Source organism: Streptomyces sp. MP131-18 (assembly GCF_001984575.1).
Lineage (GTDB): Bacteria > Actinomycetota > Actinomycetes > Streptomycetales > Streptomycetaceae > Streptomyces > Streptomyces johnsoniae.
The window spans coordinates 4,429,761-4,485,021 of sequence record NZ_LZNS01000001.1; the positions used below are offsets into that span (position 1 = coordinate 4,429,761).

Sequence of the window (55,261 nt, forward strand, 5' to 3'; positions counted from 1 at the left end):
TTCAGTTCGGCGAAGCGGGCCACGCCGCCGTGGCAGTTGCGCTGGCCCTTCGGGCCCTCCACGCTCTGCGGCTCCCACTGGATGTCGCCGCAGGGGACGACGCGGGCGGCACACTGGGCCTGCCGGCTCGCCGGTGAGTTGATGTAACCGTGGGCGCTCGCCGTGGAGGCGGGGAGGCTCACTGCGATGAGTGGGGCGATGGCGGCGCCGAGCACGGCGGCCAGTCGCGTTTTCCTGTGCATGACAACTCCTGGTGCCGCCTGTGTGGATGGCGCCGAGCTGGAGGTCCGGCGCTATCCGCGGCGGCGAGAAGGGGGGAACGGGGGGGTTGCGGAGGTGATGAGCCGCGCAGTCCGTCAACGCGGGGGGCTGGCAACGGCCTTCACTCTCCGCTAGGTCTAGACCATGCCAGCCGGGGCCCTTATACGGCAATAAGTCGGCTCAAGATTTTTGCGGCGCCGGGGGCCGCCCTGGCTATCGGTTCAGTGCCTCCGTGGCCGCGGAGGCGGCTCGGGCGATCAGGGCGTCGTCGCGTTCGGCGTTCTCTTCGTCGCGGCTGGACATGACCGCCAGAACGATGGGGTTGCCGCCGTCGTCCGGCCATGCCACGGCGATGTTGTTGCGTCCGCCGTAGCCGGCGGTGCCGCTCTTGTCGGCCACGGTCCAGTCGTCCGGGAGGCCGGCGCTGATCAGGGTCTCGCCGGTCGTGTTCGTTTCCATCCACTGCCTGAGCAGTTGACGTTCGTCGTTGTCCAGCGCGTCGCCGAGCAGGAACGTTCTCAGGCTGCCGGCCATCGCCTGCGGAGTGCTCGTGTCACGGATGTCGCCCGGCCGCCCTTCGCTCAGGTCCGGCTCGTACCGGTCCATCTCGGTGACGTCGTCGCCGTGTTCCTCCAGGATCGCCTCCAGCCCCTCGGGTCCACCGAGTGCGTCGAACAGGAGGTTGGCCGCCGTGTTGTCGCTGTACCAGAGGGTGGCGGCGGACAGTTCGCGCAGGCTCATCCCGGTGTCGACGAAGTTTTCCGTCACGGGCGAGTTGGCGATCAGGTCGTCGTCCGAGTAGGTGACGACCTCGTTCATGCCGTCGAGCCCGTACTCCTGGAGCACGGCGCCCACCGCCAGGGCCTTGAACGTGGAGGCGTACGCGAACCGTTCGTCCGCCTGGAAGGCGACCTCCCGACCCGTGCCCGTGTCGAGGGCGTAAACGCCGAGCCGCGCGTCGAACTCGCGCTCGAGCTCGCGGAACTCCTCTTCGGCGGACTCCGCCGAAGACGACGCCACGGCCGGTGCCGTGGCCGACGCCGTCGGCGCCGACCGCGTGGTCTCGTGGCCGCAGGCCGGGAGCGCCGCGAGCGCGAGGGCGCCGGCCGCCCAGGCGGCGCCGCGGCGCATGCCGAGCAGGTATGTCATGGGGAGAACCTCCAAGCCTTCGCGGAACATCTGCCGCTACCTTGCGGCCCGCGGCCCCTTGCCGTCCAAGACACGGGCGTACGTTCCCATGCTGATTTGGCATAGTGGAACGGTGGATCTTGTAGGGGCCTGCCGCGCGTTCGTGCACGTGAGCGAGCGCGGCAGTTTCACGGTCGGCGCGGCGGCGGCCAGGATGGCCCAGTCCGTCGCGAGCCGCCGCGTGGCCGCGCTGGAGCGGCACCTCGGCCAGCGGCTGCTCGAACGGTCCTCGCGCGCCGCGACCTTGACGCCGTTCGGCCGGGACATGCTGCCCCTGGCGGCGGACCTCGTGCGGCTGGCCGACCGCCTTGAGCACGAGGCGGAGGCCGCCCGGCACCGGCCGCTGCGGCTGGCCGTTCCCGCGACCTGCCCCACCGGCGCGCTCGCCCGCCTCATCGCGGACGCGCGCGGCAACGGCCTGCTCCTCGACCCGCGCCCGGCCGCACCCGAGGAACGTGCCGGTCTCGTGAAGTCCCGGCAGGTGCGCGCGGCGCTGCTGGCGCTGCCGCCGGCCGAGGCGTCCTGGACCGTTCCGCTCGGCCTGGCCGTCGCGCACGGCCCGCGCCGGGGGCCTGCCGGGACCGAGTCCGGGGAAGGGCCCATGTACCTGGACACCCTGCGTCCCGGCCGCGCCGACCGGGATCGGCGGCCCCGGCGGGTCTGGCTCCAGGCGGAGGACGACGTTCCGCATGTGCGGGACTGCCTGGTGCGGCTGCGTGACGCCGTCGGTCTGCGCCCGACGCAGCTCGCCCTCGCGTCCGGCCTCGCGGCCGCGGCGGCCGATGTGCTGAGCCACGGCGACGCGCTGCTGTGCTCGCCCGCGCAGGCCGGGCAGCTGGGGCTGCACTGGCGCCCGCTGGGCGAGCTGGCCGCCGGCCTCGCCCGGGGTTACGCGCTGGCCGCTGCCGACGAGGCCGACGCCGTTCGCATCCGCGAGAGTTGCGCGGCGGGCATCGCGCGATGTCTCGGGGCGGATGCGGACGCGGCGGCGGCGGATGCGGATGCGGCGGCGGACGCCGGAGTCGCCCGGTGAACGCCGCCGCGCTGCTGGCGGAGCTGCGCCGGATGCTGGACGACGGCGGGCTGCACGGCTCGTTCCTCGTCCGCGATCTGGCGACGGGTGAGGAGCTGGGCATCGATCCGGACACCGAGTTCCCGCTCGCCTCCCTGGTGAAGGTGCCGCTCGCCCTGGCGACGCTGGAACGCATCCGGCGCGGCGAGCTGAACGGCGCGGACGTGGTGGAGGTGCCGCCCGGGCGGATCACGACGCCGGGGCCGACGGGCCTGAGCCGGTTCCGCCACGCGGCCCGCATCGCCGTGGACGACCTGCTGTACCTCAGCACGTCGATCAGCGACGGCGTGGCCGCGGACGAACTGTTCCGGCTCACCCCGCCGTCCGAGGTCGCGGCGATCCTGCGCCGGCTCGGGCTGCGTGGGATCGCGGTGCGCCACACGATGCGGGAGCTGACCGACACCCCGGTGGAACGTTTCGACGCGGCGGACGTGCACCTCGCGCACGCCCTCGCGATCGACGCGGGCACGGCGGGGCGCGGCCACCGGGTGCCGCAGCTCGACGTCTCGCGCGCGAACGCCGGTACGGCTCGCGCGTTCGTCGATCTGCTCCAGGCGCTGTGGTCGCGGCCGTCGGCGGTGGACCCGGGCGTCGCCGCGCGCCTGCGGACGCTCATGGCCGACAACGTCCTGCGCCACCGCCTCGCCCCGGACTTCGTCTCCGACGCCGCCACCTGGTCGTCCAAGACGGGGACGTTGCTCAACCTCCGCCACGAGGCGGGCGTCGTCGAGCACGCGGACGGCCAGGCGTACGCCGTGGCCGTGCTGACCGAGTCGCGGGTGGCCGCGAGCAGCCAACCCGCCGCCGATGCCCTCATGGGGCAGGTGGCGCGGCGCCTCCGCGACCGTATCCGTTCGGACTGAGGCGGGCATGCCGCCCGAACGCGCGGGGCGCGTCCGGGCGGCACCGGGCCGGGCGGCTCACAAGGCTCAGAAGGTCACGTCGCTGCAGAAGAAGTAGATCTGGTCGGCGTGCGAGGCTTTCCAGATCGTGTACACGATGTGGTGCCCGGAACGGCCGGGTGCCTGGACGTCAACGGTGTAGTGGTTCGCGGGTGCGTACCTGCCGGTCGAGGCCACCTGCTCCAGGTCGCCCCAGTCGAGGGCGTCCGTCTGGGCGTTGTAGCCCTGCCTGGTCACGTAGACGTGGAGGTAGTCGGCGCCGTGGTACGCCTGGTCGAGCACGTCGACCGTGAAGTTGCTGCTGATCTGCGAGGTCTTCCATGCGCCGGGCGTGTCCATGGAGTCGTAGCGGCCGTCTCCGGTCCGGCCGGCGCTGCACAGCTGGTTGTCGGGGATATGGGCCTGGAAGTTGCCGCCGGTGCCTTCGCGGTACAGGCCGTTCCAGTTCCACATGGCGTTCGTGTCGTGCTGCCACGCCTGCCAGCACATGGGGTCTTCCTGCGCCATGTCCGGGTTCTGGAAGTCGCTGCCCCAGCGCTGCCAGCAGCCGTAGTTGCGGGAGAGCGGGTCGGCGGTCGAACCGTGGGCGGACGCGGCCGGGGTGGACCAGGGCGTTACCAGGAGGGTGGCGGCGGCCAGAACCGCCAGGAGGGCGCGGAGCGTCCAGCCGCGCGCGTCGGTGCGGTTATGTCTCAGCGTTAACACTGCGACTCCTCGTCCGGAGGGGGTGGATGTCCGGGGTTGGGAGCGCTCCCAGATGGAGGGACTTTTCCCCGCCGTCATCTGATTGAAACGTTCAATGCGGGACGCGTTCGGCTTCGGCGGAGGCCGCTCAGCCGGGCAGTGTCGCCGCCAGGCTGCGGGCCGGCGGCCAGGCGCCGTACGTGGTGTTCGGGACCACGGTGAACGTGGTGCCGCTGTCGCGGCCGTGCGCGCTGCGGAAGGACACACCCGCGTCGAGCCCCCTGGAGGACCGCGTCGCGCCGGCCAGGGCGAAGCGGGTCTCCATCCGGTTGGGGACGCCGAGGCCGCGCTCCGCCAGGCCGGACGCCTCCGCCGGTTCGGTCCCGTCCGCGCGGTCCACTCGGACCACCTCGGAGAACCGCGTCTTCCGAGCGAGGCTCCTGATGTGGGTCCCGCACCCGTGCGCATCGTTTTTCCGCGGGCAGGGGCGGTCCCGGCCTTGTCGGGGCCGGGGCTCAGGCCTGCGTCGGGGAGCGGATCGAGGACCGCGAGCGGGGGTGCTGGTGGTGGCCGCCACCGGGGCGCGGGCCGGGGAGCGGGCCGGCGACCGGGCGTGGGCCGGGGTGGGCCGGGAGGGGACGTTCGGTCGCGGGGGAGGCCGTGGCCGCGGTCCGCCGGAACTCGCTCGGGTTGGTGCCCCTGACCCGTTTGAACGCCGCGCTGAACCCGAACGGGTCGGAGTAACCCACCGTGCGGGCGATGTGGGCGACGGTGGCGGCCTCCTGCTCGACCAGCAGGTCGGCCGCGAGCGTCATGCGCCAGCGGGTGAGGTAGGTCAGCGGCGGCTCGCCCACCAGGTCCGCGAACCGTTTGGCCAGCGTCGAACGCGACACCCCGGTGTGCTCGGCCAGCGCGGTGACCGTCCAGGGCGCCGCCGGCTCGGCGTGCAGCAGGCGCAGCGCGTCGCCGACCACCGGGTCCCGCTGGGCGGCCCACCAGGCCGGGGGCTCGCCGCCGGGCCGGTCGAACCACTCGCGCAGCGTGCAGACAAGCATCCAGTCCAGCAGCCGGTCGAGCACCACCTGCTGGCCCGGCGTGTCGACGGCGACCTCGGCGGCGACATGGTCCAGCACGGCGTCGGCCGTGTCCCCGGCGGCCGCGCGCAGCACGACGGGCAGCGCGTCCAGCAGGCGGCGGCTGATCTCGCCGCGCACCGGATAGGCGCCGACGATCAGGGTCGTCGCGCCGCGGCCGTCACCGGCGTCCCCACCGCGGTCGTGCCAGCCGCGCCGGTGCCGGGTCCCGCCCTGCTCGGGCGTCGCGCAGTGCTCGCCGCACGCGATCGGTTCGGCGCGGGTGCCGATCTCGTCGACGAAGGTGAACGTCGCGGGGCCGCGCACGACGATCGTCTCGCGGGCGCGGAGCAGCTCGGGCGGACCGTGCTCCGGCACGATCCAGCCCGCCCCGTTGAGGACGGTGCACAGGGTCAGCGGCGCGCCGTCCACGAAGTGCAGTGCCCAGGGCGGGGACAGGGCCGAGCTGCCGAACGACGAGCCGTGGGCTCGCACTCCGCGGATCAGGTCACTGAACACGTCCATCTCAGCGAGGTTAGACGATTCAGACGATTACGCAGGCGATCAGGCTTCTTGCCTATGGGATCGTCCGAGTCGGCCATGTTCAATCGGGGTCATGAGCACCGACACCAGTTCGCTGACCACTCAGGACATCGAGTTCCTGCGACGCCCCCTGCACGGGTTCCTGTCCGTGGCCGGGGGGCCGCTCCCGCCACAGCCCCGGCCGGTGTGGTTCGAGGCCACCGCCGAGGGCACGATCCAACTGTTCACGAGCCCGGACTCGCTCAAAGTGCGCCGCCTGCGCCGCGACCCCCGCGCCTCGATCGTCGTCGCCGCCCCGGTGGGTGAACGCGAGCGCTGGCTGTCGGTCGCCGGCCGCACCACGGTGGAACCCGAAGGGGCACACGACCTGTGCACCCGCCTGGCCGCGCGCTACTGGGACCTCGACGACCCGGTCCACGCCGACGACCTCGCCGGAATCCTGGCAGCGGACCAGGTTCGTATCGTCATCCACCCGGAGACCGTGAGTCGCTACACGCACTGACCTTCGCGGCACCCTGTCCGGGTGGGGCCCGGGGCGGCGGCTCGCAGCAGCCCGGAGTCGGTGTGGAAGCGCAGGGCACTCGGGGTCAGCCCGGTGCGTCGGACGAAGACCCCGATCGGCATCAGCTCGGCGTGTGGCACCCCGCCATCGTCGGGCTTCGACCAACTCGAAGGTCAACACCGGCCAGGCGGGCGGAACCGCTCCGGCCGACCAGCCGAGCCGGCCGACCGGAGCGTCCCTCGTTCCGGGTACCCCCAACGGGATTCCGGCAGCATGCACGACATCGGCACCCCCTCGTGAGCTGGTCGTTTCCGCGACGATGACCCTGCCGCGCCGCCCGCGAGTTCCTCATCGAGGCCGGCAGCCCGTCGGCCATCCGCCGTTGCGACTGGTCGTCTCGCCCTGGAAGCCGTTCCCCCAGCCCTCCACCGGCCCGGTACCCGACGGAGCAGGTGCCCGGCGTCTCACCACCGGTGGTCGTGACCGCCACGGCGCCCGAGCGTTCGGATCGGTTGCCAGCCGCGTCCCTGGCATAGACCGCGAACGCGGAGGGTGTGTTCGCGGTCAGGCCGGAGACGGTGACGCGGCGGGAGACCGAGCCGGTGACCTGCGTCTCGGTGCCGCCGTCGACACCGACAACGTCGTAGCCGGAGGCCCTCACATTGTCCGTGGAAAGTCTCCGGCTGGGGGCGCCGAGGCGCGGTCACCGCCGAGGCGGTGGGGGGCCGGGTGCCTCGGTGCCTCGGTGCCTCGGTGTCATCCCCGGGGGCCGCCCGGGTGCTGGCTGAGGAGGTGCTCCCTGAACCCTTCGCCGTAGGTGCTGGTCGGTGTGCCGTTCCAGTCCTCGATGAGCACGCTGCCGTGGCCGCAGCCCCACGGGTTCCAGGTCCAGGCGGTGTAGCCGATGCCGTTGGTGTCCGCCCAGGCCATCACCTGGTCGATGTAGTCGTGGGCGCAGGTGTCCTGACCGGTCTCGCCGATGTGGACCGGCACTTCGGCGGCGACCGTGCCGATGTTGCTGTCCCAGCACGAGGTGGTCACGCAGGCGTTGAAGTTGTAGGAGTGCCATGAGGCCATCAGGTTGCCGGTGGGGTCGGACGGCTTGAACTCCGGCCACCTGCTGAGGTTGTTGGTCCACTCCAGCCCGCCGGTCATGATCACATTGGTGGCGCCGGTGTCGCGCACCGCGTCGGCGAGGTCCTGCATGCCCGCGACCTCGTAGCCGATGCCCGCGCAGGTGCCGCCGTCGCGCAGGCAGGTCCACGCGGCGGTGGCGTCGGACCAGTTGTTGGCCGCGTCGGGGTAGGGCTCGTTGAACAGGTCGAAGATGACCGCGTCGTTGCCCTTGAACGTCGTGGCGACCTCGGACCAGAACGTCGGGGTGTAGCGCATGTTCGGCATCGGCTTCTGGCAGGTGGCCGCGACGTCCGGACAACCCGTGCCGGGACCCGTGTACTCGCCCCAGGTCCAGTGCAGATCGAGGATCACGTTGATGCCGTTGGCCACCAGGAGGTCCACGTACTCCTCGACCGCCTGCTGGTACTCCGCCGCGCTGGGTGCCGTCGCGGGCAGGTTCTCCGTCCCCAGCCAGCACTCCTCGTTCAACGGAACGCGAACAGTGTTGACGTTCCAGGTCAGCATCGCATCGACGGCGGCCTGGTCCACCGGGCCGTCGAATATCTCCTTGCCCTGGACGCAGCCGAACTCACCGCCCGACCGGTTGACACCCAGGGGGCGGAACGTGGCACCGGACCCGGTGACCAGGCGGTTGCCCGACACCTGCAGCTCCGGTGCCGCGGCTGCCGCCGATGTCTGGTCGTCCGCGGCGGCTTGTGCGACCGTCGGTAAGGCGACCGCCGGGGACGGGACGCCGAGTCCGGTCACCGAACCCGTTACCAGCGCTCCGACGACGCCGAAAGCCCGCAAGGCTCGTCGCCTGCCCATTGCACTCTCCCTCGATACATGTAGGTGATTGATCACGCCCACGCGAGCGCCGGCCGGCGGGATACAGGCCTCCAAGCGGTCACATCGATGACTGCGTCAGCACGCAGGACCTCGTGGCACCCGTCGGCTGCCGTGCCGCGCCGTGCCGTGCCGTACCGTGCCGAACCGGGCGGAGGGCGAAGGGTTCTGTGTCAGCTGGTGAAGTTGACGTCGCTGCAGAAGTAGTAGGACTGGTCGAGGTGGCTGGCCTGCCAGATGGTGTAGACGATGTGGTGACCGGTGCGTCCGGGCGCGTCGACCTGGACGGGCGTGGTGCCTCCGGTGGGCATGGGGCCCGTCTCGGCGACCAGTTCCAGATCGTCCCAGCCCAGGGAGTCGTTGGTGGGGTCGAAGCCCTGCTCGGTGACGTACACGCGGATGTAGTCGGCGCCGTGGGAGGAGGTGTCGTTCAGGTTCAGTGTGAAGGAGTTGGGGCGGTCCACGGCCTGCCAGGGGCCCGGCTCGTCGAAGGCGGCGAAACGCCCGTCGTGGGTCAGCCCGGCGCTGCAGAGCTGCCCGTCAGGGATGGCGCCCTGGTGGTCGCCGCCGACACCGTCGCGGTGCAGGCCGTTCCAGCCCCACATGGCGCCCGCGTCGGCGCGCCATGCCTGGTAGCACATGGGGTCCTCGTCGGCCCAGGTGTCCTGCCAGAAGACGGGCGCCCACCGTTCGTAGCAGCTGAAGTGGCGTGCGGGCGGGTCGTTGACTGCTCCGTGGGCGGAGGCGCTTCCGGTTCCCGTGGTGGCCAGAAGGGCCAGGGAGGCCGCCGACACGCTCAAGGCCCGGCGGAGGGCGGGGGTGGTCGAGGAGGGCATCCTCATCTCCTGTCCCTGGATGGATGACAGCGTGGATGACAGCGATGGTCCGGCCGACGGTCCCGGGAAGCGGTGACGGTCCGGGAATGGCACCGAGCCGGTCGCGGGTTGGTCGCGCCGGGGCCGTGGCGCGGTGGTGGCCACCACCGTTTGGGAGCGCTCCCAAGCTGGGAGCGTAGTGGAAGGGCGTCAATGAACGGAACCGCTTTGCACCCGATTTCTTTCTGGAATGGAACCATCCAGCGTGCGAGCGGGGTGATTTGACGGCTGAACACGCCCATCAAGCGCGAGATGCTTCTGTTTGAAGGATCTTTCGGGAGGTGTGTATGCCCGGTGGCAATTCAGCCGCCCCGGGCTTCGATGGGCGGCGCCCGCTCCACGGAACGCGTCATCGTCTGCCGCCGCCGTATGCTGCTCACGTGGGAGTGGTGCGGGGGCGAGACAGTCAGGAACCGGCGTTCGACGCATGGCGGTCGGTTCCCCGGGCGGCGCAGCCGGTGCTGCGGGAGCTGGTGATCCGAGGACCGCAGTCGCGCACGGCGCTCGCCCGCAGGCTGGGGCTGTCGCCCGGGAGCATGACCCGGCTGGCAAAGCCGCTCGTGGAAACCGGGCTGGTGGTAGAGCGCGCCGTTGCCCACGACCCGGTCCACGGTCGGCCCACCCGCCCCCTGGAAGTGGTGGCCGAGGGACTGCACTTCCTCGGTTTCAAGATCACGTCCGCCGGTGTGTACGGAGTCATCACCGACCTGCGAGCCCGTGTGGTGGCCCGGGAGAGTGCGCCCCTGAGGGACTTCTCCCCGGCCACCGTGATCGCGCAGATCGGCGAGCTGGCGGACACCCTCGCCGCCCCCCGCGGCAGGCCGCCAGTGGCCGCCGGCCTCGCCCTGGGCGGTGACGGCTACGCACCGACGCCGGTCGGCGAGAGCGAACTGCTCGACTCGGGACTCCTGGGCTGGGAGCAGGTGCCGCTGCGGCGTCTGGCGAGCGAGCGCCTCGGCATCTCCTGCGTGCTGGAGAACGATGTCACCGCCCTCGCCCACCTGCAGTGGTTCGGGAACGCCGACGACACCCCCGACTTCGCACTGCTCAGCATCGGCGACGGCGTCGGGTACGCCCTCACCATCCACGGCCGACCCGTGCGGATCACCGAGGCGGACATCGGCCTGTTCGGCCACCAGCGCCTCGCGCAGGACGGACCGCTGTGCCCCGCCGGGCACCGCGGCTGCGCGGTCTCCTACATCACCACACGCGCGGTGGTGATGGCGGCGGCACAGGGGCTGGGACGCTTCCCCGCCTACGAGGAGGTTCTCGACCTCGCGGCTGCCGGAGACCCCGTCTGCTCCCAGGCCGTACGGCAAGCGGCATGGGCGCTGGGCGTACTGATCGCCAACATCTCCGCCAGCACCATGGTCAAGAGCGTGACCCTCGCCGGGGAGTCCGCAGGCATCGCCGACGCGGCCCGGGCGGACCTGGAAAGCGGCATCACTGCCCGACGCGGGAGCCCCGAGGGCATCACCATCACCGTCATGCAGCACGACTTCCACGAATGGGCCCGCGGCGCAGCCGTGGTCGCCATCAGTGATCACGTCTCAGCCCTCTAGACGCCGTCCGAGCGGCCCCGACCCTGCCCTTCCACAACGGCGGCACCGAGGGCATGTACGCAAAGACCAAGCGGATCATGCGGCAGATGCATGTACGAGCCGGGTTCACCCTGCTCCGTCACCGATGTTGAAGCGCGTCGGCTGAAGAGGGCGGTGATCCGGGTGAGCGCGCTGGGCTTGTCCTCTACGAGGACCGACAACGTGTGTGTGCTCCTGAGCCGTCGCTCTCCCACCTCGGAGCCATGTCCCGGGCGATCTTGATGTCGTCGTTGCTGGTCCCGGCGACGACCATGGGCCGGACCATGGCGTCCTCGTGGACCACGAAGTCGACGACCACCGGTACATCGTTGATCTCCATTGCCTTGGCGATCGTGCCGTCCACGCCCTCGGGCCGTGCGCACCGCAGACCGACGCAGCCGTGGGCTTCCGCCAGCTTCAGGCCACTGGCGGACCAGGCCGACCCGATGAAAGGAGACAAGGAGCACGCCGGGACGTCGACGCTCGCGCTGCACCTGCACTTGCTCCCGTCCGCGTTCGTGCACGGCTTCTCTGAACTACGAGCTGGTGACACGATCATGGCTGGGTTCGTTCGAGGTGTCGCCGGCAGACGAGGCCGCGGGCGAAGGAGATGAAGGCGTCGTGGAGTTCGGTGCGGCGGCGCCGGGTACTTTTCCTGGCTCGGCGATCCCGCGTGGTTCACGCGGGCATTGGCCTTTTTCGGTTGACCGGGTCGAGCAGCAGCTTCGCGGCCACCGTCGCCCCGTTGGTGCGGATCGTGTCGGCCACGGCGGCCGCTCGTGCACGGGTCTCGGGTGTCAGGGCCGCCCTCAGCGCGGCCGACAGGGACTCGAAGGCCGGAGTTGGACTGTCGTGTGCCGCGCCGATGCCCAACTCGGCCACCCGGCCGGCCCAGTACGGCTGATCCGCCAGTTGGGGGACCACTACCTGGGGGGCGCCGGCTCGGGCGGCCGTGGTCGTCGTACCCGCGCCGCCATGGTGCACGACAGCGGCCACCCGGCCGAACAGCGCCTGATGGTTGACCTCGCCGACGGCGAAGCAGTCCTCCTGTCCGTCGATCAGCGCCAGGTCCGCCCAGCCGCGCCCGATGACGACGCGGTGGCCCTGCGCACGGACCGCCTCGATGGCCACCTGGGCGACGTCCGCCGAGGCGTGCATCGGCATGCTGCCGAAGCCCACGTACACCGGTGGCGCGTCGGCGTCCAGGAACGCCACCAACTCGGCAGGGAGCGGGCGTTCGTCCGGCAGGGTCCACGCGCCGGTCTGCACGACGTCGAGGTCGGGTGTCTTCTGCCACGGGTCCAGGATCGGGTCCGTCGCCAGCCATGGCTGGTCGCCGATGACGTAGTCGCGGACGTGCTTCACCGGAGGCAGGCCGGCCGCCGCACGGTTCGTGTTGAGCGCCTCGCCGAACAGCGCGTCGATACTCTGGGCGTCCAGCTCCCACAGCACTCGGTTGTCGGTCACCTCCGGCGGGAACGGCCGCCCCGCATACGCCAGTGGCCGACGGTGCGGCGCCGGCAGGGTGAGCTGCTGGAAGGTCACGGACACGGACCGGATGCCCAGCATCTCGGCCACCGACAGCGCACCGGCCGCGGCCGGCATCATCCCCGTCGCCACCAGCACGTCGCATCCCTCGGCCGCCGCGGTGACCGTGTCGAACTGGGCGGCGATCACCTCGGCCGCGCGCTGCGGCAGGCCGGACGCCGGCGGGGCCTCCTTCGTCCACGCCCGCGCCGACCGGCTGACGGGCACCAGCGGCACGCCCACACCGCCCAACCGCCGCGCGAAGTCCTCGTCCGGCGGCGCGCACACCCGTACCTCCGCGCCGAGTTCCTGCAACCGCACCGCGAGTCCCACCAGCGGTTCGATGTCCCCGCGCGACCCATACGTCGACAACAACACACGCACTTGCGACCCGTTTCCGTAGGCAGATTCTGGTTTTGACCGGCGATTCTGCGTCACGCCGGGGGTCTTGCCGCAAGCCCCCCGGTGCGCTATAAGTTGAGCATGGCGAGGAGTGCGTAATCTCCTTGCCTTTGCCTTTGGCCGTCCGCCGTGGACGGACGACCTCCTGCGAAGCGGCGGCCCGCCGCGTACGGCGGTGCCGTCGGCCCAGAGGGATCTCCGACGAGTTGTGCACTCCGCGGGCGTGAGCCCGAAGACGTCGGTGCGGCTGGTCGTCGGAGGCCGTCATATCTTTCGTGGCGGTCTGCCGACGGAGTCGGCGGGTCGTTTCGTGTTCTGGGCCTGATGGCGGGCGTGTCGGTGGTCCGGCTGTTGTGTGGGGTGGGCGCCGGGTTCCACTGCTCCGGTGGGCGTGGTGCTGCTCGTAGGGGCGGGGAGATGTGCTGGTCAGCCGGGGCTGGGTAGTAGGGCGAGCCGGTCGAGGGCGGTGGTGATCACATCGGTCCAGGGCCAGTGGCCGGCGAGGCGGAGGATGCGGCGGCGGCCGGTGGTGATGAGCTGGGCGGCGGCGGTGGACAGGCGGAGCCGCAGATGGCGGGGCTCCCAGCGCCCGGCGGTACCGGTCAGGGCGAGCATGGGCATCCAGGCCAGCGGGTCGAGGGCGATCTGGGCGATCGGGATGATCTCCCGCCACACCGTGTTCTGGGCGGTGTCGTGCACAGGCCGGTGGCCCGGGTCCGGTCCTCGGCCCTCGGGCGCAGACGGTGGCGAAGCTCCAGCCCGGCCATCCGCAGAGTCGGCTACCTGCTCGACGCGCTGCCCTGCTTGACCGTCAACCTGGGCAAAGCACCGGAAGAGCTGCTGGAGAGGTTGTTCGAGCTCACCCAGCTCACCATCCAGCTCCACGAGGACAGCGACGATGTCAGCCGGTCCATCACCCTGCCGACGGACTGCCTGTCCGGGACCGCCGACATGGCAGAGCGGATCGACGACACCACCATGCCCAAGCCCGCACGCATCGCTCCCGGGGTTCAGACCGGGAGCGGATGTCGTGCAGGCTGTCGGTACCCCCAACGGGATTCGAACCCGCGCTACCGCCTTGAAAGGGCGGCGTCCTGGGCCACTAGACGATGGGGGCAGGTGAGAACGGCAGTAGCATATGGGATCGCACGGGGGATCACCAAAACCGTTTCGCCAGCGGACAATGGCTGTGTGCTGGAGATGACGCGTGAGGATTTCGAGGGACTGGTCAGTGAGGCGCTGGACCGCATCCCGCCCGAGCTGACCCGGCTGATGGACAACGTCGCCGTGTTCGTCGAGGACGAGCCGCCCCCCGAGGACCCGGAGCTGCTCGGCCTCTACGAGGGAACGCCGCTGACCGAGCGCGGCGAGTGGTACGCCGGGGTGCTGCCGGACCGGATCTCCGTCTACATGGGGCCCACGCTGCGCCTGTGCAGGCGCGAGGGCGGGGACCGCGAGCTGGTGGTGGAGGAGGTGGAGATCACAGTCGTGCACGAGATCGCCCACCATTTCGGCATCGACGACGAACGGCTGCACGCGCTCGGCTACGGGTGAGCCGTTTCCGTTCGTTCCTGTCCGGTCTGTTTCGGTCCGGTGCGGTCCGTGTCCTCCGTCCGGGTGCGGGAGTTGAGTCACGCGGAAGTGCCCGCCCCGCCCCCGTTCCGGAGGACTCCGCCCGTGCGCCGCGTTCGCAGCCGCCCCCGCCGCCTCGCCAGGACCGCCGCCCTCGCCACCGCCCTCGCCGCGGCCCTCGCCGCGGTCGGTGGCTGCCTGACCGTGGAGCCGGAGGACCGCCCGGGGAGGCCGGCGCCTTCGGCGGCGGCCTCCCCGGGCGAGGAGCGCCCCGGTGGGGCGGGCGGCGGGGAGGCGGCGGAGCGCGCCGTCCCGGGCGAGGAGCCCGCCGGGGCGCCGGGCGCCCCACCGGCCGAGGCCCCGGACGCCGAGGCGTCGCCCGAGCCCCCGCGGCCGGAGCCGTCGGCGTCCGCCCCCGGCGACGCGGGGCCGCCCGAGCCGCAGCCCGCGCCGGAGCCCGGCCCCGAGCCCGCGCCCGAGCCGGCTCCGGCGCCGCCGCCCTCGGAGTCCACGCCCAGCGAGCCGCCACCGCCCTCGCCGAGCCCGGAGCCGGAGCCCTCGGCGCCCGCGCCGGAAGGCGGGGGATGAGCCGTTTGCATGGGAGCCCACACGGTGCGTATGCTTGTAGATCGTTTGATCCCACTTGCCCGGCGCCCAGAAGCAGCGCGCCGTGTGGCGCGTTCCTCGTCTAGCCGTGGCTGATCGCATCCAGGCGGTCAACAGCACCTACGGAGCTAAGGCGCGTGCCGACCACCTGACTCCGGAAGGTTCTTACTACGCATGTCCGTCTCGACGCCCGAGGCAATTCTTCCCCTGGACGAGCCCACGACCACCTTCGCCGACCTCGGCCTGCCGCAGAACGTGGTGAGCAAGCTCGCCGAGAACGGGGTGACCACCCCGTTCCCCATCCAGACAGCCACCATCCCGGACGCGCTCGCCGGCCGCGACATCCTCGGCCGGGGCCGCACCGGCTCCGGCAAGACGCTGAGCTTCGGCCTGCCCGTGCTGGCCCGCCTGACCGGCGCCCGCACCGCGCCCAAGCGCCCGCGCGCCGTGATCCTCACCCCGACCCGCGAGCTGGCCATGCAGGTTTCCGACGCGCTGGAGCCCTACGGCCACGTGCTCGGTCTGCGGCTGAAGGTCGTCTGCGGCGGCACGTCCATGGGCAACCAGATCTACGCCCTCGAACGTGGCGTCGACATCCTGGTGGCCACCCCCGGCCGCCTGCGCGACGTCATCGGCCGCGGCGCCTGCTCCCTCGAGGATGTCGAGGTCGCGGTGCTCGACGAGGCCGACCAGATGGCCGACCTGGGCTTCCTGCCCGAGGTCACCGAGCTGCTCGACCAGGTGCCGCCCGGTGGGCAGCGGATGCTGTTCTCCGCGACGCTCGAGCACGAGATCGACACGCTCGTGAAGCGCTACCTGGTGGAGCCCGTCAGCCACGAGGTCGACGCGGCGCAGGGCGCGGTCACCACCATGTCCCACCACGTGCTGGTCGTGAAGCCGCGGGACAAGGCGCCGCTGACCGCCGCCATCGCCGGGCGCGACGGCCGCACCATCGTCTTCGTGCGCACCCAGCTCGGTGCCGACCGCGTCGCCGGGCAGCTGCGCGACGCGGGCGTGCGCGCGGACGCGCTGCACGGCGGCATGACGCAGGGGGCCCGCACCCGCACGCTCGCGGACTTCAAGGACGGCCGCGTCGCCGTCCTGGTCGCCACCGATGTCGCGGCCCGCGGCATCCACGTGGACGACATCGACATCGTGCTGAACGTGGACCCGGCCGCCGACCACAAGGACTACCTGCACCGTTCCGGCCGCACGGCGCGGGCGGGCCGTTCCGGCACGGTCGTCTCGCTGGCGCTGCCGCACCAGCGGCGCACGATCTTCCGGCTGATGGAGGACGCGGGCGTGAACGCCTCGCGGCACATCATCGGCCGCGGCGACCTCTTCGACGAGGACGTGGCCGGCATCATCGGCGCCCGGTCCCTGACCGAGGTCCAGGCCGAGTCGGCGATGGGCGCCGTCACGCACGCCGAGCGCGAGGTGGCCCGCCTCACCCGCGAGCTGGACAAGGCGCGCGAGCGGGCCACGGAGCTGCGCGACGAGGCGGAACGGCTCACCGGCCGCGCCGCCAGGGAGCGCGGGGAGGACCCGGCCGAGGCCATCGCACAGGCCGCCGAGGCGCGCCGGCAGGCGCTGGCCGAGGCGGAGCGCGAGGCCGAGCGCGAAGCGGCCCGCGAGGCGCGCCGCGCCGAGAAGGCGGTGCGTGCGGAGACGGGCCGCCAGAACGACGAGCACGGCAACCGCAGGCCCGGTGGCGGGTTCCGGCGTGACGAGCGTCGGCCGTTCCCGCGGCGTGACGACCGCGGTGGTGAGGGCTTCCGGCGCAACGGTGAGGACAACCGCCGCGGTGGCGGGTTCCGGCGTGACGAGCGTCGGCCGTTCCCGCGGCGTGACGACCGCGGTGGTGAGGGCTTCCGGCGCAACGGTGAGGACAACCGCCGTGGCGGCGAGTTCCGCCGGGACGACCGTCCCACCTCGTACGAGCGGCGGGACGACCGTCCTTCGTCGTACGACCGCCGGGCCGACAAGCCCCGCTGGAAGCGCGACAGCTGATCCGACGCCGTGGCACGGCCGGGCCCCGGAGGCGCACAATGCCTTCGAGGCCCGGCCGTGCGCCGGGCTATGCTGCTCGGTGCGGGCCGTTAGCTCAATTGGCAGAGCAGAGGACTTTTAATCCTTTGGTTGTGGGTTCGAGTCCCACACGGCCTACCGTCAAGACCCCCGGTCGTACGCATCACGGCCGGGGGTGACTGCTGTCTGCGCGCGAGGGTGTCCTCGCGCGTGCCGGTCTCCCGATCGTCAGACCGCCGTGCACCGTTCACCGTCCACCGTTCCTGTCCCGTGGCGCGGACAGTGCTGCCTTCGTGGCGGTGGCATGATCCGGAAGGTCTCCGATAATTTTCGGAGATGCTGGCCCGGAATGCGATCTTCAGGGTGGCGCTTCCCTTGGGGTGGCCGGGTTCAATCGGCCGGTCATGGGCAGTGAACAGGTCTGATGCCTTCCGGGGGAAATCCCGGCGGGGGCAGAGCTTCCGGAATCATTGCGGGAACTGTTGACAACTCCGGGAGCCGGACCAACACTTCTGCCATCGACAGACCTGCACCGCTGTCGATCCGGGTCACTCGCCAGAAGACCTGGTCCTCCGGTCGTCGTTTCCGCGACGACCGTTCAACCGCCGCAGCGCTGGACGACGCTGACGTGCGGTCGGCTTCACCCCCCACCGACAGGCCCACCGGGTCTCGTCGCGCTGCCTGGCCTCCCGCCAGCCTTCACGAGGAGGAAGCATGGACATGGACAACGCCCCCGCCCGGGCGGTCAGCCGCAGGACATTCATCGGTGCCGGCGCCCTGGCGCTGGGCGCAACCGCGGTGGTACTGCCCGGCACCGCTCACGCCCAGACCATCAACCAGAACCAGACGGGCACCCACAACGGGTACTACTACTCGTTCTGGACCGACGCCCAGGGCACGGTCTCCATGACCCTGGGGTCCGGCGGCAACTACAGCACTTCGTGGCGCAACACCGGAAACTTCGTCTGCGGCAAGGGCTGGAGCAACGGTGGACGCAGAAACGTGAACTACTCCGGCAGCTTCAACCCGTCCGGCAACGGCTACCTGTGCCTCTACGGGTGGACGTCCAACCCCCTGGTGGAGTACTACGTCGTCGACAGCTGGGGCAACTACCGGCCCACGGGAACGCACCGGGGCACCGTCAACAGCGACGGCGGCACGTACGACATCTACCACACGATGCGGTACAACGCCCCGTCCGTCGAAGGCACCAAGACGTTCCCCCAGTTCTGGAGCGTCCGGCAGTCGAAGCGGACCGGCGGCACCATCACCACCGGCAACCACTTCGACGCGTGGGGCCGTGCGGGGATGAATCTGGGGAACTTCAGCTACTACATGATCCTCGCGACGGAGGGGTATCAGAGCAGCGGAAACTCCAACCTCTCGGTGAGCGGGTAACTTTCCGTTCCCTGTCGGTGGCGGGCCGCGGCCCGCCACCGACAGGGAACACCGCACCTGTGGCGCGGCGGCCCGTGGCCGCCGCGCCACACTGCTGCCCGGACACCACGCCTAGAGCGCGAGCCGGCCGATGAGCAGGGCCACGGCCGTGACCGTGCCGCCGCAGGCGGCGCCGCCGCGGAGGAGGGCGGCCCAGGGCGAGGTGCCGTCGAGGAGGGACAGGCCGGTGGCGATGACGGCGGCCAGCAGGCCGAGCGACAGGCAGACGGCGGTCGCGAGCAGCCGCGCGCCGGGCGCGTGCGGCGTCTGCGCGGTGGTGAGCGTCACACAGAGGATGCCGAGAACAGTCAGCGGAACGAGCAGGATCACGACGGCGAGGAGCAGCAGCGGTCCGGCGTGCGCCGGGGGGCCGGGGCGGCGGGGCGGGGCGGGAATGTGGCGGTCCATGCCCGGATTCGACCGTGCGCGGTTGGTGCGGGACCAGCGGCGGGTGCCGAAGGGGAGACGAACGCGCAGGTGGGCGGCTCGAATTCGGTTGCGCGACTCGGCGCGACTCGGCGGAACGTGGGTGCCGGTGCGGCCGTTCGGGGCAGGATGGTGCGGGTGACGGGGCGCGTCAGGAGCAGACGGCAGGAGTTCCACCTCGCCTGGGAGCAGGTTCTGGAACGGTCCGGGGTGCGCACCCCGGGGGACTGGACCCGGCTGGGCGGGGAGCGGGCCGCGGCGCGCCGCCCGGCGCCCGTTCCGGCGTCGACGGTGCTGAGCTGGCGCAGTGATCCGGGCCGGGTGCCGCGGAGTTGGCCGACGCTGGAGCGGGCCCTGCGCACCGCGGCCCTCGCCTGGCCGACGGTGCTGACCCGGGCCGAGCTGGACACCTGGCACGAACGGTGGCGCGCCGCCGACGCGGAGCGGCGCGCGGAGGCCGCCGTTCCGGCGGCGCGGCCCGCGGCCGGGGGCCCCGGCGGCGCCGCCGGGCCGGCCGGGCCCGCCGGCGCCGCGGCGTACCGGCAACTGTGCCGCTGGGCACGGCGGTTCCGCGACGACCTGGACGTCGTCGACTCCGAGAGGACCCGACCGGGTGCCGCCGTTCCGCCCGCGCAGCTCAGCGGCGGGCTGTACGTGCGGCGGGCCCTCCAGGACCGGGTCCTCCAGGCGCTCGACGCCGCACCGTCCGCCGCGGTGCTGGTCACCGGCGAGGCCGGGCATGGCAAGAGCAGCCTGCTGTGGGGCCTGGCCGGGGACCTGGACGCGCAGCCGCGGGCTGAGCCGTTCCTGGTGAACGGCGCGTGGCTGCTGCACCCGGGCGGGGGACAGGCCGGGGGTCCGGGCGGCGGGCCGGGCGGGCCGCTGCTGGACCAGGAGACGATCGTCGCCGGGGCCGCGCATGCCCTGTCGCTGGCCCGCGCCCCGGTCGTGCTGCTCGACACCGCGGACCTGCTGCTGCACGACGACCGGCACGAGATGGCGTTGCTCGACCTGTGCGAGGACCTGGACGCGGCCGGGGTGCGCCTGGTCGTGACCTGCCGGCCCGAGGAGGCGCAGCGGCTGCGGCGCGGCTTCGCGCGGATGGCGCTCGGCCCGTACGACGATGCGGAGATTCCGGCGGCGATCCGCGGCCACGCGGACCACTACTGCCCCGACGCGGCGCCGCGCGACGACGCGGTGCGGGTGCGGCGGCTGATGGAGCCGGTGGCCCGCGGGCTGCCGGTGCGCGAGGTGTGCCGCAGCCCGCTCCACCTGCGGCTGCTGTTCGAACTGGCCAGGGACGACGGGGCGTTCCCCAGCGCCGAGATCGACGTGACCGGCCTGTACCGCCGCTACTGGGACCACCGGGTCGTCACCGACCGCCGCCTGCACGGCCGTCAGGACGCCGGCGGCGCGCGGGACGCGGACGCGGCCGGTGACCTCTCCGAGGTCACCGGCGCGGCGGCCGTGGCGCTGATGTCCGCGGGCCGCACCGAGCTGGGGCGCGAGGAACTGCTCGACCGGATCGCCGCGCTCGGCGGCGCGGGCGCGGGCGCCGGCGTGGGGCCCGCCGCGGGCGCCGCCGCGGCGGGCCTCGACCGGCTCGTCGCCCGCGGTGTGCTGGCCGGTGGCGCTTCGGGCGGCCTGCGGTTCTTCCACCAGACGATGTTCGAGTACGCCGCGGCCCGCGGACTGCTGCGCGGGGCCGGGCGCGGCGCGGTGGACCTGCTGCACCGCTGGGTCGAGGAACATCCGCGGGACTTCTTCGTCGGCGCGATCCTGGAACAGTTGCTGATGCTGTGCGCCGCCCTCGGCCGCCACCGGGCGGCCGTGCGGACCGCGCTGGAACGGATGGCCGCGCTGCCGGACGCCGTCGTCCTGCACGGCATCGCCGTCGCCGTCGCCGCCCAGCACCCGGCGGTGGGCGTGCCCGTCGGCGGGCTGCTGCGCACCGCCCCGCACGCCATCGCCCGCCGGTACGCCGTGCTGGCGCCCACGGTCGGGAACGCGGACGTCGGCGCCCTGCTGCCGCGGCTGCGCGGACTGTGGGAGCGGCGGGAGGCCAGTATCCAGAGCGCGGTGCTCGAAGCGCTCGAACGGCTGGCCGCACAGAACCCGTTCGCGGTGCACGCCGCTCTGGCGGAGTGGCAGTGCGTGCGGGAGATCACCGAACGCCGCGCGCCGGGCGCCGGGGTGGAGGTGCTGCCCCGCCTGCTGGTCCTGACCGCACCGGCGGACCCGGCGGCGGCGCGTTCCGGACTGCTGACCGTGCTCGCGTTCGCCCTCGCGGACAACCTGTCCGAACTGGCCTGCGCCGTCCTGACCCGCTGGGCGCGGCAGTGGGAGCTGCTGGGCTCGGCCGCGACCGCCGCCGACGTCGCCGCGCGGGTGGCGCGGGCGCAGCGGGCGTCCGGGCTGCGGGACGCCGAGCCGGTCCGGACCGCGCTCGGGCGGGTGCTGGCCGCGTCGTGGCGTGCGGACCTCGGGCTGCCGGGGGAAGGCCCCGGTGCCGCGCCCGGCTGGCCGGGGCACCTGGCGGCGGTCGTGGCCGCTCTTGAGGCCGACGACCAGGACACCCGCGCGAACGCCGGGCTCATCGCCGTTGCGCTGGTCCTGGCGGAGCTGCCGCCCGGCCACTGGGCCATCGAGGCAACGCTCGACACCTGCCTGACCATGACGGGACCCGCGGCGCCGTTCACGCTCCAGCGGGGCGCGTTTCCGCTGCTGCTGCGGGCGGACTGCCCCGCGGCCGACGCGCTCGTGCGCCGGCTCGGCCGGCTCACGCGCGGGCTGCCGGCGGCCCAGAACCGGCCCGCGGAAGCGCCGGAGCGCTGGGCGGCCGTTGCGCGCAACGTGCTCGCCCAGCCCTCCGTGCCCCCGGCGCGGGTCCGCCAGGCCCTCGAACACGCCGGGCGGCGTATCGACCCCGCGCTGTGGCTGCGCCCGGACGGCCTGGCCGCCGTGCTGCTGCCCGCCGCGGCCGGCGGCCTGCCCGCGGCGCGGCGCGCCGTCGCGCGGGCCGCGTCGGCGCCGCCGGACGCCCGCGGCTTCATCCGCAGGTCGCTGCACCGCGCCCTCACCTACGGGCTGCCCGGTGGACTGCCAGGCGCCGGCGCGTGGGCGGGCACGCTGGTGGACCTGGCTCTCGCCGACGCGGACACCGTGCTGCTCGAAGCGCTGGTCACGGGCCGGGCGAAGAAGCACGCGGACGCGCTGCCGCCGCCCGTGCACCGGCAGGTGCTCGCGGAGCTGACGGCGCGCGCCGCGGCGCTGCTCGCGATGATCTCCGCGGAGCTGGACCGGGACAGCGGCACGGTCTTCCGGCGGGCCCTGACGCTGTGGGACCGCCTGGTGGAGGCGCGGGTGCTCGACCCGCCGGACGTGGCCGCGCTGACCGGCCGCTACGCGCGGCTGTCGGACCAGAAGTCGCGCGCCGCCCTGCTCGGGCTGCTCGGCACCACGGCGGTGCGCGCCCCGGCGCGCTACCCGGCGGCGCGCGCCTTCCTGGCCGCACTCATCGTCGCGCCCGACGGCGCACTTGTGCCGCTGCGCGGCGGCGCGGAGGGCACGCGCAGCGCGGCGCGGGCGGCGCTGCTGCGCGCCGCGTGCGAGTCGGGGCCGCCCGACGGGGCCACCGAGGACCTGGCGCTTGCGCTGGCCTGCGCGCCGCCGACCGATGCCTGGCTGCTGAGCCGTCTCGGCCAGCTCGTGCGCCGCGTCGCCGCCGACCGCGGTGCTGAGCGGGCAACCGACCTGCTGCTGCGGGTGATCGACCGGGCCACGGCGCTCGACCTGGGCCGCGCCGCCCACAATCACCTGGCCAACGTACTGCGCGGCGCCATGGACAGCGTTCTCGCCCGGCACGCGCCGGCCGCGGAGGCCCGGCTGTGGGAACGGCTGCGGACGCGTTCCCTGCCGGACAAGTACGCGATGCTGCTGGTGTCCTCCGCGGTGCGGAAATCGTTCGACGCCACCCGCCCGGCGTTGGAGGCGCTGCTCACGGACCCCGCCGTCGCGCCGGCCGTCCGGCAGCGCATCAACGACGAACTGGCCGCCCGCTCCCGCGAACGGGCGGCCCACGATCTCACCTGGCTGCTGTCGGCGGCCGCCGCCGCTTCAGCGGCGCCCGCCACGGGGCACCACTGATCCGCGAGTTCCTCCATCGGGGTGTCCGCCAGGCCGTCCGCCAGGCCGTCCGCCAGGTTGTCCGCCGGGACGAACGGCTCGGCGGGGCCGCCCGCCCACGCGATCACGAGCGTTCCGTCGTCGTACCGCTGGGCCAGGCCCGCGGTGTGGGCGTTCGTGCCGCGCATGCAGGTGAGGCTCAGCTGGAAGCCGTCGATCGTGCCCGTGCACCGGTCTGAGGTAGGTGACCTGGCCGGCCAGGTCGTCCCGGCCGATCAGCAGCAGGTTGGCGTCCGGCTCGGTGCCGGACTGCCAGTAGCCTCCGAACTCCGCGTCCTGTTCCTGCGGGCCGCTGCCCTCGGACTCCTCCTCGTTGCCGGCGGTGAGCAGCAGCGCCGCCCCGACGGCGGTGGCGACGGGCACGGCGAACCGTGCGGATCTGGGGAGTTGTGTTGACGGTTCTATCGGCGGGTCGGGGCCGGAGTGAGACAGTCGGGTTCGCTCCCGTTCGCTCTGGTTCGCTCCCGCTCGTCAGGTGACGGGCGGCGTCGCGAGGGAGTCGAGCCAGCGGCGGACGACGGCCCGGATGCTCTCCGGCGTCGTGGTGTCCGGCCACATCGCGGCCTGGAACGAGAGTCCCTCCGTCAGCGCGCGGAACTCGGCGACCAGCGTCTCGTGATCGTGGCCGGGGGCGACCTGGCCGTGGGCGGCGAGCAGCTCGATGCCGGAACGGCACAGCGCCACGACCTCCTGGTTGATCTCCGCGGTGACCTCGCGGTACGTGGGGTCGGTGCGGGCCTGGACCATGAACGCGTAGAACACCTGGATCGACTCGCGCGTCTCCTGGTCCACCGGCAGCAGCGCCCAGAGGTGGCGCTCGACGATCTCGCGCGCCGTGCCCTCCTGGGGGATGGCGGCCAGGCGGGCGTTGTCCCGCTCGTTCACCAGGTCGAGCGCGTACAGCCGCAGCTCCTCCTGGCTGGAGAAGTAATGACTGACGGCGCCGAGCGAAAGACCGGCCTCGGCGGCGACGGCGCGCACGGTCGCGCGCTCAAGACCGTCACGCACCACCACGCGCCACAACGCCTCGGCCACCTGGCGGCGGCGTACCGCGGGATCGACGTGACGGGGCACCGGCCCATCATAGGCGGCCCCTCGTAGTGGATCAGTTGTTCTGTTACGCTCAGTGCATGTCGACCTCAACGGTGCCCCTGCGGACGGCCGAGCGCCGCGAGAAGCGGACGCTGCTCGCCTCGGCCCTGACCAACGGCCCTGCGGAGCTGGTGGACTTCCTGCTGCCGCTGTGGGCGGGCATCGCCCTGGGCGTCAGCGCGACCGAGGTGGGCATCCTGGTCGCCCTGGAGATGGCCGTCTCCGTCGTCGTCCGGCCGTTCGCCGGAGTCCTCGCCGACAGCCGCGAACGCCGCCACGTCGCGGCCTCCGGCGCCGCGCTCTACGGGCTGGCCTGCGCCGGATACGCGTTCGCCGACTCCATAGCCGTGGCCTACGGCGCGGCGGCGGTGAGCGGCGTCGGCGGCGCCCTGCTGTGGGTGTCGGTCCGCGCGATCATCGGCGAGCGCCTGGCCGAGGACTCCGGGGTGTACCCGCGGCTGATGGCGGCCAGGGAGAACGGCTCGTGGATCGCGTTCGTCGCCGGCCTCACCCTGCTCGGCGCCCTCGACTTCCGCGGCCTCTTCCTGGGCTGTGCGGCCGCCTGCTTCGTCGCCGCCGCGCTGCTGATGCGCAGCCCGCGCCGCGACCCCGCTCCGCCCGGGGCCGGGTCCGGGGCCGGGGACCGTGTCGGGCCCGGGGGCTTCGGTGGCTTCGGTGGCCTCGGTCGCCGGCTGCGCCCGATGCTGCTCGCCGTCGCGTTCACCATGACCGCGGAAGCGGCGGTCGCGATGCTCCTGCTGCTGCACCTCCAGCGCGGATTCGACCTCGAAGTCGTCGAGACCGCCTTCGTGTTCCTGCCCGGCGCGATCGTGATGGGCGTGCTCCCGGAGTATCTGCACGGCTTCGTGGTGCGCTTCGGCCGGACGCTGGTTCTGGCCCTGGCGTCCGTCGCGAGCGCCGTGTTCGCGCTGAGCCTCGCGTGGGCGCCCAACCCGTACGTCATCGCGGGGCTTTGGGTCCTCAGCGGCGTCGCGTGGGCGGCGGTGATGCCGGTGCAGGAGGCCGTCGTCGCGGAGGCGTCCGGCGAGCGGATCGGGCGGGGCATGGGGCTCTACGAGGCTGCGGCGCTGGTCGGCGGCGCGGTGGGCACGCTCGCGGCCGGCGTTCTGTACGACACCAGCTCATGGACGACGGCGTGCGTCGTGTGTGCCGCGGTGATCCTGGCGGGCGCGGCCATCGTCCCGCTGTCCGTCCGCGCACTCGGCGTCCAGAATCATCCGCCGCCCGCGCCCGCGCCCGCGCCCGCCCCTGCCCCCGCGCCCGCCCCTGCCCCCGCGCCCGCCCCCGCCGTCGTGCCCGCTCCTGCCCCCGTTCCCGCCGAGGCCGGGCGGCCGTTGGTGTGGCGTGCCGTTGTGGAGATCGGGAAGCACGGTGCCGTGTTCGTGCCCGTCCAGGTGGTGCTCGTGCTGATCGGCGCCTCCTGGCTGGTCGAGCTGGGCACCGGGGACACCTGGGACGTCCTGCTGTCGGGCGGCGCCCCCGAAGACGTCGACGGCGTGCGCGCCTTCTGCTACGGCACCGGGCGGATATGGGTCTTCGTCTTCCTCATCGACGCGGTGTGGCGGCTGGTCGCCGCCGTCGGCGCCTGGTTGCGCGCCGGGCCCGGCGGGTCACCCCGCTGACGGCCCGCCGGGGCGGCGGCCGAGCGCGGCCAGGGTTTCCCCGAGCTGGCCCAGCGGGTCGCCGCCGACCGGGCGCAGGACCGCGGTGGCGGCCCCGGCTTCCCACAGCTCTCGGACCCGGGACGCCGCGGTCGCGGGGCCGCCGGTCGCGAGGAACACGTCATCCGGCGGGATGCCGAGCCAGTGCGCCGTCTCCCCCGCGATGTCGTGCAGCGGGTCGGTGAGGGACAGGTGGGTGAGCACGACGAGTTCGTGCGGGCGGTCGGGGGCTATGTGCCCGAGCGCGGCGCGTACCGCGGCCGGGCCGTGGCCTTCGGACAGCACCGTGCCGTCCGCGACGCGCCCCGACAGCGCGAGCGAGCGCGGGCGCACCACGCCCGCGACGACTGGCGGCGGCTGCGCCGGGGCGTGCACCAGGCGCACGCCGTCGATGCGCACCGCGCGGCCGTCGATGTGCGCGGTCTCGCCGGCCAGCAGGGTCCGCACGGCGGTGATCGTCTCGCCGAGCAGCGACAGCCGCTCGGGCGTAGCCGCGCCCACGCGGGACATCCAGTCGGCCACGCCGTGGCCGACCCCGGCGATCAGCCGCCCGGGGAACACGCGGGAGAGCGCCGCCAGTTCCATGGCGAGCAGCGCCGGGTTGCGCAGCGGGGCCGGCGCGATGCCGATGCCGACGCGCAGCCGTTCGGTGGCGGCCAGGGCGAGCGCGGCCGAGGACATGGCGCCCGCCCAGCCCAGGTCCTCCACCAGCCACAAGTCCTCGGCGCCCGCCGCCTCCGCGCCCGCGGCGAAGGCGGCGAGGTCTTCCGGCCGTTGGTCCCGGTCGAACATCACGCCGACGCGCTTCCCCGCCGTTCCCTGCACGGTCATGCCTTTCACCCCAGGTTTTCCGAAACGGGTCTTTCCCGCGGCGGGGGCTTACCCGGACCCGCGCACGGCACGCACGGAAAGACAGGAAAACCGATGTGACGATGCGCACAAGCGACCGGGCATTTAGCGATTTACCTTTTCTTGGGATACGGCTTGCGTGCATCCGGCCGGGACCGAGGACGTCCCGCCAGGTCAGCGGGCTTCCGGAGGCGTCCGTTCGGCATGCGGACCAGCGGGGTCGCGCCCGCGCGCGGGTGCCGCCGTCACGCGGTCCGCGCCGTTCGTTTCGCCGGCTTTTTCCTTCCGAAGCCGAGGGAATTCCCGGCCGCGTTCGGCAGGTTGTCGCCCCATGGTTGCCGGAACGGCCGGCCCCGCTCGCCGGCATTTCCCGCGGCGTCCATGCCGAACGGGCCGGTGCGATCGGTCCGATCGGGTATACCGAGAGGCGTTGCCGGCCGAGCCCGACCGCCTCGGCCGCCAGGAAGGGGAACTGCCGCATGACCGAGTCACGACGGACGCCGCCCGTCCCTCCGGGATCCCGGGCGCCACGAGCGCCCCGCATACCTGCCCCGCCGGGGCACGCCGAGCGGGCCGCGCTGCTCGACCTGGCCGTGGCCGCCGCCCGCGCGGGCGGCGTCGAGCTGGTCCACCGGGCCGGCCACGCCACCGGCATCGCGTTCAAGTCGACCGCGACCGATCCGGTCAGCGACGCCGACCGGGCGGGCGAGGCCGCGGTGGTGGGGCTGCTGAGCACGGAGCGGCCCGAGGACGGATTCCTGGGTGAGGAGGGCACCGACCGCGCCGGGACCTCGGGTTTCCGCTGGGTGATCGACCCGCTGGACGGCACCGTCAACTACCTGTACGGCATTCCGCACACGGCCGTCAGCGTGGCCTGTGAACAGCGCTCCGGCGAAAGCTGGCACGCCGTCGTGGGAGTCGTGCACGACCCGGCGCGCGGCGAGACGTTCACCGCCGCCCTGGGACAGGGCGCCTGTCTGAACGGCCGCCCGCTGTGGGTGAACGACCCGGTCGACCCGGCTTCCGCGCTCGTCGCCACCGGGTTCGCCTACTCCTCCGGCGCGCGCGCCCGCCAGGGTGCCGCCGCCGCGGCGCTGCTGCCGCGGGTGCGGGACCTGCGCTGTGGGGGCAGCGCCGCGCTCGACCTGTGCTGGGTGGCGGCGGGGCGGTGCGACGCCTACTACGAGGACGAGCTGGGCCGCTGGGACTGGGCGGCCGGCGCCCTGATCGCGGCGGAGGCGGGCGCGGTCGTGACCCCGCTCGGCAACGGGGTCGCCGCCGCGGGGCCGACCCTGCACCCCGAGCTGACCGGCCTGCTCGCCCCGCCCGCAGCGCCGGCCTGACCCCGCCGGGCCCCCGTCCCCCGGCTGTCCCCCGGCTGTCCCCCGACGGCCGGGGGGCGCTCAGGGGCGGGCGGCCCACTCGGCGCGGGTCAGGGCGTACTCGACGTCCCCGTGTTCCGCGCCCTCGACGTATTCGGGCCAGTCCTCGAAGAAGGTCCGCACCAGCACGAGGCCGGCCTTCTCCAGCACGCGCCGCGAGCCGGTGTTCACGGTCATCGTCGTCGCGACGAGGCGGTCGGCGCCCAGTTCCGCGAAGGCGTGCGCGACCATCGCCCGCGCGCCCTCGGTGGCATATCCGCGCCCCCAGGCGGCGGGCCGCAGCCGGTAGCCCAGCTCCGTTCCGCCGCCCGCAACGCCCCGCGTCACCGCGGGGCGCAGCGCGAACCAGCCGACGAACGCACCGCCCGCCCGTTCCTCGGCCGCGAAGCAGCCGTGGCCCGCCGGCAGCTCGCGGTATTCGCGCAGCAGCGCGGGCAGCGTCTCCCGGGCGACGACATCGGGCGGCACCGGGCGGCCGTCGTCGATGTGGCGCATGACGGCGGGGTCACCGTGCAGCGCGGCCAGGGCGTCGGCGTCCGCCGGAGTGAGGCGGCGCAGCCGCAGGCGCGCCGTTCCGGCGGGTGCGCCGGTGGCGTAGGCCGGCGCGTTCCGGTCGGCTGGGTTCGTCGGCATCGGCGAAGACTAGTGCCCGTCAGACGCGCAGCCGTACGAGGGCTTGTACCGGGGCGTGGTCGGAGGGGTAACGGCCGCGGTGCCGGTAGGTGTTGATGGCCGCCGCCCGGACCTCGACGTGCTGGTTCGCCAGCACCCAGTCGATGCGCTGACCGCCCTCCACCGGGTCCTGGTAGTTGGGGAACGTGCCCCAGGCGGGCGTCAGGCGGTCGCCGGAGAGCCAGGTGTCCGAGAGAGCGCCGTCGGCGGTGAGGATGCGGTAGGACTCGGAGTCCCCGGCGGGCGTGTTGAAGTCGCCGGTCAGGAGAACGGGCAGCGCCGGGTCGAAACCGGCGATGCGGTCGCGGATGAGCGCGGCGCTCCGCTGCCTCGACGGCTCCGACCGGTGGTCGAAGTGGGTGTTGACGTGCGTGAACTCGGTGCCCGTGCGGCGGTCGCGGAAGCGCACCCAGGTCGTCATCCGGATCACCGTGTTGCCCCATGAGGCGGAACCGATCACGTTCGGCGTGTCGGAGAGCCAGAAATGGTCGTAGTCGAGCGGTTCGAGGCGGCGGGTGTCGTAGTAGATGGCCATGAACTCGCCCCGGCCGCCGCCCTCGCGGCCGAGGCCGATCCAGTCGTAGTGCTCGGGCAGGTCGCCGCCGACCTGCTTCGCCTGGTGGTACAGCGCCTCCTGCACGCCGAACACCGTCGGCCGCTCCAGCCGCAGGAACCGGGCGAGCACCGGCCTGCGGTCCGCCCAGGAGTCCGGGGTCCCGGGCTCGGCGTTCGCGTCCATGCGGATGTTGAACGCCATGACGTGCAGCCGGTCGCCGCGCGCCGCACCGATCAGCGGCCGTTCGCCGCGCGCGTCCTGGGCGACCGCGCCCTGGGCGACCGCGTCGTTGGCGGCCAGGAGGCCGGACACGCCCGCCGCGCCCGCCGCGCCCGCCGCACCGAGAACCCCTCGTCGTGACACACCCCTCATGATGCTCCTCACCTGTGGTTCCGCTGTCGCAGCGCTCCGGGGCCGCGATCCGACGCGACTGTTCCGGCCACCGGTGAGGCCCACGCGTCCTGGCGCCGAACAGCAGCCGAACTCCCGTCGGTCCGTCGGTCCGTCGGTCTGCCAGCCCGTCGGTCCGCCGGGCTTCGGTCGAACGCAGGTTCGTTGCCGCACGGCACCGGTCCGTTCAGCCCAAGATCGACTCGCCGCCCGGGCGGAGCGGCGGGAGATTGGGACGGTGCAGACATCAGCACCGCCGTGGTGGGCCAGGGCACGGGTACTGGCCTGGCTGCCCGCGGTGCTCATCGCCGTCGGAACGTTCCTGGACCTCGCGAGCCCGCCGCACGTGACGCTGACGCCGTTCTACGTCGCCGCGCCGCTGCTGGCCGCGCCCGTGCTGCCGCTATGGGCCACGACCGCCTACGGCGTGCTGGCCACGGGCACCGTGGCGGCCCAGATGCACTTGCGGACGGAGCCGGGCCTCGGCGAGTCCGCGATCAAGGTCGTGACCGTCGCGCTGATTTCGTTCCTCGCCGTCGCGATCAACCGCATCGTCGCCCGCAGGGACCAGCGGGTCGCCACGGCGCGCGGCGTGGCCGAGGCGGTGCAGCGGGCCGTCGTGCCGGAGCCGCCGGCGCGCGTCGGCGCGCTGCGGGTGGCGGCGCGGTACCGGGCGGCGCAGCGGGACACGCTGATCGGCGGTGATCTGTACGCCGTCCGCGAGACGCCGTACGGCGTGCGGATGCTGGTGGGCGACGTGCGTGGCAAGGGTCTAGCGGCGACCGAGGCCGTTGCGGTGCTGCTCGGCGCGTTCCGCGAGGCCGCCGAGTGCGAGCCGCAGCTGGCCGAGGTGTGCGACCGGCTGGAGACCGCGCTGGTGCGCGAGCAGCGCGCCCGCCGCACGCTCGACCCGGTCGAGGGCTTCGCGACGGCCGTTCTGGTGGAGGTACCGCCCGAGCCGCCGCTGCGGGTCCGCCTCATCAACCGCGGGCATCCGCCGCCGGTGGTGATGGGCCCCGGCGGCTGCGCCCACTACCTGACGACCGAGCCCGCGCTGCCGCTTGGCCTCGGCAATCTCGCGCCGGCGCCCGAACGGCCGCGCACCGCCCGTTTCCCCGCGGGCAGCCGCCTCCTGCTCTATACGGACGGCGTCAGCGAGGCCAGGAACGCCGCCGGCGCCTTCTACGACCCGGTCGCCGGGCTCGACGGCCAGACGCTCACGGACCCGGCGGCACTCCTCGATCTGCTCGTCGACGGGGTCGTGGCCCACACCGGCGGCGCGCTGAACGACGACATGGCGCTGCTCGCCGTGACCCACCTGCCCCGGCACGACCCGGCATGACCCCGCCCGACCCGGCCCGCCCCGACCCGACCCGCCCCGGCGCAAGTCACCGTGGGTGAGCGAGAGGCGGCGCTGCGCATAACAATTGACGCACCGTCAGATATGATGTGCGGCTCTGCGGTGCGAAATTATGCCCGATTTGCAGGACTTGAAGGGTTTAGGTCCTGGTCGGGGCGACCGTTTATTTCCCGTAGCCACTTGGAATCTGGCGGGGGCGTCTATTAACGTTCGATAACGCAGCGCGGCCGTCACCGCCGTCGCAAGAGATGGCACCGCGCTCCGTCGCCGAATCCGGCGTGTGGGAAACAACTGCACCTAAGGAACCGGGGAACCACCACTTGGGGTGAATCGGGAAGCCGGCAGCCACCCGCGGCCGGCCGCTCGTAGGAGACCTTCCTGCTCCGAACCCGTCAGCTAACCCGGTAGGCGAGAGGAAGGAAAGGAGAGCGCCTCCGTGGCGTCGAACCGGCATGCCTCCTTCGAGGGCACCCTCGAGGACACGCACCAGGACACGTACGGCCCGCAGGGCGTGCCCGGCTCGCCCGGCCCGTACCCGGCGTACTTCGGCCCGAAGGGCGCAGGCACCGAGTCCTACGGCGAGTGGAACCCCGGCGAGGACACCGTTCGCCCGGTCCGCGGCAGGCACCGGGTTGCCCGCCAGCGCGGCGGCACCATCGCCCGCAGCCGGGCCGTGCTCGGCGTGGGCGTCATCGCCGCGGTCGGCGCGGGCGGCATGGCCACGGCCAACGAGGAAGGCGCGGCCACCGTGCCCGGCATGGACGCCGCGGCCGACAAGGTCGGCACCATTCCCGTCCTGGGCAGCCTGCTCGGCGGCCCCGGCGCCGAAGAGACCACCCCCGCCACGCCGTTCACCAGCGCCGGTATCACCGGCGACGAGGTCGAGGCCGGGCACACCGACGCGGGCGAGGCGCTGCGCGCCCGCATCCTCCAGCAGGCCGATCAGGCCGAGGCCGGCGCCGACGCGCAGGCCAGGACGGCCGCCGTCCAGGCCGCCGAGGCCGGCGCCGCCGAGCGGGCCGCGGAGGCCGCCGAGGCCGAGCGCGCCGCGGAGGAGGAACGGCGCCGCCAGGAAGCGGAGGAACGCCGGCAGCGCGAGGAGGAGGAGCGTCTCCGCCAACTGCGCGCCAGCTACACCCTGCCGCTCTCCGACTACCGCATATCATCACAGTTCGGCCAGAGCGGCGCGATGTGGCAGTCCACGCACACCGGCACGGACTTCTCCGCGAGCACGGGTACCCCCGTGAAGAACGTGCACACCGGCGTCGTTCAGGAAGCCGCCTGGGCCGGCTCCTACGGCTACCGCGTGATCGTCGAGCTGGAGGACGGCACCGAGATCTGGTACTGCCACCTGTCCTCGATGAGCGTCTCCGCCGGCCAGGAAGTCGTCACCGGCGAGTCCGTCGGCCGCGTCGGCTCCACCGGCAACTCCTCGGGCCCGCACCTGCACCTGGAGGTCCTGCCCGACGGCGAGACCGCCATCGACCCGCTGCCCTGGCTGCGCGGCAAGGGCCTCTCGATCTGACGCCGAGCCTTCCCGAAGGCCCGTCCAGACCCCGGCGGCCCTGGCGACTCCCCCGACGCCAGGGCCGCCGGTCTACGCTGGCGGCATGACTCTTACCCGCCACGCCATCGGCTCCCTCCAGGTCGCGCCGCTCTGCCTGGGCGGCAACGTTTTCGGCTGGACCGCAGACGAAACCGACTCGTTCGCCGTACTCGACGCCTACACCGCCGCCGGCGGCAATTTCGTCGACACCGCCGACTCGTACTCGGCCTGGGTCGAGGGACACCGCGGTGGCGAGTCGGAAACCGTCATCGGCCGCTGGCTGGCGAGCCGCCGTAACCGCGACTCCGTGATCATCGCCACGAAGGTGGGCCGCCACCCCGACGCGATGGGTCTGTCCGCCCCGACGATTCTGCGCGCCGCGGACGAGTCGCTGCGCCGCCTCGGCACCGACCACATCGACCTCTACTACACGCACTTCGACGACGAAACCGTGCCGGTGGACGAGATCCTCACCGCACTCGACGAGCTGGTGCGGGCGGGCAAGGTCCGCGAGATCGGCGTCTCCAACATCACCCCGGCCCGCCTGCGCGCCTCCCTGGAGTTCTCCGTCCGCGAGAACACCGCCCGCTACGTCGCCATTCAGCCGCACTACAACCTGGTCTCGCGCGACACCTACGAAGGCGAACGGGCCGCCCTCGCCGCCGAGTACGGCCTGGCAGCACTGCCCTACTACGCGCTGGCCGCGGGCTTCCTGACCGGCAAGTACCGCCCCGGCGCAGCCCCGACGGGACCGCGCGCCGCGGGGGCCGCGCGGCACCTGGAGACGGAACGCGGCCGCCGCGTCCTGGCGGCACTCGACGAGATCGCGGCCAACCGTTCCGCCGCCCACGCCACCGTGGCACTCGCCTGGCTCGCCGCACGCCCCACGGTCGCCGCCCCCATCGCCAGCGCCCGCTCCGCGGACCAGCTCCCACCCCTCCTCGCCACCGCCGACCTGACCCTGACGAACGCCGAACTGGCCCTGCTCACCACGGCATCCGCCTGAAGACCGCGACACCACCCCGGACGAACACTCCCGGCACCGCACCCCCAGCGCCGCGAAATGACCCGGGCGGCCCGGCCGCCCTCGGCCGGGCATGCGGACCTCACGGCCGGCCCGGCCGAGCGGCCCGCCGCGATGCCGGGACGCGCCTGCTCCGGACTGACTCGGCCCTGAGCTAAGCGGCAGAAACGAGCTGGGCGGCGCGTTCGTTGAAGTCGGCCACGAGCCGGTGCCGGCCGAACGGGCGCATGCGCCGCTGGAGATCCTGCACCGCCTCAACGGAGCGCGAGGACTTCACCTGACCGGCGAGCGACACGGCACGCAGTCCGGCACCGTGTGCGGCCTCCAGGTCGCGTCGTTGCAGGTGCGAGACGGCAAGGGCCGCCTGCGACATGGACCCGCGCCGGGCGCGCTTCTGCTGCCGCGCGTGGCCGATGGACCGCCGTGCGTGCTCCTGGGCGGCGTCGGCGTCGCCGAGGTCCCTGAAGGTGTTGGCGTGCTCGCCGTGCAGGTAGGCCACGTCGATGAACGCCGCCCAGTCCGGCTCCTCGTCCAGCCGCACGCGTTCGTGCGCCCGTTCCGACTCGGTCACGGCGTGCGCCGCCCCCGCCCGGTCGCCCAGCAGCGCGAGCGCCCGCGCCTCCAGGCACCACAGGTCTGCCAGACAGGCCGGGGACGTGGCCCGGGCGAGGCCCTGCCGCCCTGCTTGCGCGAGCCGCCGACCCTCGGTCGGATCGCCTTGCAGTGTGGTCTGATCCGCCATCCCGGCCAGAACGTGCGCGCCGAGCGCCGCGTTCCTCGACTCCTCGGCCAGCCGCAGCGACTGGATCAAGTAGCGCTGTGCCGTGCCGTGTTCGCCGTTGTCGTAGGCCATCCAGCCGAGCAGGTAGGTCTGTTCGGCTGCGGCTTCGCACAGAGCGCGCCGCACGTCTTCGGTATGTGTCCGGCGCAGCAGCGGATAGACGTGCTGCGTCATGTACTCGGCCAGCACCAGGCGGCCGGACCCGCCGCCCTGGAAGATGTCCATGCGCTGGAACGTGGTGAACATGTTCCGCACGGCGGAGACGTCCTCCAGGCGCACGCGCGGTCCGGCGGCCGGGGTCTGATCAAGAGTGTTCACCAGCCAGTCCCGCGATGGACCCACGGCGGCCACGGCCGTGAACGGCGCCGCTGTAAGGAATTTGCGTCGGTCCACGTCCGCTCTCCCCAGGTCGGCGACAGCTTCCACGGTAGCCGCGTAGGAAGCGTTGTACACCAGTGCGGCCCGAGCGCCGCCCCGATCACCCAGGCCGAGGTCATAGGTAGTGACCCGGAAGCCGAAGTGCTCGGAGAACACGTCCGCCAGGATGTCGGGCACCGGGTCCCGCGGGCTTTCCCCAACGAGCCAGCAGCGCACACGCGTCGTGTCCGGGGCGATGTGCGGCTCTCCCCGGGCGACGGCGTTCGACTGCACCCGCCTGGCCAACTCCCCGCGGCTGAGACCGGAACGCTCCAACCAGTGCGCAAGCCTGTCGTTCGGCGTCTTCATGATCAGACCCTCCTGCCACGCAGGGTGTTCCGAACGACACCCTTCGCCACCCTTTCGACAGTACCCCCGGGGGGCGGGTGCCGCGTTGACTGTACGTACGCGAAGAGCCGTTCGGAGGACCGGAGGTGAACCACAATGACGAGCCCCGCAGAGCAGGACGGCCCCAGCCCCGACGCCGTGATCCCCTCATCGGCGCCGCCAGCCGACAGCCCCACGCTCGACGAACTGCACGTCCAGGTCGAGCGACTCGACCGTGCTATCCGCGAACACCTGGGCCAGGAGGTCGAGAAACAATGACGTCATGCCGTGTGCAGCCCGTGACGTGCCCGGCAGCCGTGCCGTTACCGGTCGGTGTCTCCACGGAGGCGAAACGGTCGGCGGTGCCGCGATGAACCAGCCGGTCGGCGTGCGGATTGCGGTTGAAGTCGATGCGGGGACGGTCCGGCGTGGGGATCAACTGATGGTCGGAGGCCAGTGCTTCACCGTCGAGGACATGGTGACGATGGCCCACGGCAGCAAGCGGCTGCTCTTCACCTCCGGCGAAAGCTTCACCATGCGGCGCGCCACGGTGCTGTGGGCCGCCCGCCGCGTCTCCCCGCGCCTGAGGGCATCTCCCCCGATGGGGCGGCAAGTGTGAGGATGCCGCTGAGGTCTCCTGAGTACACAGGTCAACCGTTTGTTGACAATATGGGCCCATGGAGACGCCCACCACGGACCTGCGAGACGTGCTCCTGTACATCAGGGAGACGTACGACCGGAATGCCAAGCCCAAGACCGGCGTGCCAGCACAGGACTTCCTGCGCGGCATTCGTAACATGTCGCTGCCGCTCCCCGCAGGGCTGCACGCCAAAGGGAATGGAGGCAAGGGCGGCCCCGCAGCCTGCCCGTGGGTCGGTGTGTTCGATCCGGACATCAGCGCCGAGGCAAGAGAAGGACTCTACCTCGCGTACATCTTCGCCACCGATATGTCTTCCGTGTCCCTCACGCTGCAACAGGGCGTCGAGGACCTGAAGGGGCGGGGTGGGTACAAGACGCAGGCCGGGCGTGATCTGTTGCGTGGCAAGGCCCGACGCTTGCAGTCCGCCATGCTCCAGGACGCGTTGGCAGGTTGGAAGCAGCCGCTCGACCTCAAAGCCGGCTCCGCGGACAAGCGCCCCCTCGCCTACGAGGCGGGCAGTATCGCGGCCCGGCGGTACGACCTGCCCGCCCCACCCTCCGAAATGGCCCTACGGGAGGACTTGTGGGACGCCGCCCGCATTCTTCAACTCGCCGCTCGCGTCGAGCAGAAGGTCCGATACTCGGATGGACCGGAACAACTTCTCGTCGAGTACCAGCCCGATGATTCGCACTCGCACGCATCGCAGGACACCTTGGACTACTTCCGCCCGAAGAACGACGCCGACTATGTGGCTCATATAACGGCGAGAACTCTACGAAAGACGCGCCGTCATGAAACGCTCGTCGCCGAGTTCGGAGAATACGTCAAGCTGCGAGGCTTCATCCGTAACACGAAAGTCCACCCCAAGGACCTGGTCCTGCGCCGGGGTGACGACGAATGGCTGGTCGAGGCCAAGGTCGTCCGGGTGGGTAACGTAATGGATGCCGGGCGCGAGGCGGTTGGGCAGCTCTTCGAGTATCGGCACTTCTTCAGTGATCGGAAAAACCCGCCTCATCTCCTCGCGCTGTTCACCGAGGACATTCAGGCCTACGCCGACTACCTGGAAACCCTCGGCATCGGGTCAGTGTGGAAGACGGCCGAGGGCTGGGTGGGTTCGCGGTCGGCCGTCGATTGGGGGCTCGTCCACGGGTGAGGGCACCCGGGTCAGCAGGGTCAGGTGGGTGCTTGTGGCCACGGCCAGGGTGTGGCCGCTGGGGGAGAAGCCTGTGGTGCGGAGGGGGGCGTGGGTGGCGTGGTGGATCAGCCACCAGTCGCCGCCGGCCGGGCCGTGGCACAGGCCGCCGTCGATGGAGAGCAGGACGCGGTGGTGGGGCCAGTCCGGGCTTACGACGTCGACGGACCAGCCGTCCTCGGTCGTCGAGTGCAGGCCCCCGCCGTGCAGGCCCGCGATCCGCACCTGCGTGCCGGTGAGCGGGCCGATGCCGGGGCAGGTCAGGAACGGGCCGGTGGGGTCGCAGATGTCGGCGTCCGGGTCGCGGTCCCGGGCCAGGAGCGCGCCGGTGACCGTGTCGAACACCCCGTGGCCGCCCTGTGAGATCACCATGACCAGGTCGTGGCTCTCCTGCGGGTGTGAGGCGAACCCGATGCCGAGCAGGCCGCCGATCGGCAGGCCCGTGCGGGGTCGGAAAACCGCCTGCCAGGGCGGCGGGGCCGGGGTGACGGGGGCGGCGAGAAAGCGCTCCCGGAGCTGCAACTCGTACTCGGTGAACATCGCGCTCCAACCCACGCGTAGTGTGAGGGGAACACTACGGTCGGTTCGGACGAAGCGCTAGACAGGCAACGTTCACCTGACCGGTGCCTGCGAGTCATGTCCCGAGCCCGCCGGCGGGGCACTCTCTGACGCATGAAGGTCAGGCTGCGCCCTGGAAGCGTCGCACGCGCCGAGGATCTCACCACCGCGTGCGTACGGGAGTGCGCGGGCTATCTCGCCGCGCTTGACGACGTGGCGGCGCCGGAGCACACCAAGCTGGTGGCCGCCATCGGCACACTCGTCGCCGAACACACCGCGTACGAACCCTCGCGCGAACGTTCCCTCGACGCCCTGCTGAACGTCGGGCGGCTCGCGCTCGACGCCGGCGAGGTGCGCCTGGCCCGCCGCATCGCGGATTCCGGGGTGGCGCTGCGCGCCTCGTCGGAGGGTGCCTGGCGGCTGCGGGCGCAGGCGCTGGAGGCGGACGGCCGGGCGGCGGAGGCGGTGCACGCGCACGGCAGGTACGCCGCGCTGGCGGGGGAGCGGCTGGACGACCTGCCGTTCGACGGCGGCGAGCCGATCGGAGTGGCGGCGTTCCGCACGCAGCTGGCCGGGCGCGGCGTGTGCGTGGTGGCCAACGGCGAGGACATCGCGGCGAGCGGGCTAGGCGGGCGGATCGACGGCTATGACGTCGTGATCCGCGTGGACTCGTTCCAGACGCATCAGGACGGCACCGGCGAACGCGTCGACGTGCACGCCGTCTCGCACCGCAGCGGCGGCCCCGGCTGGCGGCGGCGGGCGCGGACGCGCCTCGTCTTCGGCGAGCAGCCCGCGCAGTGGCGCGCGGCGATCCGGCAGCGCCTGGTGCCGGGCGCGCAGGCGTATGTGGGCGACCGGTCGCTGAGCCGTCCGGTCCGCGACCCGGCGCTGATCGGCGAGGTCCGCTGGGCGGCCGATCCGAGCACCGCGTTCGTCGTGGCGCGGCTGCTCGACTTCCTCGACGTCAGCCCGCAGATCGACCTCGTGGGCTTTACGCAGCCGGGGCAACTGCGCGCGGAGGAACGCCAGTGGGTCCTCGGGCACGCGCGGCGCCGCGACGGCATGCGGATCTCCCTGCGCTGACGGATCGCTGACGGATCGCTGACGGATCGAGAGCCCCCGACCGCCGCTCAGCGCGTCACCGGGCGCTCCCGCCCGCGGTGGCGGCCGTTCTGACGGGCTCCGCGGCCAGCGGCCGGTGGCGGCCGAGGCGCAGCAGGAGTGCGCGTTCCATGGCGGCGAAGTCGGAGCCCACGGTGCCTCGTTCGGCCTGGTCGCGCAGCACGGCCAGCGCGGTGGCCGCGCCCTGGTAGGCGACGACGGCCCGCAGCCCGGCGGGGCCGTGCCGCTGGCGTGCCAGCCGCCGCGACAGCGAGCGGGACCGCAGCGAGCCGAGTGCGGAGGGCTCGGCCTCGGCGAACCAGCCGGCCGCCGCGTACTTGGGGAGTGTCCTGCGCACGGCCCGCAGCTGTTCGTCCCTGGCCCAGGCGGCCAGCCAGCACATCAGGCAGAAGACCGGCAGCATCAGCAGCACGTAGACGAGGACGAAGCCGACCAGGCTCATCGAGGCGGACGCGTTCCACGCCGAGTGCAGCACCATGGCCGCGGCGAGTCCGGCGGCCGGCAGCGCCCGCCGCCAGGCGGGGCGGTGCCGCGCCCACGTTACCGCGAGGCCGAAGCCGACGCCGGTCAGCACGGTGAACATGGGGTGTGCGAACGGCGCCACGACGATGCGTACGAAGAACGTCACGGTGGTGGCCGAGTCGACGCCGCCGACGCCTTCGAGCTGGTCGCGGGCGACGGCGTTGGCCAGGTATACGACATTTTCGGTGAACGCGAAGCCCACGCCCGCGAGGCCGCCCGCGACGATGCCGGACAGCACGCCGTGAAACGCGCGGGGGCGGTGGAGGAACAGCAGCAGCACCGCCGCCGCCTTCGCCGTCTCCTCGACGACGGGCGCGATGACGGTCAGTTCGAGGCGGTCGGCCTGCGAAGTGCGCAGGGATGCCGTCTCGTCGGTCAGCAACTCGACCAGCAGCCCGTTCGCGAGGAGCGCGAACAGCGTGGCCGCGCACGCCCCCCAGCCGAAGGCGAACGCCAGCGTGCGCCAGGGGCGCGGCGCCAGCGCGTCGACCCAGTGGAACGCGCCGATCAGGAACGGCACGGGCAGCAGGGCGAGTCCGAAGCCGCCCCAGAAGCCCGCGGCGCCGGCCTCCCGCCACACCATGACCATGACGGCCAGGCCGCACAACACCAGCGGCACGCCGAAGAGGGCGGTGGGGGAGCGTGAGGGGCGCACGCCGATGACTCTACGGCCTGGCGTTCGCCCGCGGACAGGCCAGCCGCGGGAACGCACCGCCACGCACCGCCGGCAACGGGCCGCCACGCGCTGCCCGGCAACGCACCGCCACGCTGCCCGGCAACGGGCCGCCGGGGAACGGCCGGTGACCGCGCGCCCCGGGCGCGCGCCCCGCGCGTTCTCAGCCGCGCCCGTCCGGCCGTTCGTCCCCCTGCCCGCCGCGGCGGCGGTACAGCAGATCGCGGACCGGGTGGCCCTTGGTGAGGCCCTGGCGTTCGAAGCGCGTCAGCGGCCGTTCCGTCGGCCTGGGCGCGAAGCCGTCCGGGCCGCCGGGCGCGGCATTGCCGAACGACGGGCTCGCGTCGAGCACCTGACGCATCCACTCCGCGTACGGCTCCCAGTCCGTCGCGCAGTGCAGGACGGCGCCCGGCGCCATGCGCGAGGCGGCCAGCTCCACGAACTCCGGCTGCACCAGCCGCCGTTTGTGGTGCCGCGTCTTCGGCCACGGGTCGGGGAAGAACACCCGCACGCCCGCGAGCGAGGCCGGCGGCAGCATCTCGCGCAGCAGGATGACGGCGTCGCCGTTCGCGACCCGCACGTTCGTCAGCGAGGCGCGTTCGGCGAGGCGCAGCAGGTTGCCCTGCCCCGGGGTGTGCACGTCGGCGGCGAGGATGCCGGTGCCCGGGTCGGCCGCGGCCATCTCGGCCGTGGCCTCGCCCATGCCGAAGCCGATCTCCAGCACCACGGGCAGCCCGCCGAGCAGCGCCGCCGGGTCCAGCAGCCCGTCCCCGTCGATCTCCAGGCCCCAGCGCGGCCACAGCCGCAGCAGCGCGTCGCGCTGCGCGGCCGTGACGCGGCTGCGCCGCGGCTGGAAGCTGCGGATGGTCCGCTCGTGGCGGTCGCCGGCGGGGTCGGCGGCCGGACCTGCGCCCGGCGGGAACATCCGGGGGCGTTCGGACGTGGGAAGGGTAAGGCGGCTGTCGAAGTCGGTCACAATGCGTCCGAGTTTACGGCGATTCGGAGCGGAACCGGACCGTGGCCGTGCGACGTCGGACTCGTTGACCACATGATGGTTGGCCAACGGCGGCCAGGGACGACCACACGTTTGTGACTCGGGGGACTTCGGGGGATACGCCATGGCGGAAGGCGAGGGCAGGACCGGGCTGATCGCCCTGCCCGTGGCCGTGCTGCTGCTCGCGCTGCTCACGGTGTGGGTGGTGGTTTTCAGCCGCGAGGACGGCGGCGGCCAGGCCATCGACGACGCGGACGATCTGGTGGCCGCCACCAGCACCGCGCCCAGCAACCGGCCGGGGGAGCTGGCGGAGGTGTGGCGGGCGCCCGCCGTCGCCGCGGCCATCGACGGGGTGGGGGCGCGCGCGACGCGCCTGTGGGTGCACGAGGACACGGTCACGCTGGTCTCGACCGCCGGCGTGACCGGGTACGGAACGGTCGACGGCGAGCGGCTGTGGGTGGCCGAGGCCCCGCCCGGCGCGGGCCGGCCGTGCGCCGCGGCGGACACGATCAACTCCGCGGGCACCGGCGCGGTCCTGTGGACCGCGGGCACGGGCGAGGAGGGCTGCTCGGTCCTCGGCGTACTCGACACGGCGACCGGCGACCTGCTGTGGTCGGAACGGTTCGGCGGGCCGGTCACGGCCGAGGAGACGACGGTCACGGTCGGCGAGCAGACGGTCACCGTCAATCTCGACGCGGCAGGAACGGTCGGCGCGTTCCACCGCTTCGCGGCCGACACCGGCGAGGAACTGCCGCTGCCGGCGCCGCCGGAGGACTCCGCCTGGGACTGCGTCAGCGGCCGCGAGACGGTGGGCGTCCACCACGCAGGTTCGCGTATCGCCGTCCTGACCCGTTGCGACGACGCGCCGGAGCTGAGCGTCTACCACGCGGACACCGGCCAGCTGGAGTGGACGCACCCGGCCGCCGACGCCGGATTCGCCGTCACCGGCATCCTGGCGGGCGACCCGGTGCTGCTCCTCCAGGAGCACGAGGTGGTGGCCTATTCGGAGACCGGGGACGAGCTGTGGCGCCTGCCCGCGGTCGAGCTGAACCCGAGCGTGTCCGCCGTCGCCGGCGAGGCGCTGGTCACGCAGTACAGCAGCACCTCGTTCACCGGCTACGGGCTCGTCGGCGGGGAGCGGCTGTGGCAGACCGAGCTGCCGGAGAACACCGAGCTTTACGGCGTGGACGCCACGGGCGAGCCGGTCCTCGGCCACTCCGACAGCGGGGCGGGGCTGCTGCGCCTGCTGCGCCTCGACCCGGCCACCGGCGCGGACACCCCCGTCGGCACCCTCCCCCTCGACCCGCGCCGCGCGGCGGACACCCGGCACGTCGCCTGGGACGCGAACCAGCTCTACGTGCTGGCCCCGGTCGAACGTGACGGCACCACGGGCCTGCGGCTGCGCGCCTTCGAACGCTGAGCACCCCCGCCTGCGGCCGCCCGGTCGTCAGTCAGTCCAGCGGGGCCGACGCCAGCAGGCGCGCGGCGACCTCCTGGCCGATCGGCAGGCAGGCCGTGGCGGCCGGGGACGGGGCGTTCAGCACATGGACCGTGTGCGGACCCTCGGCGAACTCGAAATCGTCCGCCAGCGTGCCGTCCGGCAGCACCGCCTGGGCGCGGACGCCCGCCCGGTCGGGTAGCAGGTCGTCCTCCGTGATCTCGGGCAGCAGCCGGCGCACGGCGGCGGCGAAGGCGCGCCGGGAGAGCGAACGGTGCATCTCGCCCGCGCCGTAGCGCCAGTGCCGCCGCGCCATGCGCCACACGCCGGGGTACGCGACCGTGTCCGCGAGCTCGCGCGCCCGCACCGTGCGCCAGTCGTAGCCCTCGCGCGCCAGCGCGGGCACCGCGTTCGGCCCGATGTGGACCTCACCGTCGGGTCCCGCCGTCAGATGCACGCCGAGGAAGGGGAACGCGGGATCGGGCACCGGGTACACCAACCCCCGCACCAGCCAGGCCCGTTCGGGCCGCAGCCGGTAGAACTCCCCGCGGAACGGCACGATCCGCAGGCCCGGCTCGTCCCCCGCGAGGCGCGCGATCCGGTCGCTGTGCAGACCGGCGCAGTTGACCAGGGCGCGCGCCCGCAGCACCTCGCCGCGCGCCGTCCGTACGGCGACCCCGCGGCCCCGGCGCCGGTCGACGGCGACCACCTCGGCGTTCGTCCGCAGCGTGACCAGCCGGGCCAGCTCCCTGGCCACGGCGGCGAAGTCGCACTGCCCGGTGGACTCCACGCGCAGCGCCGCGATCCCGCGCACCGCCGGCTCGTGCTGGAGGATCTGCGCCGTGCCCAGCTCCCGCACGGGCACCCCGTTGCGGCGGGCGCGCTGCGCCAGCTCGTGCAGCCGGGGCAGCTCCGAGGGCTCGGTGGCGACGATCAGCTTGCCCGGCACCGCATGCGGAATGCCGTGCTCCGCACAGAACTTGAGCAGCTCGGCCGCCCCGCGCACCGCGAAGCGCGCCTTGCGCGACCCGGGCCGGTAGTACACACCGCTGTGGATGACGCCGCTGTTGCGCCCGGTCTGGTGGCGGCCGGGCGCGGGCTCCTTCTCCAGCACCGTCACCCGCAGACCGGGCCGGGCGGCGCGCAGCGCATGGGCGGTGGACAGGCCGACGATGCCGCCGCCGATCACGAGCACATCGCAGTCGTACCCTGCCAGTGTCATGTGTCACATCATGCCGGAGCAGTCAGGAGCGGGCGGGCCTGCTCCTGAAGCTCTTTGACCAGCGGCTCGTCTCCGTAGGGCGCGAGACGGAGCAGCAGGTTGCGCACGTAGTCCGTCGTGCGCGCCGAGGAGATGCGCCCCGCGACCTCCACGGCGCGCGCCCCCGCGGCGCAGGCGGCGTCCAGATTGCCCTCCTCGAGCTCGGCGACGGCGGCCACGATGAGGCGCAGCCCGTGGGAACGGACGAACTCCTCGGTCGGCTCCGACAGCGCCTTCTCGGTGAAGCGCCGCACCTGGCCCGGCACGCCGAGGTCGATGTAGCACTCGGCGGCGTCGGCGGCGAGCCGGTTGTACGAGTAGAAGTCGAGCCAGCCGGGATCGCCGTCGCCGTCCCGGGAACGTTCGAGCCAGCCCTCCGCCGCGTTCAGCGCGGACTCGCAGCCGGCCGTGTCGCCCGCCTTGGCCAGGGCGCGGGCCTCGACCAGTTTGAAGAAACTCATGGTGCGGGCCGTGGCCAGCGAGCGGTTGCGCTCCAGGGCGGCCTGGGCTAAGTCCACGCCCTCCTCGGCGAAGCCGCGGTAGATGGCCTGGAGCGACATGGACGCCAGCACGTACCCGCCGAGCGGCACGTCCGCAGCGGCCCTCGCCAGCCGCAGGGCCTGGATGTAGTAGCGCTGCGCGGCCTCCTGCTGGCCGGTGTCGAACGCCATCCAGCCGGCCAGCCGGGTCAGCTCCCCGGTGGCCCGGAACAGGGAACGGCCGACCTCGTCGCTGTAGCTGCCCAGCAGCAGCGGGGCGGCATCCGTCCGCAGGCACTCGGGCACCATCGAGGAACGCCAGTCCCCGCCGCCGTACTTGGAGTCCCAGCGGCGCGCCTCCTCCGCGGCCTCCCGCAGCTTGGAGACGTCGGAGTGCCCGACGCGGCCGAAGCCGCCCTCCTTCGGCGGTGCGGGCGCCTGCCGCGCGACCGAGGCGTCCGCCGGGCTTATCAGCCAGCGCGACACGGGTGTGGCGTAGGCGGTGACCGCGAACGAGCCCGCGAGTGTCTGCCAGATGCCCTTGCCGGGGGCGACATCAAGCCGGTACAGCTCGGTGGCCGAGTCCACCGCCCCCGGTACGTCGCGCGTGAAGGCCAGGCCCACTTCGGGGGCCGGGTCGGTGTCGGCGAGCCCGATCTCGTGCAGCGGCACGGGACGGCCGAGCTTGCTGCTGATGGCGGCGGCGATCAGGTGGGGGGCGGAGCCCTGCGGCACCATGCCTTTGGTCACCCACCTGGCAACCGACGTCTTGTCATATCGCAGTGTCAATCCCCGCTGTGCACCGAGGTCGTTGACCCGGCGGGCGAGTCCGGCATTGCTGATTCCCGCAAGAGCGAGAACCGCACCTAGCTTCTCGTTCGGCCCGCGTGGCTCCTTGGACATGCGCGCACCCCTGACACACCAACGGCAGCCCTGCGACCAGCGCAGGGCTTTCCGTGCCTCCGCCAACCCAGCGTAGTTCGGCGCCTGCTGACGGTTAAGGGGGTGAATCCCGGATGGCGGATTTATGACCGTACATGCGTACGAGCGCTTCCCCGATCCGGGATTGTGCTCCGGGCATGTGGCCGTGCGCCCGGCCGTGCGCTCTGGGCAGTGCCGGGCCCGGCCGCTTCGATGGGAACCGCGTGGGTCGGCCCGCTGTCCTGATGGATACGGCGGGCCGGGGGAAGCCGCCGTCTCATTCCCCGCGGACGGCGGCCTGGTCCGGGAGGCGGCCAGCGTCTCCCGGACCACAGACCTTCTGCCCCGGGGCGGCCGCGCCATGAGCCGTTCCTCGGCCAGACTTTGGCCAAAAATCGCCGGTTTTCTGCACGTCGTCCCTTCAGCCCCAGGAAACTCGGCCGACACACCGGGTAGTTCGCCACGCGGGCGAACTACTCCCCCGTCATGCCCCGTTCCCGCCGGTCCCGTGGCAGCATGGGCCTGTCAGCACACACCCAGGCGGCGGTCCGTGGTTTCTCAGTGGGGAGGCGGCGATGCGGTGGTTGGTCGGGTGGGCCGGGGCCGCTGCCAGCGCTGCCCGAGATATCCAGCCCCTGGGCGCCCATCTCCTGTGGGAGGGCCCCGATCCCCTGTGGGCCGTCGGCGACTGGCGGCCGGACGAGATCCGGCTCGTCTACGCCGACGGTGACACGCACCTCGCCGTGTTCGGCTACTGCGGCGCCGATGACGAAACGCTCCGCCGCTCCCTGGTGTCCGCCCGCGCCGGCGCCCTGCGCCAGCTGACCACCTGGCCCGGCAGCTACACCGCCGTCGCCCGCTTCGGCCGCCGCACCGTCATCCCCGCCGACCTAGCGGGCACCCGGCCGGTGTTCCACACCGCATGGGCCGGCGGCACCGCGTACGCCACCGCGGCCCTGCCGCTGGCCGACCTCACCGAGGCCCAGCTCGACGTCGCCCACCTCGCCGCCCAACTCGCCTGCCCCGAAGCGCCGGAGGCCGTCGGCGACGGCACCCCCTACCGCGGCGTCCGCCGCGTCCCGCCCGGCCACGCCCTGCGGCTGCGCGAGGGCGGCAGCCGCGACGTCCTCGGCTACGAGCCCACCGCGCCGCTCGTCGTCGCCGCGCCGCCCGTCGAGCGCGAGGCCGCCGTGGCCGGTGTCCGCGACGCCCTCGTCGAAGCCGTCCGCACCCGCCTCGCCGCCCCCAGGCACGCCCCCGCGCGCGATGCGGGCCCCGTCCCCGGCATGGGCCCCGCCGACCGCCGTGCCGCCCGCGTCGGGCCCGAGCCCGCCCCCGGCGTCGGCGCCGACCTCTCCGGCGGCAGCGCCTCCGCGACCCTCGCCCTGCTCGCCGCCGGACTGCCCGGCATGCCCGGCACCGTCTACGGCACGGGCGCCACCCTCGCCGGGGAACGGCTGCTCGCCGTCACGTTCAACGACCTGACCGCCGCGGGCACCGCCGCCGGCGGCGCGGGCGCGGCCGAGCTCGACCGGGCCCGGATCATCGCCGAGAACCCGCGCCTGCACCACGTCGTCGTCGCCGCGGGCGAGGAGGCGCTGCCCTACGCCGAGCTGGAGAACGGGCCGCTCACCGACGAGCCGGGCCCCGCCCTGGTCACCGCGGCACGCCACCGCCACCGGCTCGCCGCGGGCAGCGCCGACCACCTCACCGGCCACGGCGCCCGCCAGGTCCTCGACGCCCACCCCGCCCGCCTCGCCGACCTGCTCCTGGACCGCAGGCGCCGCCACCTCCTGCGGCCCGTCACGGCGCTGGCCAAGGCCAGCGGCGGCGGCAGCCGCGCGATGCGGGTGCCGTTCACCGTCTACCGTGCCGCCCGCCGCCTCGCCCGCACCTCCTACCCCGAGGGCCTGGCCGGCGCCGCCGTCCTGCTGCGCAGCCAGCTCGACGAGACCGCCCCGACCGACGGCGCGCTCGGCGCCTCCCTGGCCGCGCTGTCCTGGTGCCGGCCAGGACCCGCGGCCCGCTGGCTCACCGGGGAGGCCCTGGCCGAGGTGTCGATCCGACTCGAAGCCGTCGCCGCCCGCCCCCGCGGCGGCGCCACCACCGGCCGCCCCGGCGAGCAGCTGGCCCGCGCCGTCCTCGCCAGACACGCCGCGGACCACCGCGTCTTCGAACAGGCCGCGGAGGTCCGCCACCAGCGGCTGCACGCCCCGTTCTACGACAATCAGGTCGTGCGCGCCTGCCAGGCGCTCCCGGAGAGCCTCCGCGTGCAGCCCGGCGCGCGCGCCGAGGTGCTGCGGACCGTCCTCGACGGCGCCGGCGTCCGCGGCCTGCCGCCCGGCTGGGGCGCCACCACCCACGGCTCGCACACCGACTCGGTGCGGTCCGGGCTGCGCGCCTACGTCAGCGATATCGTCGGCCTGTTCGACGCGCCGCTGCTCGCCGACGCCGGGCTCATCGAGGCCCGCGTCGTCCGCAAGGCCGTCCGCGCCGCCGCCCAGGGCGAGCTGCTGCCGCTGGACGGCCTGGCCGAGCTGGTCTCCACCGAGATCTGGCTCCGCCGCCTCCTCACCCGCCGCGGCTCCTGCTGGACCGCCGAGGGCAACCGCGACCCCCGGGCCGTGACCAGCGGCGTCAGCCTCTGACCGGCGGCGTCAGCCTCTGAGCAGCGGCGGGACCGGCAGCGGAGCGGAAGCCACCGCGCGGGTCGGGCTGCGGGAGCGGGCCTGGTCGGGTACTGCTGGAGGGACGACCCGGCCGGGCGGGTGCCGACGTAAGTCAACAGACGTTGACGCTGATGAGGTGGAACGGCCATGGAGACGGCGGACGTGATCGTGGTGGGCGCGGGCCCGACCGGGCTGTTCGTGGCCGCGGACCTGGCGGAGGCCGGCATCGACGTCGTGGTGCTGGACCGGCGCGGACCGGAGCAGTCCAACCTGACCAGGGCGTTCGTCGTCGGACCGCGCACGCTGGAGCAGTTCGACGCGCGCGGGATCGCCGACGAGCTGGTGGCGACCGGCAGCCGGCTCACGTCGATGCGCCTGTATCGCCGGCTCTGGATCGACTTCGCACCGATTCCGACCCGATTTCCCTACCAGCTGATCACGCCGCAGTACGAGACCGAGGCCGTCCTCCGCGCTCGGGCGGTCGGCACCGGGGTCCGGTTCGCGTGGCGGACGGAGGTCACCGGGCTGTCCCAGAACGATGCGCGAGTCCGGGTCACGACGGCGTCCGGTCAGCAGTGGCAGGCGAGCTACCTGGTCGGCGCCGACGGCAGCCGCTCGACGGTCCGGGAGGCGGTGGGCGAGCCGTTCCCGGGCAGGGTCGCGGTGCGGTCGATGATGCTCGCCGACGTGCGCTTCACCGACCCCCCGGACGCGGTCCTGCGCTCCGACGCGAACCGCAGCGGCTTCGCCTTCCACGTCCCCTTCGGCGACGGCTGGCACCGCGTCATCGCATGGAACCGCGCCGACGACCGCCCGCCCGGCGCACCGCTCGACCCCGACGACGTGAGCACCATGCTCCGCCGGGTCTTCGGCACCGACTACGGCCTGCACGAAACCCGCTGGCTGTCCCGGTTCCGTGCCGACGAACGGCAAGTCGCCCGCTACCGCATCGGCCGCGTGTTCCTGGCCGGCGACGCCGCACACGTACACACCCCCGCGGGCGCGCAAGGAATGAACACCGGCCTCCAGGACGCCGCCAACCTCGGCTGGCGGCTCGCCGCCGGCCTCCGCGGCCATGCCGGGCCCGAAGTGCTCGACGGCTACCAGCGCGAACGGCACCCCGTCGCGGCCCGCGTCATTCGCGGCAGCGGCGCCCTGATGCGGGCCGCGCTGACGGCATCGCCCCGGCTGCGGGCACTGCGTCTGGCCAGGCTCGGCGGGCTGTCCGGCCGGTGGCCGGCCCCGAAACCGGTCGCCGCTGCCGTTGCCGGAACCGGCATCCGCTACCCCGCCCCTCCGGGCGCGCATCCCGCCGTCGGCCGCCGCGTTCCCGACCTGCCCCTGACCGGCCGGGGACGTCTGTACGCCGCACTGCGCGGCGGTCGGTTCGTCCTCGTCCGCAGCGGACGGCAGGCCGGACGCCACCCCTGGCACGGCCCGGTCACCGAGGTCGTCTCCGCCCTTCCGCTCAAAGCCGACCTCCTGGTCCGACCCGACGGCCACCTCGCCTGGGCAGACCCCGCCTGAGTCCACCGCTGCCCGCCCGGCCCAGGACTCCGCCCGGCGCAGGCCATCGATGCGGTGGCGGGACATTCCGCGCGTACGGCCCCGACCGCTTCCGCTGTGCGGACGGGCGCGGACGCCGTCGCCCGGGGACACGTCGACGGTGACGACGCCCGCCGGCTCCCGGCGGGACGGGGCTGTCCGGTCCACCTCGGCCGGACCCGGACCCGGACCCGGCCGCCACGATCTAACAGAAGATCTCGGACTCCGCCCAGTTCGCCAGGGCCGCCGCCCCCAGCACGCCCTGCGGCTCCACCACCAGCCGCAGCGTGCGCACGCCCGTCAGCGGAACGTTCAACGGCACGGCCGCGTCCCGCCCGGCGACCACCTCGGAGCGCCACAGCTCCTCGTCGTCGCCCTCCACGCGGAACACCGCCGCGCCGATGCCGTGCGTCAGATCGTCCAGGCCGGCCCGCGCCTCGTAGGCGAGACACGAACGGTTCAGATCGATCGTGACCGACGAACGCGCCTGAACGGTGATCCCGTGCGAGAACGCTTCCCCGTTGATGCTCACTTCGTCGCGCTGCCAGATCGGACTGCTGCCCAGCAGCCGTACCGCCGGGTCCTCCCCGTTCCCCGTCACGTCGTAGGCCAGCTCCCGTAACTCGAACGGCTCGGCCGGCGGCTCCGGCTCCGGCTCGGGATCGGGCTCCGCCGGGGACGGCGGCACGGGCGTCGGCGTCGGCTCCGGCGAAGGGGATGGCTCCGGCTCCGCCGGGGGCGGCGACTCGGGCTCGGGCGCCGGCTCCTCCGGCGAAGGACTCGGCTCGGGCCCGGGCAGCTCCCGGGCCTCTGGCTCAGGCCCGGGACCGGGACCGGGCCCCGGGTCGGGCGGCGCGGGCTCCCGCGGCGCCGGATCGGCCGGCCTCTCGTCCGGCGGCGCCACGGCCTGCGGATCGTCGTCCGGCTCACCGCCCATCAACGCGAACGCGAGCGCCGCCGCCACCGCCGTGGCCATCACACCGGAGGCGATTCCCGCCTTCACCGGGGCGCCGAGCCCCTCGGACGCCGCGCCACCGCCCGCGCCGCCGGCCGCCGCAGCGGAACCGGCCGCCCCGACACCCGCCGTGCCCATCAGGAACCCGACGCCCTTCGCCGAGGACTCCGCCGCGAACCAGCCGATCACCGCCACCGGCAGCACCGCACCGATGTGCGTGTTCAGATCCTGCACCTCGGACGCCGCCGTCGCGCACTTCGCGCACTCCGCCAGGTGCTTCCGCAGCCCCCGCTCCGCGCGCATCCGCAACCCGCCCCTGGTGTACGCCCCTAGCCGGTCCGCGTACCGGCCGCACTCCCCGCCGTCCCGCAGCGCCCGGCTCACGTGCTCCTGGAGGAACGCCTGCCGCAGCCCCTCCCGCGCCCGGTGCGCGAGCACCGCCGTCGCGTTCGGCGTGAGCCCGAGCAGCGGCGCCACCTCGCGCGGCGACGCCTCTTCGACCGTCGTGTGCCACAGCACCGTCTGCCAGCGCTCCGGCAGGCTGCGGAACGCGCGCACCGCCATCGAACGCTCCGCCGCGCGCATCGCCCGCACGTCCGCGCCCGGATCGTGCGCGTCCCCACCGGAACGCACCACCGCCGCGGCCGACACCGCGAACGCCGCGAAGTCCTCGACCAGCTGCTCGCGCCTGGCCGTGCGCGCCCAGTCGGCCGCCACCCGGCGCACCGACGTCAACAGGTAGGCCCGCACGGCCGTTTCAGGACCCGCGCCCGCGCGCACGGCCTGCAAGGTGGCCGCGAACACCTCGTTCGTCAGGTCGTCGGCCGTGTCCGCGTCCCGGCAGCACGTCCGCGCGTACCGGCGCACGGCGTCCGCATGGCGCCGGTACAGCTCGTCGTACGCCTCGGAGTGGCCGCGACGCATCCGCTCGACCAGCTCCAGATCCGCGGCCTCCCCGGCCCTGACGCGCTGCCGCGGCACCAAGGACTCGTCGGAGTCGCCGTCCTGCCCCTCAACTCCCATAGACCGAAGCCCTCGTTAGCCCTCGTTGTACATCGGTGTCAGCGACGAGGGTCAGGCTGCCACACGAATGGCCCACGACCACGGCAGTTCGACCAGAACCACTCGTCCGAGGGGCGCCGAGGGCGCGAGGTCACCGCCGCGTCAACGCCCCCCGGCCCGCAGCCCCTGCAACAGCAGCTGCAACAGGCGGGACTCCGCCGCCGTCTGCCGCGCCGCATCGTCGAACCTCGGCGGCGTCGTGGCTATCACCAGCATCAGATCGGCCACCGTCACGTCCGCGCGCAACTCCCCCGCCGCACGCGTCCGCTCCACCAGCTCGCCGACGACGGAGAGCAACTCCCGCGTCCCGGCCCGCCCGTCCTCGGCCGCCGCCGCACCGGAAGACGCCCCGGCAACGGAAGCGGCGGCAGCGGACGGCGCCTCGCCCTGGACCGCCGCCGCACCGCGCTGCTGCGGCACCCGCCCCCACGACCCCGCCGGGTGGCCACCCGCCGGTGCCTGCTCCGCCAGCAGCTCGGGCGGCAGCAGCCGCCCCGCCCCCGAGGCGGCGGACCGCTCCACGAAACCCGCCAGCGCACTCCACGGCTCACCGTCCCAAGCCAGCGCCTCCAGCGCCCGGTCCGTCAGCCGCCGCGTCTCCTCGGCGGCGATGTGCTGCACCAGCGCCTCCTTGTTCGGAAAACGGCGGTAGACCGTGCCCACACCGACCCGCGCCCGGCGCGCGACTTCCTCCATCGGCGCGCCATAGCCCTGCTCGCCGAACACATCCCGCGCCGCACTCAGCACATGCCGCAGATTGCGCTGCGCATCGACCCGCAAAGACCCCTGCGCTTTTGTCCCGGCACTCCCGGCACGCCCTTCGGCATGGCTCCGCTTCACCGAGGAGGGCATATCCGCGCCGTCCCCGGACCCTTTGATCCGCATATTCATTTCCCCCGGTGCTGCGGACGCCCCCCGAAAAGACGCGCCGCTGGTGTCGAGTACGAACATAGTTGAGGGCACTGACAGTGAGAAGGAGCCCGTGCGGCCCGCACCGTGCCCGCCCTGGCGCCCCGTTCGGAGCAGCGCGCCGTCCAACCTGTGGACAAACGGCGTCCCGGAGGTGCCTTATGGACGGGTGACGAAGCAACCCGCGCACATCGTGGTGGCCGGCGGCGGCTACGTCGGTCTGTACACCGCACACCGCCTCCAGCGCAGACTCAGGCGTGAGCTGGGGCGCGGCACCGTCCGGATCACCGTGATCAGCCCCGAGCCGTACATGACCTACCAGCCCTTCCTTCCCGAGGCCGCGGCCGGGTCCATCTCTCCCCGGCACGTTGTCGTCCCCCTCCGCCGCGTGCTCGCCAAGTGCCGTTTCGTGCCCGGCGTGGTCACCGCCGTGGACACCGAAGGGCACTCCGTCTCCGTGCGGACGGTGGCCGGCGAGGAAGCCGGTGGCGAACCGCTCCGGATCGCTTACGACGAGTTGGTGCTCGCTCCCGGTTCCATCTCGCGCACGCTCCCCGTCCCCGGTCTGGCGGAGCACGGTATCGGCTTCAAAACCGTCGAGGAGGCCATCGGCCTGCGCAACCACGTCCTCGAACAGCTCGACATCGCCTCGTCCACCCGCGACTCCGCGGTCCGTTCCGCCGCGCTGACCTTCGTCTTCGTCGGTGGCGGCTACGCAGGCGTCGAGGCCCTGGCGGAGCTGGAGGACATGGGACGTTACGCGTGCCGTTACTACCACAACATCCGCCCGGAGGAGCAGAAGTGGATGCTGGTCGAGGCAACGGACCGCATTCTTCCCGAGGTGGGTGAGGAGATGGGCAGATACGCCCAGCGGGAGCTGCGCGGGCGCAACATCGACATACGCCTCGGCACCCGTCTCGAATCCTGCGAGGACCGCACCGCCGTCCTCAGCGACGGCTCCCGGCACCCGGCCCGCACCCTGGTCTGGACCGCCGGCGTGAAGCCGCACCCGGTCCTCGCCGCCTGCGGCGTCCCCCTCGACGACCGCGGCCGGGTCCGCTGCACGACGACCCTGCGCGTCGAGGGCGTCGAGCACGTCTGGAGCGCGGGCGACGCCGCGGCCGTGCCCGACCTCACCGCGCCGCCCGCCGACCCGCCGGCCCTGTGCGCCCCCAACGCGCAGCACGCCGTACGCCAGGCCCGCCGCCTCGCCGACAACATCGCCGCCGCCGTCCGCGGCCGCCCGGCCGCCGACTACCGGCACCGCAACGCCGGCTCCGTCGCCTCACTCGGACTGCACAAGGGGGTGGCCCGCATCTACGGCAGAAGACTGAAGGGCTTCCCCGCCTGGCTGCTGCACCGCGCGTATCACCTCAGCCGCGTGCCGACGTTCAATCGAAAGGCGCGCGTACTCGCGGAATGGACCCTTGCGGGATTGTTCAAACGTGAGATCGTCTCACTCGGCTCTCTCGAACATCCACGTGCCGAGTTCGAGCTGGCCGCGGGATCACGGCGCCACCCCGAAGACACATGACCGCGGCCCGGCATGTGACCATGGGTGGGCAGCCGCTCGGCGAAGCGTAGACGCGGAAACACTTACGACGTAACCAGAGACATAGAGACCAGAACGATTCGGATCGGAACGCTGTGAATTTGACGCGCTGGGGTATCCGGCTGCCCGGAACACAGCGGCGCCACGCCGCCGCCACCGATCGCGGCCGGGTCGAGGAGCCCGGCGGCGTGCCGGCGGCCCGCTCGGGCGAGCACCAGGAGCCCGCGTCGAGGCGGCCCACCGGCGGCCGGGGCGTGGACGCGCTCGCGGTGCACGAGCTGCTCGGCCACGTCCAGGCGCCCGTCGCCGTCGTGCGCGGCTCCGACCACCGCGTCGCCTATGTCAACGACGCCTACGCGGCACTCTTCGGCCCGCGAACGCCGGGCGAGCCCGCCCGCGAGGCCCTCACCGAGCTGGTCAGCATCGGCCTGCTGCCCCTCATGGACCAGGTCCAGCGCAGCGGCACCCCGCGCACCCTGAAGTCCCGCAGCGTCCCCTCCGCCGTCCCCGGCGGCGGCCGCGACACCTACTTCACCTTCACCTGCACCCCCGTCGAGCTGGCCGGCGCCGGCGGCAAGCCCGCGCAGCGCGGAGTGCTCGTCTTCGCCGCCGACGTCACCGACCAGGTCGTCGCCGCGGAACGGCTGCGCGAGAGCGAGAGCCAGCAGCGCGCCGCCGCGGTCACCCTCCAGCGCAGCCTGCTGCCGCAGCGCCTGGAGCAGCCGGACGACCTGCGCGTCGCCGCCACTTACCAGCCCGGCGGCCTGGACGCCGCGGTCGGCGGCGACTGGTACGACGTGATCACCCTCGGCGCGGGGCGCACGGCGGTGGTGATCGGCGACGTCATGGGCAGGGGCGTGCGCGCCGCGGCGGTCATGGGCCAGCTGCGCACCGCGGTCCGCGCCTACGCGCGCCTCGACCTTCCGCCGCACGAAGTGCTGCAACTGCTCGACGGGCTGGCCATCGACATCGACTCCACCCAGATCGCGACCTGCCTGTACGCCGTCTACGACCCCAACGAGGGCACACTCACCCACGCCTCGGCGGGCCACCTGCCCATCTTCATCAGGAACGCCGAAGGAACGGTCGACCGGGTCTCGGAGCCCACCGGCCCGCCGCTGGGCACCGGCGGCTGGGTGCACGCCTCCGGCACCGTCCCGTTCGGCCCCGGTTCGACGGCCGTGCTGTGCACCGACGGCCTCGTGGAACGGCGCGACGCGGACATCGACGAAGGGCTCGACGCGCTGGAGCGCGCCATGGGCGGCGCGGCCGACAGCCCGCAGATCCTGTGCGACCGGCTGCTGCGCGCCCTCGGCATCACCGAGGAGCACGACGACGACGTTGCCGTGCTGGTCCTGTCCTGCCCCGAGCGCCACGGAGAGGAGGCCGACCTGTTCCGCGGGGCGGCCCTCGACCTCCTCGGCGGCATCGAGGCGGCCCCGCGGGCACGGGCGTTCGCCGACGGCGTGCTGGCGAGCTGGCGGTTCCCCGAGGAGCTGCGGGAGCTCGGGGTGCTGGCCGCGAGCGAGCTGGTGGCCAACTCGCTGAAGCACGGCCGCGCCCCCATGGGCCTGCGCCTGCGCCGCACCGACCGCCGTCTCATCGTCGAAGTGACGGACGGCGACGAGCACCTGCCCCGCCGCCAGCAGGCCCGGCCGGCCGACGAGGCGGGCCGCGGCATCGCCGTGGTCGCCACCATCGCGGCCGAGTGGGGCGCCCGCCGCCTCCCCGAGGGCGGCAAGGCCGTGTGGGCGGAGTTCGCCCTCCCGGGCTCAAGTTGACGGCCTTGGGCGTGGCGCGTAATGTTGCCCGAGCGCTCTTGGAGAGCGCACACTCCACTACTGTTTGGAGCCCGCGAGGGTCTAT

43 protein-coding genes, 2 tRNA genes, 3 pseudogenes and 1 riboswitch (1 of these 49 running past the window's edge) are annotated in these 55,261 nt (G+C 73.3%); of the genes and pseudogenes, 23 read left to right on the top strand and 25 right to left on the bottom strand.

Annotation, left to right across the window (positions count from 1 at the left end):
• Both STBA_RS20090 and bla read right to left on the bottom strand, forming a co-directional pair.
• Positions 1-242 carry the start of a lytic polysaccharide monooxygenase auxiliary activity family 9 protein gene (locus STBA_RS20090; protein ID WP_077060586.1) on the bottom strand. 274 nt of this gene lie to the left of the window's left edge, so only the first 242 of its 516 coding nucleotides appear in the window; it begins with the start codon at positions 240-242; its stop codon lies beyond the left edge, outside the window.
• 232 nt (positions 243-474) lie between these two features.
• A complete protein-coding gene (gene bla, locus STBA_RS20095; protein WP_079252432.1) occupies positions 475-1,410 on the bottom strand; it encodes a class A beta-lactamase in 936 nt (311 codons plus the stop codon).
• A 112-nt stretch (positions 1,411-1,522) separates the two neighbouring features.
• Here bla and STBA_RS20100 point away from each other — a divergent pair, with 112 nt between their 5' ends.
• Positions 1,523-2,482 (top strand): LysR family transcriptional regulator, encoded by a 960-nt coding sequence (locus STBA_RS20100; protein ID WP_077060587.1) that lies wholly within the window; start codon positions 1,523-1,525, stop codon positions 2,480-2,482.
• Positions 2,479-3,384: a serine hydrolase gene (locus STBA_RS20105; protein ID WP_077060588.1), complete on the top strand. Its 906-nt coding sequence runs from the start codon at positions 2,479-2,481 to the stop codon at positions 3,382-3,384. The genes STBA_RS20100 and STBA_RS20105 overlap by 4 nt, the downstream gene beginning before the upstream one ends.
• Positions 3,385-3,450: 66 nt before the next feature.
• On the opposite strand, the gene STBA_RS20110 is transcribed toward STBA_RS20105, so the two are convergent.
• From STBA_RS20110 to STBA_RS20120, 3 genes are all read right to left on the bottom strand, one after another.
• Positions 3,451-4,128 (bottom strand): lytic polysaccharide monooxygenase, encoded by a 678-nt coding sequence (locus tag STBA_RS20110; protein WP_077060589.1) that lies wholly within the window; start codon positions 4,126-4,128, stop codon positions 3,451-3,453.
• Positions 4,129-4,255: 127 nt separating this feature from the next.
• Entirely contained in the window at positions 4,256-4,507 is a 252-nt protein-coding gene (locus tag STBA_RS20115; protein WP_077060590.1) for a hypothetical protein, read from the bottom strand.
• Positions 4,508-4,622: 115 nt separating this feature from the next.
• Positions 4,623-5,705, bottom strand: coding sequence for an AraC family transcriptional regulator (locus tag STBA_RS20120; protein ID WP_253194854.1), 1,083 nt, complete (start codon positions 5,703-5,705; stop codon positions 4,623-4,625).
• Positions 5,706-5,796: 91 nt separating this feature from the next.
• Between STBA_RS20120 and STBA_RS20125 the strand changes: the two genes are divergently transcribed.
• Complete coding sequence (locus STBA_RS20125; RefSeq protein ID WP_077060591.1) at positions 5,797-6,225, top strand: pyridoxamine 5'-phosphate oxidase family protein; 429 nt, start codon at positions 5,797-5,799, stop codon at positions 6,223-6,225.
• Positions 6,226-6,981: 756 nt separating this feature from the next.
• Here the strand turns inward: STBA_RS20125 and STBA_RS20130 are convergent.
• Positions 6,982-8,004: a cellulase family glycosylhydrolase gene (locus STBA_RS20130; protein ID WP_253194856.1), complete on the bottom strand. Its 1,023-nt coding sequence runs from the start codon at positions 8,002-8,004 to the stop codon at positions 6,982-6,984.
• Positions 8,005-8,360: 356 nt separating this feature from the next.
• Positions 8,361-9,023 (bottom strand): lytic polysaccharide monooxygenase auxiliary activity family 9 protein, encoded by a 663-nt coding sequence (locus STBA_RS20135; protein ID WP_253194858.1) that lies wholly within the window; start codon positions 9,021-9,023, stop codon positions 8,361-8,363.
• Positions 9,024-9,442: 419 nt separating this feature from the next.
• Here STBA_RS20135 and STBA_RS20140 point away from each other — a divergent pair, with 419 nt between their 5' ends.
• Positions 9,443-10,624, top strand: a complete 1,182-nt coding sequence (locus STBA_RS20140; protein ID WP_171987747.1) for an ROK family transcriptional regulator — start codon at positions 9,443-9,445, stop codon at positions 10,622-10,624.
• A gap of 134 nt (positions 10,625-10,758) precedes the next feature.
• On the opposite strand, the pseudogene STBA_RS39530 reads toward STBA_RS20140, so the two are convergent.
• The 5 genes and pseudogenes from STBA_RS39530 to STBA_RS20165 all read right to left on the bottom strand — a co-directional run.
• A pseudogene (locus STBA_RS39530) lies at positions 10,759-10,824 on the bottom strand (acetolactate synthase small subunit); the annotation flags it as partial.
• Positions 10,809-11,063: pseudogene (locus tag STBA_RS20145) on the bottom strand (hypothetical protein); the annotation flags it as partial. The pseudogenes STBA_RS39530 and STBA_RS20145, both read right to left, overlap by 16 nt.
• Positions 11,064-11,320: 257 nt before the next feature.
• Complete coding sequence (locus STBA_RS20150) at positions 11,321-12,547, bottom strand: glycosyltransferase (protein WP_216356037.1); 1,227 nt, start codon at positions 12,545-12,547, stop codon at positions 11,321-11,323.
• 450 nt (positions 12,548-12,997) lie between these two features.
• Positions 12,998-13,338, bottom strand: a pseudogene (locus STBA_RS20155) (transposase); the annotation flags it as partial.
• A gap of 277 nt (positions 13,339-13,615) precedes the next feature.
• Positions 13,616-13,688 (bottom strand) — tRNA-Glu (locus tag STBA_RS20165).
• A 74-nt stretch (positions 13,689-13,762) separates the two neighbouring features.
• Between STBA_RS20165 and STBA_RS20170 the strand changes: the two genes are divergently transcribed.
• The 5 genes from STBA_RS20170 (at position 13,763) to STBA_RS20190 (ending at position 18,175) form a co-directional block, all read left to right on the top strand.
• The gene (locus STBA_RS20170; protein ID WP_216355947.1) at positions 13,763-14,125 is read left to right on the top strand and encodes a metallopeptidase family protein; all 363 of its coding nucleotides are present in this window, start codon (positions 13,763-13,765) and stop codon (positions 14,123-14,125) included.
• A gap of 123 nt (positions 14,126-14,248) precedes the next feature.
• On the top strand, positions 14,249-14,731 hold the full coding sequence (locus STBA_RS20175) for a hypothetical protein (RefSeq protein ID WP_077060596.1): 483 nt from the start codon (positions 14,249-14,251) through the stop codon (positions 14,729-14,731).
• A gap of 192 nt (positions 14,732-14,923) precedes the next feature.
• The gene (locus tag STBA_RS20180; protein ID WP_077060597.1) at positions 14,924-16,759 is read left to right on the top strand and encodes a DEAD/DEAH box helicase; all 1,836 of its coding nucleotides are present in this window, start codon (positions 14,924-14,926) and stop codon (positions 16,757-16,759) included.
• Between the two features lie 83 nt (positions 16,760-16,842).
• Positions 16,843-16,915: transfer RNA gene (locus STBA_RS20185), tRNA-Lys, on the top strand.
• Positions 16,916-17,491: 576 nt separating this feature from the next.
• Positions 17,492-18,175: a glycoside hydrolase family 11 protein gene (locus STBA_RS20190; protein ID WP_077060598.1), complete on the top strand. Its 684-nt coding sequence runs from the start codon at positions 17,492-17,494 to the stop codon at positions 18,173-18,175.
• A 111-nt stretch (positions 18,176-18,286) separates the two neighbouring features.
• On the opposite strand, the gene STBA_RS20195 is transcribed toward STBA_RS20190, so the two are convergent.
• Complete coding sequence (locus tag STBA_RS20195) at positions 18,287-18,622, bottom strand: hypothetical protein (protein ID WP_077060599.1); 336 nt, start codon at positions 18,620-18,622, stop codon at positions 18,287-18,289.
• A 156-nt stretch (positions 18,623-18,778) separates the two neighbouring features.
• Between STBA_RS20195 and STBA_RS20200 the strand changes: the two genes are divergently transcribed.
• Positions 18,779-22,786, top strand: a complete 4,008-nt coding sequence (locus STBA_RS20200; protein WP_143659541.1) for an ATP-binding protein — start codon at positions 18,779-18,781, stop codon at positions 22,784-22,786.
• A gap of 510 nt (positions 22,787-23,296) precedes the next feature.
• Here STBA_RS20200 and STBA_RS20210 read toward each other — a convergent pair.
• Positions 23,297-23,899, bottom strand: coding sequence for a TetR family transcriptional regulator C-terminal domain-containing protein (locus STBA_RS20210; RefSeq protein WP_077060602.1), 603 nt, complete (start codon positions 23,897-23,899; stop codon positions 23,297-23,299).
• A 56-nt stretch (positions 23,900-23,955) separates the two neighbouring features.
• Here STBA_RS20210 and STBA_RS20215 point away from each other — a divergent pair, with 56 nt between their 5' ends.
• Positions 23,956-25,560, top strand: coding sequence for an MFS transporter (locus STBA_RS20215; RefSeq protein ID WP_077060603.1), 1,605 nt, complete (start codon positions 23,956-23,958; stop codon positions 25,558-25,560).
• Here the strand turns inward: STBA_RS20215 and STBA_RS20220 are convergent.
• Entirely contained in the window at positions 25,549-26,430 is an 882-nt protein-coding gene (locus tag STBA_RS20220) for an LLM class flavin-dependent oxidoreductase (RefSeq protein ID WP_077060604.1), read from the bottom strand. The two genes, STBA_RS20215 and STBA_RS20220, sit on opposite strands and share 12 nt — an antisense overlap.
• A 497-nt stretch (positions 26,431-26,927) precedes the next feature.
• On the opposite strand from STBA_RS20220, the gene STBA_RS20225 reads away from it, so the two are divergent.
• Positions 26,928-27,791 (top strand): inositol monophosphatase family protein, encoded by an 864-nt coding sequence (locus STBA_RS20225; RefSeq protein WP_079252050.1) that lies wholly within the window; start codon positions 26,928-26,930, stop codon positions 27,789-27,791.
• 60 nt (positions 27,792-27,851) lie between these two features.
• Here the strand turns inward: STBA_RS20225 and STBA_RS20230 are convergent, their stop codons facing one another.
• Together STBA_RS20230 and STBA_RS20235 are read right to left on the bottom strand one after the other, a co-directional pair.
• Entirely contained in the window at positions 27,852-28,463 is a 612-nt protein-coding gene (locus STBA_RS20230) for a GNAT family N-acetyltransferase (RefSeq protein ID WP_077060605.1), read from the bottom strand.
• A 19-nt stretch (positions 28,464-28,482) separates the two neighbouring features.
• Positions 28,483-29,421: an endonuclease/exonuclease/phosphatase family protein gene (locus STBA_RS20235; protein WP_253194860.1), complete on the bottom strand. Its 939-nt coding sequence runs from the start codon at positions 29,419-29,421 to the stop codon at positions 28,483-28,485.
• Between the two features lie 265 nt (positions 29,422-29,686).
• Between STBA_RS20235 and STBA_RS20240 the strand changes: the two genes are divergently transcribed.
• The 3 genes from STBA_RS20240 (at position 29,687) to STBA_RS20250 (ending at position 33,360) form a co-directional block, all read left to right on the top strand.
• Positions 29,687-30,790, top strand: a complete 1,104-nt coding sequence (locus tag STBA_RS20240; protein ID WP_077060607.1) for a PP2C family protein-serine/threonine phosphatase — start codon at positions 29,687-29,689, stop codon at positions 30,788-30,790.
• 273 nt (positions 30,791-31,063) lie between these two features.
• Positions 31,064-31,233: riboswitch (cyclic di-AMP (ydaO/yuaA leader) on the top strand.
• A gap of 11 nt (positions 31,234-31,244) precedes the next feature.
• Positions 31,245-32,333, top strand: coding sequence for a M23 family metallopeptidase (locus tag STBA_RS20245; protein WP_253194862.1), 1,089 nt, complete (start codon positions 31,245-31,247; stop codon positions 32,331-32,333).
• Between the two features lie 85 nt (positions 32,334-32,418).
• On the top strand, positions 32,419-33,360 hold the full coding sequence (locus STBA_RS20250) for an aldo/keto reductase (RefSeq protein WP_077060608.1): 942 nt from the start codon (positions 32,419-32,421) through the stop codon (positions 33,358-33,360).
• Positions 33,361-33,532: 172 nt separating this feature from the next.
• On the opposite strand, the gene STBA_RS20255 is transcribed toward STBA_RS20250, so the two are convergent.
• Positions 33,533-34,885, bottom strand: coding sequence for a transcriptional regulator (locus tag STBA_RS20255; RefSeq protein WP_077060609.1), 1,353 nt, complete (start codon positions 34,883-34,885; stop codon positions 33,533-33,535).
• A gap of 388 nt (positions 34,886-35,273) precedes the next feature.
• Between STBA_RS20255 and STBA_RS20260 the strand changes: the two genes are divergently transcribed.
• Positions 35,274-35,522: a hypothetical protein gene (locus STBA_RS20260; RefSeq protein WP_077060610.1), complete on the top strand. Its 249-nt coding sequence runs from the start codon at positions 35,274-35,276 to the stop codon at positions 35,520-35,522.
• A 58-nt stretch (positions 35,523-35,580) separates the two neighbouring features.
• Positions 35,581-36,696 (top strand): DUF3578 domain-containing protein, encoded by a 1,116-nt coding sequence (locus STBA_RS20265; protein ID WP_077060611.1) that lies wholly within the window; start codon positions 35,581-35,583, stop codon positions 36,694-36,696.
• Here STBA_RS20265 and STBA_RS20270 read toward each other — a convergent pair.
• Positions 36,625-37,275, bottom strand: a complete 651-nt coding sequence (locus STBA_RS20270) for a hypothetical protein (protein WP_077060612.1) — start codon at positions 37,273-37,275, stop codon at positions 36,625-36,627. The genes STBA_RS20265 and STBA_RS20270 overlap by 72 nt on opposite strands.
• Positions 37,276-37,407: 132 nt before the next feature.
• Here STBA_RS20270 and STBA_RS20275 point away from each other — a divergent pair, with 132 nt between their 5' ends.
• Positions 37,408-38,376, top strand: coding sequence for a hypothetical protein (locus tag STBA_RS20275; RefSeq protein WP_077060613.1), 969 nt, complete (start codon positions 37,408-37,410; stop codon positions 38,374-38,376).
• 55 nt (positions 38,377-38,431) lie between these two features.
• Here STBA_RS20275 and STBA_RS20280 read toward each other — a convergent pair whose 3' ends face one another.
• Together STBA_RS20280 and trmB are read right to left on the bottom strand one after the other, a co-directional pair.
• Positions 38,432-39,592, bottom strand: coding sequence for a PrsW family intramembrane metalloprotease (locus STBA_RS20280; protein WP_077060614.1), 1,161 nt, complete (start codon positions 39,590-39,592; stop codon positions 38,432-38,434).
• Between the two features lie 181 nt (positions 39,593-39,773).
• Positions 39,774-40,535, bottom strand: coding sequence for a tRNA (guanosine(46)-N7)-methyltransferase TrmB (gene trmB / locus STBA_RS20285; protein WP_253195251.1), 762 nt, complete (start codon positions 40,533-40,535; stop codon positions 39,774-39,776).
• Between the two features lie 193 nt (positions 40,536-40,728).
• Here trmB and STBA_RS20290 point away from each other — a divergent pair, with 193 nt between their 5' ends.
• A complete protein-coding gene (locus STBA_RS20290) occupies positions 40,729-42,024 on the top strand; it encodes a PQQ-binding-like beta-propeller repeat protein (protein ID WP_077060615.1) in 1,296 nt (431 codons plus the stop codon).
• Positions 42,025-42,055: 31 nt separating this feature from the next.
• Here the strand turns inward: STBA_RS20290 and lhgO are convergent, their stop codons facing one another.
• Positions 42,056-43,258, bottom strand: coding sequence for an L-2-hydroxyglutarate oxidase (lhgO, locus tag STBA_RS20295; protein WP_107485250.1), 1,203 nt, complete (start codon positions 43,256-43,258; stop codon positions 42,056-42,058).
• 14 nt (positions 43,259-43,272) lie between these two features.
• A complete protein-coding gene (locus tag STBA_RS20300) occupies positions 43,273-44,685 on the bottom strand; it encodes an MFS transporter (protein WP_077060617.1) in 1,413 nt (470 codons plus the stop codon).
• Between the two features lie 593 nt (positions 44,686-45,278).
• Here STBA_RS20300 and STBA_RS20305 point away from each other — a divergent pair.
• On the top strand, positions 45,279-47,351 hold the full coding sequence (locus tag STBA_RS20305) for an asparagine synthase-related protein (protein WP_077060618.1): 2,073 nt from the start codon (positions 45,279-45,281) through the stop codon (positions 47,349-47,351).
• A 168-nt stretch (positions 47,352-47,519) separates the two neighbouring features.
• The gene (locus tag STBA_RS20310) at positions 47,520-48,899 is read left to right on the top strand and encodes an FAD-dependent oxidoreductase (RefSeq protein WP_077060619.1); all 1,380 of its coding nucleotides are present in this window, start codon (positions 47,520-47,522) and stop codon (positions 48,897-48,899) included.
• Positions 48,900-49,122: 223 nt separating this feature from the next.
• On the opposite strand, the gene STBA_RS20315 is transcribed toward STBA_RS20310, so the two are convergent.
• Positions 49,123-50,895, bottom strand: coding sequence for a sigma-70 family RNA polymerase sigma factor (locus tag STBA_RS20315; RefSeq protein ID WP_077060620.1), 1,773 nt, complete (start codon positions 50,893-50,895; stop codon positions 49,123-49,125).
• A gap of 141 nt (positions 50,896-51,036) precedes the next feature.
• Positions 51,037-51,786 carry a TetR/AcrR family transcriptional regulator gene (locus STBA_RS20320; RefSeq protein ID WP_077063452.1) on the bottom strand — a complete coding sequence of 250 codons (750 nt, stop codon included), beginning with the start codon at positions 51,784-51,786 and terminating at the stop codon, positions 51,037-51,039.
• Between the two features lie 226 nt (positions 51,787-52,012).
• Between STBA_RS20320 and STBA_RS20325 the strand changes: the two genes are divergently transcribed.
• Positions 52,013-53,377 carry an NAD(P)/FAD-dependent oxidoreductase gene (locus tag STBA_RS20325; RefSeq protein ID WP_077060621.1) on the top strand — a complete coding sequence of 455 codons (1,365 nt, stop codon included), beginning with the start codon at positions 52,013-52,015 and terminating at the stop codon, positions 53,375-53,377.
• A gap of 113 nt (positions 53,378-53,490) precedes the next feature.
• Positions 53,491-55,176 carry a SpoIIE family protein phosphatase gene (locus tag STBA_RS20330; protein WP_077060622.1) on the top strand — a complete coding sequence of 562 codons (1,686 nt, stop codon included), beginning with the start codon at positions 53,491-53,493 and terminating at the stop codon, positions 55,174-55,176.
• The last annotated feature ends 85 nt before the right edge of the window (positions 55,177-55,261 follow it).

Bases quoted from the DNA above. Each gene is read 5' to 3' on its own strand.
- bla (WP_079252432.1), bottom strand. From the start codon at position 1,410: ATGACATACCTGCTCGGCATGCGCCGCGGCGCCGCCTGGGCGGCCGGC.
- STBA_RS20120 (WP_253194854.1), bottom strand. From the start codon at position 5,705: ATGGACGTGTTCAGTGACCTGATCCGCGGAGTGCGAGCCCACGGCTCG.
- STBA_RS20125 (WP_077060591.1), top strand. From the start codon at position 5,797: ATGAGCACCGACACCAGTTCGCTGACCACTCAGGACATCGAGTTCCTG.
- STBA_RS20135 (WP_253194858.1), bottom strand. From the start codon at position 9,023: ATGCCCTCCTCGACCACCCCCGCCCTCCGCCGGGCCTTGAGCGTGTCG.
- STBA_RS20180 (WP_077060597.1), top strand. From the start codon at position 14,924: ATGTCCGTCTCGACGCCCGAGGCAATTCTTCCCCTGGACGAGCCCACG.
- STBA_RS20190 (WP_077060598.1), top strand. From the start codon at position 17,492: ATGGACATGGACAACGCCCCCGCCCGGGCGGTCAGCCGCAGGACATTC.
- STBA_RS20195 (WP_077060599.1), bottom strand. From the start codon at position 18,622: ATGGACCGCCACATTCCCGCCCCGCCCCGCCGCCCCGGCCCCCCGGCG.
- STBA_RS20215 (WP_077060603.1), top strand. From the start codon at position 23,956: ATGTCGACCTCAACGGTGCCCCTGCGGACGGCCGAGCGCCGCGAGAAG.
- STBA_RS20220 (WP_077060604.1), bottom strand. From the start codon at position 26,430: ATGACCGTGCAGGGAACGGCGGGGAAGCGCGTCGGCGTGATGTTCGAC.
- STBA_RS20225 (WP_079252050.1), top strand. From the start codon at position 26,928: ATGACCGAGTCACGACGGACGCCGCCCGTCCCTCCGGGATCCCGGGCG.
- STBA_RS20230 (WP_077060605.1), bottom strand. From the start codon at position 28,463: ATGCCGACGAACCCAGCCGACCGGAACGCGCCGGCCTACGCCACCGGC.
- STBA_RS20250 (WP_077060608.1), top strand. From the start codon at position 32,419: ATGACTCTTACCCGCCACGCCATCGGCTCCCTCCAGGTCGCGCCGCTC.
- STBA_RS20255 (WP_077060609.1), bottom strand. From the start codon at position 34,885: ATGAAGACGCCGAACGACAGGCTTGCGCACTGGTTGGAGCGTTCCGGT.
- STBA_RS20260 (WP_077060610.1), top strand. From the start codon at position 35,274: ATGAACCAGCCGGTCGGCGTGCGGATTGCGGTTGAAGTCGATGCGGGG.
- STBA_RS20265 (WP_077060611.1), top strand. From the start codon at position 35,581: ATGGAGACGCCCACCACGGACCTGCGAGACGTGCTCCTGTACATCAGG.
- STBA_RS20270 (WP_077060612.1), bottom strand. From the start codon at position 37,275: ATGTTCACCGAGTACGAGTTGCAGCTCCGGGAGCGCTTTCTCGCCGCC.
- STBA_RS20275 (WP_077060613.1), top strand. From the start codon at position 37,408: ATGAAGGTCAGGCTGCGCCCTGGAAGCGTCGCACGCGCCGAGGATCTC.
- trmB (WP_253195251.1), bottom strand. From the start codon at position 40,535: ATGTTCCCGCCGGGCGCAGGTCCGGCCGCCGACCCCGCCGGCGACCGC.
- STBA_RS20290 (WP_077060615.1), top strand. From the start codon at position 40,729: ATGGCGGAAGGCGAGGGCAGGACCGGGCTGATCGCCCTGCCCGTGGCC.
- STBA_RS20300 (WP_077060617.1), bottom strand. From the start codon at position 44,685: ATGTCCAAGGAGCCACGCGGGCCGAACGAGAAGCTAGGTGCGGTTCTC.
- STBA_RS20305 (WP_077060618.1), top strand. From the start codon at position 45,279: ATGCGGTGGTTGGTCGGGTGGGCCGGGGCCGCTGCCAGCGCTGCCCGA.
- STBA_RS20310 (WP_077060619.1), top strand. From the start codon at position 47,520: ATGGAGACGGCGGACGTGATCGTGGTGGGCGCGGGCCCGACCGGGCTG.
- STBA_RS20315 (WP_077060620.1), bottom strand. From the start codon at position 50,895: ATGGGAGTTGAGGGGCAGGACGGCGACTCCGACGAGTCCTTGGTGCCG.
- STBA_RS20320 (WP_077063452.1), bottom strand. From the start codon at position 51,786: ATGCCCTCCTCGGTGAAGCGGAGCCATGCCGAAGGGCGTGCCGGGAGT.